The following is a 51474-nucleotide window of genomic DNA, read 5'->3' on the forward strand; positions in this document are numbered from 1 at the left end:
CGTCTTGCCTGCGACCTGCAACGCGGTCTTCTGCGCGAGCAGTTCCTCCTGCCCGACGAGGAACGTGAAGAGCTTGATCTGCTGGCGATCCAGCACGTCATGCACGTCTCGCAGCCACTCGTATTCATTTTCATTGAACCTCTGGGCTTCGTCACAGAACAGGAGCACGGCGTTGCTTCCTGAGCGTGCGGCTGCCTCGCGAATACGAAGCGACAGGCGGGAGCGTTTGGCCGAACTGGTACCGGCGTTCGGTGCGTGATCGCCCACCGCTTCCAGCAGAGTCGCGAAGAAGGGCCCTTCTGCATGCCGCGGCTTATGCTCGCACTGCGCGTGGTAGGTGGTTATCTTCGGGTACTGACGGGCGAGCAGGAGCCGCACGTACTCGATAGCGCGGGTTTTGCCAACCCGCGACGGCCCATAGATAAGTGCCCCCATGATACGGTAGCGCAGACAACGCGCGACGAGCTCATAGAGCGCCTCGATCGCCGGCGTGGCAAGACGATAGTTGCCGGTGACGAGTGGGTGCAGCGATGGATCGATCGGACGCGGAATCTGGAGCGACATGACACACCTCGCAGCTTGAACAGCGGAGTTAAAACACCTGACCGGTACCGATCGAAAGCTTTCGCGGTCGTACCGAGGTGCGTGGCGTAAGCTCGTTGACCGTGGCCGCTTGCGCATCCATCCCTGGCGCCGTGCCCGGTGTGACGGAAACTGTTCCGGGCTGGTGGGGCGGACCGACGGGCGTGCGTACGGTCGGTGCCGATGCGAGCAACCGCGTCGCGTGGGCCAGTTCCGTCGCTGCCTTGCGGGTCTTCTTCGCTTGCCTCAGCTTCTCGTCGACGTAGGCTTCAATAGGGTTGAAATCGAGGTTAGCGGTGCGTCGCCGCTTGCCCCGTTGCCTGAGAATCTGCTGACGCAGCCTGAGGTTGTGCGGCACCACACGCCACGCCCCTTGCGCCTCGAGTACGCCCAGCTCCATGCCGTCAGCCAGGAAAGCGCGCACGGAGCGCAGGTCGTCGGCATTCATGTAGATCAGCAGATGCTGACCGATCAGGTGCGTACTGGTTGCAAGGACACGGTTCGTGTAGCGCACGCCATACAGGTTGATGTGCGGACGCACGCCCTGTTCGAGGTAGGCCCGCACGCGGCACTGTTTTGCCGATTGCATCAGGCAGAGCGTCCGGCGCTGATGTTCTGCCAACCAGACCAGCATGGTTTGCCTGCTGCGGACGAAGTACTCCATCGCTTCCAGCGGTGTGGCGTTGTTCAGTCCGCGGTGCGGTGTCCCGTTGTAGCCCGAGATGGCGTACTCGACCAGTTCCGCCAGCTCATCGAGCGAAACGTAGAGACGCAGATCGCCTTTGGGATCCGAGAGCGCCCGGCGAAGGTCGCGTATGTGCGAACCCGTGTATCCCGGCAAACGTGAAGACAGTCGGCTGGCAATCGTGCCGAAGAACCGTTCGATATAGGGCCGCTCGTCTGGACTGTGTTTAGGTCCGGCGTCAGCCAGGCAGCCGACGAATTCGCACAACGCGGTCATCGTCTCGTTTGCGAGGTTGGCCTTCGCGTTGTCGAGCTTGATCCACTCCCAGGTCACATAGGCCAGTTCGGGCATGTGGCCTGATGGGAAGCCATCCTGCGGTCCGTACGTGAGGCCCGGTATTGTGAACGTCCGCGGGCGATGGGGCGTCAGAGCATTCTCGATGGTCTTGATGACGTCGTAGCGGCTGTACTCCCTTGCCAATGCGATGTGATACCCGATCACGGCACGAGTGCAAACGTCGATGATCACAAGCAACCATACTCTTTCCATCTCGAATTCGTGTGCGAAGCCGAGCGGATCGCGCACTACCACCTTCAGACGAACGTCCAGCCGGTGACCGTCGAACTCGACGACCTGATATGGCCGGACCGCCACGGCCGGGCCGGTGTCGTCAACGCGCGGCAAGCCCTTGAGGTGCGTGGCGCCCGCTGAGCGTGCAGCCGAGCCGAAGCTTCGCAGCATCTCCGCCTTCAACCGTCGCGAAAGCGAGCGGACCGCATGGTCTGCCGTGTTCAGCGGGTAGTCGGCCGCCGTCAATCCGACTGACCGGCATTGGCGCAGGAAATTGTCGTGCAGCGATTGCAGGCCCCGCAGACGCGTGCGCAGGTGCCCGTCAGTATGTATCTGCTCAAGCAGTATCTTGCGTTGCTTTACCTGAAGCAGCAGCCACCCAGTCAACGTCGGATAGCGCTCGAGAAGCTGCGCGAGAGCACCGGCGGCACCGCGGCTGCCGCGCTCGCCTCGTACTTGCACATCACGCACTCGCCCATATTCTGCGATACGCGCATAGTGGATGAGCGCGCGAAAGCCGAAAGGGCGGCCGTCGGGATGAGCCGTCTGGGCACGCTCAAGCCAGCGGTACAGTTGCCGGCGATCGCAGTGTGTCGACTCCTCGATGTCCCTGATCGGTTCCCCCGCTATGTAGCGCAATATGGCCCGCTGACGTGCCTCAAACTTGCGGCGGACTGGCTCGTCGAGTTCGGTATGGGCGACAGTGGGCCATGCGTTGACATCGATCGTCTGTAACTCCGGCGTGCGGCGACTCATGATGTCGCCTCCAAAGCTGTGAAGGAGGTGAGCAGCGAGAGCGGTTGCGTCTGAAGTGCCGAAGCGCTAACGCGACCGCTATGGAGCAGGCCGAACAAGGCAGCGCGAACGATCACGGGGTCACCGGTTAGGAATTCGCGCTCGATATCGAGTAATCGCCGGGGCTCCTTCACAAAATGCGCGATCGCCTGTGGCAATGTTGTCGGAACGAGGCCCCGGTTCGCAACAAGGTAAGGGAGGATGCGCTGCCAGTTTTCCGTCCACACACGCGCCGCGGTTAGGTCAGCCGATGCGACAAACCGGACCTCAGAGGCGCCAACGTCAAGCTCGGCGGGTGACGTGTCCAGATCGGATCCGACGATCAGGTCGCTTAGTACAACCAACTCTTCACGATCAAGGTAGCGCACCCAGAAATCGGCAAGGCGGCGGTATCCGTCAATCAACACATAGCCTGGCCGCTCGCAGAAGGTGATTACCTTCGGGTTCGCCTCGAGCAGTAGCCATTGTTCGAGCAACGGACGCCTGTAGAACATGACGCGGCGCGCGAGCTTGGGGCTGAAGGCTTCGAACCGATGTGCGCCGCGTGGACGGACAAGCGCAATCGGCTCGGCCACGCGAAGGGTATCTGCCATGAGATCAATCTCCTACGGACGGGATTCGAAGTGTAGGAGGCGAGTTGGCAAATTTAATACGGACATATGCGAGTTGACGCTTTCATTCCGATTCGAAGGTAAATAAAAATGTCAACAGGTCGCGCTTTGGCCCGCGGTTACTGGGAGGGCTGGTGACAAATTTATTACGTCCTACGCAAACTTGCCAGGGAGAAACTGATTCCTCACTGAATCGCCTTCCTTAATTCGCTTCCCCGACTACCTGTCAGGTCCGGTCCAGGCTAATACAATTAATAGGCGCTGTTGATGTCGCTGCTTACTTAGCTTCAAAGCATGAAATAAGCGCCTCACCCAAGAGTCGTCCATGCGACTAACAACAACGCCAACGTTTTGCCTGCAATCCATACTCACGAAACTATCCTCAAACTTCCGTAGACTGAAGAAGCGAACTCGACGCAGGCTTCTCGTGTGAGTTCGACCGAAGGCCCTGCGTGAGTCCAGCACGTGGTCCCCTCTACGCCATCGTTTGGCTGCGGAACCGGAACGCGCTCAACATTTGCCGCTGCTGACCGGCCTGTTCTTCCAGCGTTTGTGCAGCCGCGGATGCCTGTTCGACTAGCGCGGCATTGCGCTGTGTTACTTCGTCGAGTTGGCTCACAGCGCGGTTAATCTGGTCGATGCCGCTCGTCTGTTCTTCCGATGCCACCGACATGGCCGTGTTGATGTCCGCCACGCGGCTGATGGCGCGCGTGATGCTCGCCATCGTGCGGCCAACCACTTCCACCTGCGTTGATCCCAACTGTACCGTTGCCGACGAACTGCGGATCAATTCGCGGATGTCCTTCGCCGCCTTCGACGAGCGCTGTGCAAGCGTGCGGACCTCGCCGGCGACCACGGCGAACCCGCGCCCGAGTTCGCCAGCGCGCGCCGCTTCGACGGCCGCGTTTAGCGCGAGGATATTGGTCTGGAACGCGATGCCCTCGATCAACGTCGTGATGTCGGAAACCTTCGCCGAACTGTCGATGATGTCACTCATCGTAGTCAGCATACGAGCGGTCGCGCCGTCGCCTTCGTGGGCGACTTGCGAGGCTTCGGCGGCCAGCCGCATCGCTTCGCGCGCGTGGTCGGCGTTCTGGCGGTTTGTCGCGGTGAGCTGCTCCATGCTGGCAGCGGTCTGTTCGAGCGACGCCGCCTGCTCTTCGGTGCGCGAGGACAAATCGCGGTTGCCGTCGGCGATTTCACCCGCCGCAGCGAGGATCGATTCGCTCGACATCTGAATTCGGCGTACGACGTCCGTAAGCTGCGCGTCCATCTGCGCCAGCGCCCGCAGCAACTGACCAAATTCGTCATCGGCAAGCGCGACGATCCCGTTCTCCAGCCAGCCGTCCGCTATCCGGTACGCGACAGCTATCGATGCATCGAGCGGTCGCGAAATACCGCGGACCAGATAGGCGCCGACGCCGCATGCGATCACCAATGCGATTGCGACGGCGCCGCCGCACAACAGGAACATCCGGCGAGAGCGGTCTGCTCCGTCGTCGGCGGTCTGGCGGACATGCGCGGTTTTTATGCCGACAATCCGGTCCGTGCCGTTATAGATGACCTGGCTCGTGTCGGCGAGTGCGTCGAGGAGTGGGCGCGCTAGCGCGGTATCGCCTGCATCGAGCATCGCCGCCGCACGCGCGGCTTGTGGCGCGAACGCGGCGATCGCGGCATCGATGTGGCGGGCGACATCGCGTTCATCGGACTGCGTCAGGCGTGCCGGATAGTAGTCGCGCCAGGCAACGTCAAGAGTTTTTTGTGTCGCTGCCAGGCGCGTGATCATCGCCTTTGCGTCTGCTGAGCTTTGCATCGAGGGGATGCGCATCAGACCGAGGCGGATGCGCAGCGCCGAGCTTTCGACGGTGGCAAGATCGGTGATCGGCAAGGTGTCGTCGGCGTACATCCGGTGCATGTCTGTGTTCAGTATCGACATGCCGTGCGCGCCGATCAGCCCGGTGGTCGCGATCAGCGCGGCGCACACGCCGAGCGCGAGCACAATCTTGAAGCGGATTCCCTGGAGGGCGGCTCTCATGGCATCTTCCTAAGACGTTGTCCATGTGCTGCCAGCCTCCTGTGTGAGGGCGACCGCACACGGTATATCTCGCGCCGAACGGCATTCTGTTTGTTCGGCGCAAGCTCTCGACATGGCAACAGCGAACGCATCGGTGATATCCGGGCGTTCGCCGGGTGGTCAGAACTTGTGACGGATGCCCGTGACGGCAATAAATTGCGTGCCGCTACTGGACGGGCCGGATGCTCCCTCGATCTGCGCGACAGCGTTCGTGGCGCGCTGATACAGCAAGTCGATGTAGACGTCAGTCGATTTGGACAGGAAGTATTGAAGCCCTGTCGTCGTCTGCCAGTAGTGCCACGAGGCCACCTTCCCGTTCGTCGATACATTCGTATATGTCTCGCCGATCGCCGCATGCAAGGTGGGCGTGATGCGGTAGCGTAGGCTCGCTTCAGCGTTCTGGTAGGTCTGGTATCGGCTCGCAGGCGTCAATTCGAAGCGCGTGTTCGTGTACATCAAGCCGACGCTTGCATTGCCGATGTCGTATAGCCCGCCCGCGCCGTAAATGCGCTGCTGGCTGATGCCCTTGAGAAACGTGAAGTAGTTATCGGATGGAATCGCGCCGGTCGTGTCGGTGGCAGGATGATTGAGCATCACGTAGGCCGCGCCCAGATGCCACGGACCATTCGCGTAGCTCGCGCCAACGCTGTATGAACGGTTCGTAGCGAAATTGCCTGGATTGCCCGACAGCGCATACATCGTGTTGATCTGCAGACCATAGAAGGTCGGCGTCACGTATTTGATCGAGTTGTCGGTGCGAAACGTGTTGTTGATGTCATCGACATCGAACGGATGCGTGCCGTACTGAACGGTATCGGCGGCAACTTGCAGCGGCTCCAACGAATCCTGCGACGCGTTGTACTGACGGCCCAGCGTCAACGTGCCATAGCGATCGCTCGACAGACCCACCCATGCCTGTCGTCCAAAAATACGTCCATTCGCGCTGGCCGTGCCGCTCATTACATTGAAGCCGTTCTCGAGCCGGAATACGGCATGATTGCCGCCGCCGAGGTCTTCGCTGCCGAGCAGGCCCCAGCGCGAGCCCTGTTCGTTGCCGGACGTCGCCTGATAGTTCGATTTGCCGCCCTGATTGCTGGTGTATGTGAAACCACCGTCGACGATGCCGTACAGCGTGACGCTCGACTGTGCGTGTGCTGCGCCGGCCGTCAGGCCGATGCCGCCGATGACGAGCAGGGTCGCCGGAAGTGTCTGTTTGCGCATGGTGCTTTTCCTCTTGGAGTTGGACTTGCTGTTGAAAATCGGCGTGCGACGAACCGGAAGCTGTCGTGCTGTTTCGGGTTGCTTCGGGGTATTCGCAAAAAATGCGGGCAAAAAGTGGCCTCGGACGTCGCGCTGAACGCGACGCCTCAATGACCGGCAACGGGATGGTGCGGAGGTGCTTCTAGCTGGTTTTACGGCTATCCGTCGGCTTGGGCCGCATTGCTTCGAGCGATGCTGCAGAGACGAGCGGCAGTACGACGTGCGACGCTTGACCTGCGCCGAAATGCACGCGGTTCACTGCGACGCGTGGTGTGCGCGCCAGCGCGGGCGCCTCTCCGCTATTCGGGTTGACGTCGAAGTGCGGGAAATTGCTGCTGGAGACGTCGAGGCGGATGCGATGGCCGCGTTTGAACAGATTCGCCGTGGCGAACGGTTCGATTTCGATCGCGTAGATGCGGCCTTTTTCAAGGGTGCGTGGCTCAGTCCATGATTCATGAAAGCGACAACGGAAAATACCGTCGGTCAGATTCATCGCGTAGCCATGCGGGTAATCTGCATTTGGCGGATAGACGTCGATCAGCTTCGCGGTGAAATCGGTATCGGGCGCATCGGACGAAATCCACAGCTTCACGACAATCGGCCCAACCACGGCGACGTCTTCTTCGAACACTTCGGTCTGGAACACGAGAACATCGGAGCGTGCCGAGAGCGGCATGCCCGCGTGCCGCGTGCCGAAGAAGCGTGGGTCTTCACGCTGGTCGAATGCGCCGCCTTCGAAAACCGGTGCGCCCGACGTCAGCGCGCCGCCGATCGTCGGTACCGGATTGGATGGATCGAACGAATACGAGATCGCAGCGGGCTCCGCATGCAATGCATCATTCGACGCTGAAAGCGAGCCGTCCTTCGCAAGGTAAAACGGCGTGAGGCGCGTGCCGGGCAGCGGCCATTGCGATGAATTGACCCAGCGCCCGCCATGCTCCATGCGGCTCTGCGGATTGCGCGACCCACTGCCGCCGCCCATCACGAAGATACGTGCGACGGCATCAGCAGATCCTTTCGACGCCGCGTGCGGTTTCAGCCAGCGGTCGAACCAGTCGGCGCGGAACGCCAGCCAATCGTTCGCAATCTGGCCTTCGATAACCGCGTCGGGCCCGAATTCAACGTCGCCGCTATATGAAACGTTGCGGTCGCCGTGCAGCCATGGACCCATGATCAGATAGGCAGGGGCGCCAGGGGTGCCCGATAGTGCGGCGAAGTTATCGAGCGTGCTGCGCACATACGCGTCGTACCAGCTCGACATCAGTACCGTTGGCACGCGCTTCATGGTGTCGTAGTAGCCCTCGGCATAGATGCCCGGCTGTTTCCAGTAGTCGTCGAACACGTCGTGCGCCCATTGCTCGAACAGGTAGCCCTCGTATTCAGGCACCATCGCCAGCGGCGAGTGGCCCGGCCGCCACGGCATTCGGGCAAACCACTCACGCAGATCGCTCGCGTCGAGCGCAGCGGCGACCAGCGGATTCTCAGCGGCCGCCGTGCTGTTTTTCGCACGGTTGAACGCCCACGTTGCCTGCTTCAGTTCGAAGGCGCCACCCTGACGAATGCCGCATTGATAGCCATTGGCGAAACCGCCCGAGTCCAGTACCATGCACGCGAGCCCCGGCGGATTCAGGCAAGCGGCGGCAAGCTGGGTATGGGCCGCGTACGACAGTCCCATGGTGCCAACCTTGCCGTTCGACCAAGGCTGTTGCGTGATCCATTCGATCGTGTCGAAGCCGTCTGGGCCTTCAGCGACATATTTTGTAAACACCCCCTCGGAGTTATAGCGGCCGCGGCAATCTTGCAGTACGACCACGTAGCCACGCGCGGCGAAATAGCGTGCTACATCCGCGCGATTCGCGGGAGGCTGCCCATGATGTATTTCCGAACGAGAGATATCGGATTTGCCATACGGCGTGCGTTCCAGAATCGCGGGCAGCGGCGCATCAATGCCGGCGCGATAACCGGCGGGGAAGTACACGTCGGTGGCGAGGCGCACGCCATCGCGCATTGGCACCATCGCGTCGCAAAGCGAGTTGAGCGCCGAATCAGTGGGAAGCGCTCCGCTACGGAAAGAAGCATCAGTCATGGTTGAGTCTCGATGAAGAGCAGCGAGGTGCGTTCAGATTTGTTCGGATGGAAGATCACGCCGTTGCGTGCCGCCCAGTAGTCCACCGGGAAATAGAGCGGCACGATGCCGTAGTCGCCGAATCCCGCGCGCGCCGCCTGTTGAAGCAACTGGTTGCGGCGCGCGGGATCGAAGGTTGCCGACGCTTCGCGCAACAGCCGGTCGAGCGTCGGGTTCGAATAGCGAGTGCGGTTGAAGGCGCCAGTGCCGTCCTCGCGTGAATAGCTTTCGAGCACGTTGGTCAGCGCAATCGCGGAATCGCTGGTCGTATTGCCGAAACTGAAGACGAACGCGCTGTAGCTTCGTCGCGCAGCGGCGCCTGCATACACGTTGTAGGGTTGCGTGACGACGTCGTTCACGGCGATGCCACCGCGCGCGAGCATCTGGCCGAGCGCCTGGCCGAGATCGCCGTCACTCGCGAAGCGATCGTTCGATGAATGGATTGTCAACCGGAAGCCGTCCGGATAGCCGGCTGCAGCAAGCAGGCGTCGCGCGCCGACGGGGTCGTACCGGTCCGGTTGAAGCTGCGGGTCATAACCGCCCATACCCGGCGGCACGATTTGCGCAGCGGGCAATCCGGCGCCGTTCAGCAGATGTTGCGTAATCGCGTCGCGGTCGATCATCTTCGAGATGGCTTCGCGCACCCGCACGTCGCGCAGCGGATTGCGCGCGATCGTCGAGCCGTCGGCGGCCGCGACAAATGGCGAAGCGTCGCGCGCCGAATCGAGTGCGAGATAGATGAGCCGTGCGGACGGACCGGAAAAGAGCGTGACGTTTCGTTCGCGGCGCAGGCGGTCGATCGTGACGGGCGGTACGTTATCGATCAGGTCGACGGAGCCGGAGAGCAAGGCCGACAGCCGCGCGGCGTCGTTCGACACGAAGCGGATGGTGCACGTGTCGAAAATGGGCCGCTTGCCCCAGTAATGGTCGTTGCGCACGAGTTCGAGACGGTCGCCCGGAATCCAGCGTGCAAGGCGATACGGACCGGTGCCGACCGCGACGGCGGGCAGGCGGTAGTCGTTGCTCGCGTGCCCCGCCGTCGCGTGCTGCGACACGATATAAACGAGCCCGATCTGCTCGACGAACGCGGGTGAAGGCGTCTTCGTCACAATGCGCAGCGTCAGCGGGTCGACGACCTCGATGCGCGCGATGTTCGCGACCGCGCCCGAATACGGCGCGGGACTGTTCGGCACGGACCGCGCGCGGCGCAGCGAATACGCAACGTCGTCGGCACTCATCGGCGAGTTGTCCGAGAAGCGCACGTTCGGGCGCAGATGGAATTCCCACGTAAGCGGATCGACCGCGCGCCACGACACAGCAAGACCTGGCCGGACTTGCAGGTTGTCGTCCTGTTCGATCAGCCGCTCGAACATGTTTTCGGCGGTCTGCATATTGTTCTGCGTACGCGAGAACAGCGGATCGAGTGACTGCGGCTCGGACGCGAGCGCCATCGTCAGCGAGCGCGCCTGCGCGATGGTGGCCGCGCTGGCAAAGCTCAGCCCGCACGCGAGCGCGATGACCGCCGTGCGCTTGAGGCCGCGTCGGCGCATGGATGAAATCGCCGCGTTCATTGCACCTCCACCAGATGACATGCGACCTGATGAGCGGGGCCGCTCGGGCGCAACAGAGGGCGCTCGGTGCGGCAACGCTGCGTCGCGTGGGGGCAGCGTGGATGGAAATGACAGCCGTCGGGTGGCGCGAGTGGCGATGGAATTTCGCCTTGAATCGACTCGAACTGCCGTTTGCGGTTCGACAGGCGCGGCACCTGCGCAAGGAGCGCGATCGTGTAGGGATGCTGCGGATTGGCGAACAGTTCGACGGTCGGCGCGGTTTCGACGATACGGCCGAGATACATGATGGCGACGCGATCGCTGATGTGCTCGACGACGCCCAGATCGTGGCTGATGAACAGGTACGTGAGACCGAGATCGCGGCGCAGTTGCATGAAGAGATTGATGATCTGCGCCTGGATCGACACGTCGAGCGCCGCGATCGATTCGTCGCAGATCAGGAAATCCGGGTTCACTGCCAAAGCGCGGCCGATTCCGATGCGCTGACGCTGGCCGCCGGAAAACTGATGTGGAAAGCGTTCGCGGAAATCCGGATTCAGGCCAACTCGCTCCATCACGTCGACGACATACGAATCCAGTTGTTTGCGCTCCACGATGCCGTGCACGAGCGGTGCCTCGCCAATGATGTCGCGCACCCGCTTGCGCGGATTCAGCGACGACAATGGGTCCTGGAAGATCATCTGGGTAGCGAGCCGGTGGCGCGGTGCGCGATGTCCAGCGCGAATGCTGACGTGCTCGCTGCCCGGCGCTGATGGCTCGGCGGTGTTCTCGATTGTGCGGATCGAGCCGCTCGACGGCGCCACGATCCCGGCCAGCATCCGGCCGAGCGTCGACTTCCCACAGCCGGACTCGCCGACGAGGCCGACCACTTCGCCGCGATGAATCGTCAGGCTGACATCGTCGACCGCGTGGACGATCTGTTCCTCCGCGCGCGCGCCGAGCCAGCCGGCGATCCGCTCGGCGTAGTTCAGGCGACGAACGAAGCGGCGCGACATCTGGTCGACTTCGACCAGCGGCGCCATGACATGGGGTGCGTTCATGCGGGCGCTCCGGAACGTGGATGGAAACAGCGGTACAGATGCGTGCCGTCGCCGGTGACGGGGGGCTCGGCGCTACGGCACAACGAGGTGGCGTACGCGCAGCGCGGCGCGAACGCGCAGCCCACCGGCAGCTTGAGTGCGCTCGGCGCGATACCCGGAATCTGTTTGAGCGGTTCGCCGCGCCGGGCCTTTTCGGGCACGGAGTCAATCAGCCCGATCGTGTAGGGGTGGCGCGGCCGTTCGAGAATCTCGTCGACACTGCCCGTTTCGACGACCCGGCCGGCGTACATCACGCAAATGCGGTCCGCCAGCCCCGCCACCACCGCGAGATCGTGGCTCACCCACACCATCGCTGTATGCGAGCGGGCGCACAGCTTCTGCATTTCCGCGAGGATCTGCGCCTGGATCGTGACGTCGAGCGCGGTGGTCGGTTCGTCGGCAATGATCAGTTCCGGGTCGTGCAGCAGCGCGATCGCAATCGCCACACGCTGCCGCATGCCGCCCGATAACTGGTGCGGATAGGCGCGCAAGCGTTCGTCCGGCGACGGAATGCCGACCGACGCGAGGGCATCGCGCGCCCGTTGCCGCGCCGCATGCTTCGATACGCGTGTGTGGGCCTGGAACGCCTCGATCATCTGTGTGTCGACACGTAGTACTGGGTTCAGCGTCATCATCGGATCCTGGAAGATCATCGCGATGCGGTTGCCACGTAGCCGGCGCAGCGCTTCAGGCGTGAGCGTCGTCAAGTCTTCGCCTTTGAATAGCACGCGCCCGCCGACGATACGTCCCGGTGCGTCGATCAACCCGAGCACGGAGAAGCCCGTAATCGATTTGCCGGAACCGGATTCACCGACGAGGCCGACGATCTCACCTGGCGCAACGTCGAAGCTCGCGTCGTCGACGGCTTTCGCGACGCCCGCACCGGTGAAGAAATGCGTGCGCAAATTCTGCACGGACAAGGTAGGGGTGGACATGCGGAATCCTATTTCTGCAGACGCGGGTTCAATGCTTCGCGCAGACTGTCGCCGACGATATTCATGCTGAACACGAGCACGAGCAGCAACAGGCCCGGGAAAACACTGATCCAGTAAAAGCCCGCGATCAGTTGCTGATAGCCGTTCGCGATCAGCAGACCCAGCGAGGGCTGCGTGACCGGCAGGCCGATGCCGAGAAAGCTCAAGGTCGCTTCGGCTGAAATGGCGGCGGCAATCTGTACGAGGGCAATCACAATGACGGGCGGAAGGCAGTTCGGCAGCAACTGGCTGAACAACGCGCGCCGGTGACTCAAGCCGAGGCACAGCGCGGCCTCCATATACTCCTTGCGGCGTTCGACGGCGGCGACTGCTCGCACGGTGCGGGCAAAATAGGCCCACTGCACGACTACCAGCGCGAGGATCACCTTGTCGACGCCCTGGCCGAGAATCGCGAGCATCATCAGCGCGACGAGAATCGTCGGAAAGCCAAGCATCAGATCGACGGCACGCATGACGAGCGTATCGACATGACGACCGAAGTAGGCGGCGACGAGGCCGAGCGTCGTGCCGAGCGTCATCGCGAAGACGCCGCTCAGCAGGCCCACCCCAAGGCTGATGCGCAGTCCGTACATCATTGCGGCGAACATGTCGCGCCCAAGCGCATCGCTGCCGAGCAGGTACAGATGACCATTCACGCCGCGCGCGCCGGGTGGAAGGCGGCCATCGACGATATTGAGCGCGGCAAGATCATACGGATTCTGCGGCGCGATCCACGGCGCAAGCAGCGCGATCGCGACGAGCGCAAGACATACGCAGGTCGCGGCAGCGACGGCCGGCTTGCCGAACAGGCTGCGCAGCACGATGCCCAACGTCGTATTGCGATCAACCTGCCACGAAGAAAAGCTTCCGCTACTTCTCATGCCGCCTCCAGCCGCACGCGCGGATCGAGCAGCGAATAGATGATGTCGACGGCGAGGTTGATTAGCGTGAACATTGCGACCACGATCAGCAGATAGGCAACGATCACCGGACGGTCGAGCTTCGTGATGCTGTCAATGATCAGCTTGCCGACGCCCGGCCACGCGAAGATCGTCTCCGTCACCGTGGCGAATGCGATCAACGAGCCGAATTCCATACCGACAACCGTGACGATGGGAATCAGGATGTTCTTCAGGACATGCACGAAGATCACGCGCCGCTCGCGCAGGCCTTTGGCTCGGGCGAATTTCACGTAGTCGAGCGGCAGCGTTTCGCGCACGCCAGCGCGCGTGAGGCGCGTGACGAGCGACATCTTGAAGAGCGACAGATTGAGTGCCGGCAGCAGCAAGTGCCGCAGGCCATCCCACGTCGCGAGGCTGGTGTGGATGCCGAACAGCATGCCGGGTTGGCCACGGCCGGCCGACGGCAGCCAGCCCAGCGTGACCGAAAAGATCAGCACGAGCATGATGCCTTGCCAGAAGTTCGGCAGGCTGAAGCCGAGGATCGAGCCCGTCATCACGGTGCGGTCGAGCACCGATCCCGCCTTCAGTCCAGCGATCAAGCCGAGCGGCAGACCGACTATCAGCGCAAGCACCAGCGCCACGAGCGCGAGTTCCAGCGTTGCCGGCAGGCGTTCAAAAATCAGCTGGATCGACGGCTGGTTGAACACGAAAGAGCGCCCGAGATCGCCGTGCAGTGCTCGTCCGATGAAATGCAGATACTGTTGCCAGAGCGGCTGGTCGAGTCCGAGCGATTGCACGGCCTGTGCGATTTCGGCCGGGGTCGCGTCGGCCGGGACGAGGATCGCGATCGGATCGCCGATGGCGAACACGCCACAGAAGACGAGCACTGACGTGAGCAGCAACACGCCGATGCTCTGGATGAGCCGCCGGATGATGAAGGCGATCATTGCGTGTGAAACCTCAAATGATGAAAATGTGGGGGGTGCCGGTGGCGCAAACGGCACCGGGCTCATGCAACGCCCCGATGATTCGATGGCAAAAAACTGTCCGCAACCTTATGTCGAATCAACATAACCCTATGCAGAACCTGAAATGAACCTTAAGCAACTTGAAGCTTTTGTGGCGATTTCGACGCTGCATACGACGACGGCGGCCGCGCAGCGGCTGGGATGCTCGCAGTCGGCGGTGAGTCGTCTGCTGAGCCAGTTGGAGGAGGATCTCGGCCTGAGTCTGTTTGTGCGCGAACAGGGGCGCCTGACGCCAACTCGTGAGGGAGACGCGCTGGTGCAGGAAGTGGAGACGATCGTCGAAGCGGCGCGGTGCCTCGAACGGCATGCCCAGCAACTGCGACTGGCCGGCACGCAGCGCAAGCTCGTGCGCATCATGGTTCCGAATACCTTTGCACAGTTCCTGCTGCCCGCTGTGATGCAGCATTTCTACGAAACGCATCGCGACGCGGTATTGGAAGTGTTTTCGGGCACCTACGACGCTTCAGAACGCGCATTGCTGAGCCGTGAGGTCGATCTGGCGTTCGTTCGACTACCGACGCGCCTGTCCGGCTTTTCAGTCAAATGGCGGTTCAACAGTGAATCAGTGTGCGTGATACCACGCTCGCATCCGCTCGCCCGGAACGCGACCGTCTCCCCGCGCGATCTGGACGGCGTGCCGCTCGTGCTGCTATGGCGCCAGAGTGCGCTTCGCCACGAAGTGGACGCGGCCTTCCGCAGCGCGCGGGTGACGCCTAATGTGGTTGCTGAGGTGCATTCGGTGAGCGTGGCGTGCGCGATGGCGGCACGTGGGGTCGGCGCGGCGATCGTCAACCGGTTGATCGCCCAATGCTGCAACACGAAACAGTTCGTGATGAGGCCATTCGTGCCGACGATCAGCTTCGAGACCGGGATAGCATCCCTCGAAAGCTATCCGATCAGCGGAACCTGCGATGCATTTGCCGCCTGCCTTGCCGAAGCGCTGGAAGATCTCCACGCCCAGCGCGCGACTGGCTAATTTGAGTAGCAGCAGTGCGCACACCTGTAGGCAGCGGCGCAAAAGCAGTTCGGCGGCGTCGGCACTGCGATTCAAAGCTCTTCGCTTGGATCAGCGATCTCCAGCCTGAACTGCCTGGCTTTTGTCTTCTTCGCCACTGTTCGTCGCACGCTGCAGCGACAGACAACGCGATGAACGCGTATCGACGTCCGTGGACACCGGCGGAATGGATGCGGCTATTGTGAGGTCTGGGCAAGGAATATTTCATCGGCCAGAGCCTCTTTCCGGCTGAGGCTCATCGTCTCTACGGCTCTCATGGCCTGTGCCATTGCGCCCGGCGAAATACGGCTCATTCTGTTTTTCCCCGTTACGGATGGTGGGTGTTCCGCTGGTCCGTTACTGCCGACCGGGTTTCACTCTGGCCATTGGGCCGGGCACGCACGTCGGCCGCCGTAGCGATCGGTAACGCGATGAAATCGCGCTCGGGCATGTCGCTGGATGTTCGCTGGAACGGCAGATAGAGTCGCACGATCCATCGTGCTCCATCCTTGCTGCTTGCGTACGGATGCAGGATCTCGCCGTCCGGTGTGCACCGGTCGAAGCGCAACACGCCCTTGTGCGGGTACGGTGCGCCAGGTTCTTCGAAGCGGGCTCGCATCATGTGATTAACGAAGTCGTTGGGATAACCCGGGAGTTCCGACGTGTCGGCCTCGTGGATCGCGGCCCTGATCGCCTCTTCGTCCGTCAGATGGCAGCGCTCGATTTCGTGTTCGTCGAACACAACTTCCTTCGCGACGTAAGGGGGGCCGCGATACCAGTTCGGATCGTCGTCGTCGAGCTGGATGGCGACAACGGTGCGCGTGCCGACGTCGGTGCAGCGCCAGCGGAAACCGGCGGGACCGAGGAATTCGAGATCAATGTAGAAGTCGGAGTGCTTCATGGCGACTGGCGACGTGAGGTTGCGTCGCTATTGTGACAGAGGCAGTCCGGGCTGCCGCTCTCCCACGGTATGGGCGTGCCTCCGGTCATCCTCGGCGTGCAGATAGATGCCGGTCGTCTCGATCGAGGCGTGCCGCAGGTTCTTCTGGATGAAGCGCAGGTCGGTGCCGGCGTCCGCCTGATGCGAGGCCGCGCTGTGACGAAGCCAATGGGTTGACGCGCGGCGCAGCGTGGCGGCGCCGACCGGATCGACCGGCTCGAGCGCATCCGCCGCGCGACGGAACACTTCCTTGACGATCAGGTAGATCGCCGCCGGCGTCAGATGCCGCGCGTCGTCGCCAGCGATGCTCATCACAGCCGGACCGCGCTCGCCGGCCGATGGCACCGGTGACAACCCGTGAAAGACCCGGTACCGTGCAAAGTCGGCCATCAACATATCGCTGACCGGCACCTTGCCCTCGGCGCCGCCCTTGCCGATGACGTGCAGCCACCATTTGCCGCGGCGCTGATAGAAATCGCTGATCTATGCAGAGATCAGGCAAGGCAGCCGCACGACGATCAACGACGAACTGAAGCTGTGGAAGGACGAGCAGGCGCGCATCGACGCGTTGAGCGCCGCGCTGCCGCCGGCGGTGGCCAACGCGATGCTGTCGGTCTGGGCGCTTGCGGTTGAACATGGCGAACAAGTTTTCGCGCAACGTGGCGAAGAGCTCGAGACCGAAACTGCGGCCGCCGCAACACGCGCAGAATCGCTTGCGACCGCCAACGCGGGACTTCAGGTAGAGGTTCACACACTCCGTGCCCAGCTTGAAGATCAGCAGGCGCGGCTTGCCGCGGCGCTCGCCGATCTCACCCGGGCCCAGACCGAGCGTGACTCAGCCTCAAGGCAAAGCGAAGCCGCCACGGGCGAACGGGACGCCGTACGCGCGCAACTGGAACAGGCCCTGCGCGACGCGCAGTCCGCGCATGCACGCGAACTTGAGGCGCTTCGGGCCACCCGGGCCGAGCATGAATCCACCTTGCGGGCGGAAGTCGACCAGGCAACCGCCCGGCTCGAAGGCGTGCAAAAGCGCGTGATGATGCAGACCGAGGAAGCGCGCGAAGCGCAGCGGCGCGCCGAGGCCGCGCTCTCCAAAACCCAGCAGCGTAACGAACAGCTCGTCGGCGATGTCCAGCGACTGTCCGCCGACGCCGCCGAGCATCGACGGCTCGCCGAGCGTCACGAAAAACAGCTCGCCAGTGTCATGGAGGAAGCACGCGAGCTGCGAAGGGAGCGCGATGCGCTGGCCCAGCAGGTCGCGCTGCTGCAAGGCCAGCTCAAGCCACGAGCGGACACAGCCCCTGCGCGTTCGGCTAAACGGCCACGTTGAACGGGGCATCTATCAGGCTCGTGTTATGGGCGCCCGCGGGGTTCCTTGAAGAACCGCCCGTTATGTTTCGCCAATGATGGTGATCGCAATTGGGCAAGTGGTGGGATCAACTTGTCCGCACGGTCGCCTCCTCCCATGGGATTTTCAACGTCACCAGGAACTTTCCCTGCAAGACTGCCAATTTTCTGCTACCAAATCTCTTGACATCGTGAATTTGGCTTCATAAATTTGTTTCCATTGAGTCGCCATATTTTCTGGTGGCTCCACGGCAACGGTGCCGTGCTACATATGGAAGGCTATGCAGCCCCCGAACTTGCGTCCAACGCTGGTTCGGGGGCTTTTTGCATTTGGAGAAGAAATGGAGATGTTGCAGCGCAACCCTGCAGAACGTGGCTTCGAAGGTCCGGTCGTCGCATGCATTCAGATGGAGCCGCATGTCGGAGCGAAGCGCGAGAACGTGGCGCGGTCGATCCAATACATTGAAGAAGCCGCGAAAAGCGGCGCATCCCTGGTGGTCTTGCCTGAGCTGACCAACACCGGCTATGTCTTTGCCGACCGTGAGGAAGCGTTCGCACTGGCAGAGGATCTCCCGGGTGGCGAAACGGTACAGGCCTGGGCTGACGCGGCGCAGCGCCTAGGCGTTCATGTTGTTGCTGGCATCGCCGAGCGCGACGGCAAGCGGCTTTATAACTCGGCCATATTCATCAGTCCGTCAGGGCGCGTCGGCGTCTACCGTAAGCTCCATCTCTGGGATCGCGAGCACCTTTTCTTCGAGCCCGGCAACCGGGGTGTCCCGGTTTTCGATACATCCTTGGGACGAATCTCAATCGCGATCTGCTACGACGGGTGGTTTCCCGAGGTGTATCGACTGGCCGCCACGCAAGGCGCGGACGTCGTCTGCGTACCGACGAACTGGGTCCCCATGCCAGGGCAGCCTGCCGATCGGCCCGCGATGGCCGCAACCCTCACGATGGCCGCCGCTCATAGCAACGGCCTGATGATCGCCTGTGCAAACCGGATGGGGACCGAGCGCGGTCAACCGTTCATCGGCCAGAGCCTGATCGTGAGTGGCGATGGATGGCCTCTGGCCGGGCCGGCCAGTTGCGACCAGGAAGAAATCCTGTACGCCGCGATTGATCTGCAGCGCATCCGCTCCGAGCGCACGCTCAACACATTCAACCACGTGTTGCGCGATCGGCGCACTGACGTGTACGACCCGATGCTGGGCACCGGCTGGCCTTCCTCACGCGCGTGAGATATCCGCCTGCGTTCGCATGATCCACAAAACCTAATCCGACCACTCGTGAAGGAGAAACCATGAAGCCGTTCAAGCAACGAATCCTCGTTGGCGCCATCGCTGCACTAGCCGCCATCAATCCTTGCACCAACGCGTTCGCCGCGGATCCCATCAAGATCGGCGTTGCAGTCGGCCTGTCCGGCGCCAACAGCGTGGTGGCCCCAGCCGTGGTGCAGTCCTCACAACTCGCGGTCGACGAGATTAACGCCACCGGCGGTATCCTCGGTCGCAAGGTCCAGCTCGAAATCGCCGACGATGCGTCCGGCGCCGTTGGTGCGCAAAAGGCCTACGACACGCTGGTCTTTCAGAAGAACGTGGACGCCGTAATTTCGATGGAGACGAGCGCTGCCCGCAATGCGGCGCTTCCGATCATCGCGCGAGGCAAAAAGCCATTCATCTACACGTCGTTCTATGAAGGTCATTCGTGCAGCCCATGGATGTATGTAAACGGGTGGGTGCCGGACCAACAGGTCGCCCCCGTGGTCGACTACTTCATGAAGAGCAAGGGCGCGAAGAACTTCTATCTGGTCGGTAACGACTATGCATTCGGCCGTGGCATGCTCAACTTCACTGCAAAATACATCGCTATGCACGGCGGCAATGTGGTCGGTGAGGAATACTTACCGGTCGATGGTACCGACTGGACGCCGATTCTATCCAAGATCCGCTCGGCGCATCCTGATGCGCTGATCAGTGCGACGGCGGGCGGTGCACCCAACGTGGCGCTCGCCAAGCAGTTGAGGGGATCGGGGCTGACGCTGCCTTACGGCAATCTGGCGATCGACGAAGGTACCGCGAAAAGTATGGGTGACGTTGCCACCGGCATCTACATGTCCGGCTCCTATCTGACGAGTATCGACACGCCCGGGAACAAGAAATTTATCGCGGCCGTGGACAAGAAGTTTGGCAAGGATATGAAGACACCGAACGAACTGTCCGAGCCTCAATACGAGGCCTTCTTCCTGTACAAGGCAGCGGTCGAGAAAGCTGGTTCTACGGATCCAGCAAAGGTAATCAATGTGCTGGGGCAGGTATCGTTCGACGGACCGCGCGGACCGGTGTCGATGGACAAGAGCCGCCATACGCCCCTTGCAATGCGTCTGGGCCAGATTCAACGCGACGGTACGGTGAAGATCCTTCAGACGTTCCCCGACGTCGATCCGGACGAGCAATGCCCTAACATCAAGTAGACGCGGTTCGGAATAAAACATCCGCCTGATAGCTGGCCCTGGTCAGTGCGCAGGCGGATGTGACTGGAGACGACAATGGTCCTAGCACTAGATATTTTCACAACCGCGGCGGTGCTGTTCATCGTGACCGCCGGGTTAATGGTGATTTTCGGCGTGATGAAAATCGTCAACTTTGCCCACGGCGCATTGCTGACGATGGGCGCGTACGCCAGCTTTGTGGTCACCCAACTGAAGCTGAACCCGTGGGTCAGTTTGCCGCTGGCGCTTGTGGTCGGCACCGCCGTCGGCATGCTCGTCGAGCAGGTGATCGTGCGCCCGCTCTACAAGCGCCCGCTCGACGCGATCCTTGCCACCTGGGGACTGGGAATCGTCATCGGACAGCTCATCGTGATGGCCTTTGGTCGCGAGGTCCAGTTCGTGGAAACGCCGCTGAAAGGGGCCTTCTCCATCGCAGGGACCGACTATTCCGCCTATCGCCTGTTGTTGATCCCGATCGCGCTGGGTCTCTGCGCCCTCATGACTGCTCTTCTCACTGGAACGCGCTTTGGCGTCAAGACCCGTGCGGTGATCATGAATGAGGACCTGGCACGGGGGCTCGGCATCCATTCGGGCCGCATCCGCTTCATTACGTTCAGTCTCGGGGCAGCTCTGGGTTCTCTGGCCGGCACGCTGATTACTCCTTTGTCGAGCGTCGATCCCAATATGGGACTGCCCTGGCTGGTAAGCGCCTTCATGCTGGTCATGGTTTCAGGTTACTCGATGGTCAGTCTGTTGGTCACGTGCCTCGTATTTGGAGCGTGCCAGGTTCTGGTCAGCACGTTCGTCAGCCCGGTACTAGGTGGCCTGACCATCGCCGTGCTGGCTGCGCTCACGCTGCGCATTCGTCCGAAGGGGTTCTCTCATGGCTAAAGTCAATGCGTCGCCGAATCATGTCGGCGTTCATTCCTCACACGGCGAGGAGCGAGTGCGCAATCGGCGCAAGATGCGTGGGCGCGGACTGGTCATGGTCGCTGGGTTCGCCGCTCTGCTGCTGGCCTTAGGTCCGTTTGTGTTCGGCACGTATCTGCTGAACATCCTCATTCAGGCATTCTTTTTCTCGATCGTCGCAGTAACGGTGGATATCCTTTGGGGATACACGGGGTATCTGACGTTCGGGCAATCGGCCTTCTTTGGCCTCGGGGCCTACGCGGCGGGTCTGGTCTTCACGCACGGTGGTTTCTCAGCCGGTTACGTGGCCCTGGCGCTGGGCGTGGCCATCGCGGTGACCGCGGCCGTCGCTGCACTGGTAGGCTGGCTATCCTTCTATCGGGGCGCCTCACCGTTCTTCGCGACCGTTATGTCGCTCGTGCTGCCGATCGTCCTCAGCCAGTTGCTGCTGTCCGGTGGTGAATGGACCGGCTCAAGTTCCGGGCTGACCGGCTACGAGACGTTCGATCTGTCGCTCCAGGCCTGGTACTGGATCGCCGGGGCCGCCTTGCTGCTCATCGCAACGCTGGCCTGGCTGTTCGTGCGGAGTGATGGCGGCCGCGTGCTGGCGGCCATTCGCGACAATGAATCCCGCTGTTCGTACCTCGGTATCAATACCTCGCTTGTCAAGATCATCCTGCTGGTTGCGACCGCGATCATCGCCGGCCTCGCCGGCTTCGGCTACGGATCGTTTAGCGGCGTGGTCGCTCCCGAACTGACCGGGTTTGTTCTCGGTACCCAACTGATTATCTGGGTCGCGCTCGGTGGTCGGGGAACGTTGTGGGGGCCGGTGATCGGCGCGCTCCTGATCAACGTCGGGACTGCCTATCTCAGCAGCAGCATGCCCTTTGCCTGGCAACTGATCCTCGGCGCCGCATTTGTGACGGTGATCGTCCTGCTGCCGCAAGGCCTGGTGCCGTTGCTTCTGAAGCCATTCCGCCACCTCGCCGGCAACGACATTGAGACTCAGCTGGTCGAGCGGGCCGTCCGGGCGGAGCACAAGCAGGCAGCATCTGCACCTGCGCTGCAGATGAACGGTGTCGCGAAACATTTTGGCAGTCTCAAGGTTCTGCAAGGCATCGACCTGAACGCCAATGCTGGCGAGCTGGTCGGCCTGATCGGTCCGAACGGCGCCGGCAAGACCACATTGATGCGCTGCATGAGCGACGGCGCAGAACGTTCAGCCGGTACGGTCGTACTATGTGGCCACGATATCCGGCAACTGCCGCCGGACCGGTGCGTGCACTTCGGCCTGGGCCGTAAGTTTCAGAACGCGAACGTCTTTGACACCCTCACCGTGGCGGAGTGTTTGAGAATCGCGGGCACGATCATCGAACGACCTTCGCTGTTCCAACGCTCACATACGCTTGCCTTACCGCCGTATGCCATGGAGGTTGTCCGTACCACCAGCCTTGATCGGAAGCTGAGCTCGGTGGCAAAAGATCTCTCACACGGGGAACAGCAGGCGCTGGAACTGGCGATGGTGCTTGCGCTGGAGCCACGAATCGTGCTGCTCGACGAGCCGACCGCAGGATTGACCAAAACCGAGCGCACGCAAATCGGCAACGTGCTGGCCGCATTGGCTCACCAGTATCAGCTCTGTTGTCTGCTGGTAGAGCACGATCTCGATTTCGTTGCCGAGATTGCCACGCGCATCGTGGTACTCCATCAGGGTCGTATTGTGATGCAGGGCAACTTTGATGAAGTGGTCAACTCGGAGCTCGTCAAGACAATCTATGCCGGAACCGCGCAGAGCACCGGGTCCGACGGGACCACTACACATCGGGAGGCGTCATGAGCCAGATCGCGTTGGACCTGCAGGACGTGACCAGCGGATACAAGGCTTCGATTGTACTTCGCAAGCTGTCGATGACCGTCGCTAACGGCGAGGCGGTCGCCTTGCTTGGCAAGAACGGCATGGGCAAGACCACGTTGCTCAAGACGATCATGGGTTACCTGCCGAAGAAAACCGGCGCGATCCGCGTGCGTGGGCAAGATATTACCCGGATGGCGCCGCATCGGATCGCTCGCGCTGGAATCGCCTACGCTCCCCAGGAACATGCGTTGTTTCAGGATCTCACCATCCGCGACAACCTGCGACTTGGGCTCGCGAAAGTATCAGTGTTCGACGAACGCTTTGCCGAAATCGAACCGATCTTCCCGGTATTCAAGAGCCGGCTGAAGCAGTACGCCGGTACGCTCTCCGGTGGCGAACAGAAGATGCTCCTGGTGGCCCGTGCCCTCATGATGCGCCCGGCGATCATCCTGCTTGATGAGATCACGGAGGGCCTGCAGCCGTCCGTGATTGACCGGTTAGCCGAAGCGCTACTGTGGGAACGCAGCCGACATGGCACCACGCTCCTGCTGATCGAACAGAACGTTCCTTTCGCGCTGAAGGTCGCTGACCGCTACGCCGTGCTGAAGCAGGGCGAAATCATCGATCATGGTAACGCGAAGGACGAAGGCGCCGCAGGTTCGATCTTCAAACATCTGCGGGTCTGACACCCCCCAATAACTGAGGCGTGATGAACACAAACTCATTTTATCGACCAGTCTCCGGGCTGGATCTGCTCACGCGAATCGACAACGACCCGCAAGAGCGCGGCCGGATCATCCTCGACACCCTTGCGCGCATAGAGGAAGTCGATCCGGAAGTACGGGCAATGACCGTCGTTGCCCGGCGCGAAGCCGTGATGGCCTCGGCGGCTGCAGCCAAGGGCCCCCTGGCAGGCATCCCAATAGCGGTGAAAGATATTTTCGACACCGACGATCTCGTCACCAGCTATGGCTCACCGATCTATGAGGGCTACCAGCCCAGATCCGATGCAGCGATCGTCACCCTGTTGCGCCGCAACGGCGGCGTCATCGTGGGCAAGACCGTAACCAGCGAGTTCGCCTACATGGCGCCGACCGTGACACGCAACCCGTGCGACATGGGGCGTACCGCCGGCGGATCGTCTTCAGGTTCGGCTGCTGCGGTGGCGGCCGGCATGACACCGTTCGCGATTGGTTCACAAACCGGCGGCTCCACTATCCGGCCCGCGTCGTTTTGCGGCATTGCCGGCTATAAGCCGACGTTCGGCATGCTGCCGACCGTCGGCATGAAATGCTTCTCGTGGTCGTTCGACACCGTCGGCCTGTTCGCCGCCGGCGTGCGCGACGTGGCTTATCTCGCGCAGATCCTGTCGGGCCGTCAGCTCGCCGTGGACGGCGTCACGGCTAGCCCGGTGTTTGGCGTCCCGGAGAACTACCCCTGGACGGAACCATCGGCGAATGCAGGCGCCGCGCTTGATACCGCAGCGCGGGCGATCGAACACTCGGGTGGCCGCGTGCGGCGGATACGCTTAGGTTCCTGGATGGCTGACATGATCACCGCACACGACACGATCCAGAGCTACGAAGCGTATCAGGCGTTAGGAAGCGAGTACGATCATCATCGAGCCGATCTGTCACCGAAGCTCACCGGGTTTCTCGACCGCGCAGCTGCAGTCGACACGGCAACTTACGCCAAGGCGCGCGTTTTGATGGACCAGGCGAAGGACAGGCTATCCGAGCTCTTCGATGGCATCACCGGATTGCTGACGCCGAGCGCCCCCGACGAGGCGCTCGACGGGCTGGAGTCGACCGGAGATCCTGCGTTCAATCGCAACTGGACCTTGCTGGGATGTCCGTGCGTGAACGTTCCCGGGATATCGGGCGCACGAGGGGGCCCGATCGGCGTGCAGGTCATCGGCCGGCCGTGGGAGGATGCACGATGCCTCGACGCCGCTGCGTTCGTCGAACAGGCGATCGCCGCTGCGGCGGGACGTCATCCAACGATGTTGGCAGCGAACGCAGCGCCACTATGAGGAAGCCCAGTAGGGAAGATCATGCGGCAGTTGGACTACAGGGCGTCGGCAGACGCCGGATAGTGTCGATGCACCCGACGACAAGACCTGGGTGACTCCGGTGGGCGAACAGGTCTCCCAACTTATGGACGGAGCAATACGATGAACATCGGAAGTTCATACGACTATCCCGCGGTGCGGACGGCGGAACTGGCTGCTGCAGGCAAACAACGTGCAGACAACACGCGCTCAACCGCTTCGACTGACGTCCAGAACGGCACGCGGGAGGATGGTTGGCGCGTTGGCGTCCTTTACTCCCGGACCGGCGTGACCGCAGCGACCGAATCCGAGCACTTCTTTGGTACTGTTCTCGCGATCGAAGAGGTCAACGCCGCCGGCGGCGTCGACGGGCGTCTGCTCGACCCGGTCGTGTACGATCCCAAGAGCGACCCCGACGAGTATCGGCGACTCGCCACACGCATGCTGCAGGAAGACGATGTGACGGTGATTTTCGGCTGCTCGACGTCATCAAGCCGGAAGGCGGTGCTGCCGGTGATCGAGCGCAACAACGCGCTACTGTGGTACTGCTCGATCTACGAGGGATTCGAGTATTCGCCGAACGTGATCTACACCGGGGCGGTGCCCAACCAGAACAGCATGCAGCTGGCTGCATATCTGCTCCGCAATCACGGCCGTCGTTTCTTTCTGGTGGGCGCCGACTATATCTATCCGCGAGAATCGAACCGGATCATGCGAGACATGGTTGAGCAGCACGGCGGCGAAATCGTGGAAGAAGTTTATCTGCCCAGCGACGCCGATCCATCGGCATTGGAGGCCGTCGTGCGGGAGATCAAGGCCGTCGAACCTGACGTGGTTTTCTCGACCCTGATCGGCCGCGGAGCACGTGCGTTCTACCAGTTGTACCGGGAACACAGCATCGATCCTGCACGCATCCCGATCGCCAGCCTGACGATGACGGAAGGCGAAACTCGGATGATCGGTCCGGAATTGTGCGGCGGCCACATCATTTCTGCCAGCTACGTCAACACACTGAACAACGAAAGTAACAAGCGCTTCCTGAACGCATGGCAGGCGCGCTTCGGAGATCAGCCTGCGAGCATGTGGTCCGAGATGGCGTACAACCAGGTGCACCTCTTTGCCCTGGCTTTGGCCCGCACCGGGAGCCTTGACACGGCAAAACTGGTAGAGGCGGCCCGCGAAGTCGAGTTCGATTCCCCCGAAGGCCCGCTCAAAATCGATTCCGAGAATAACCACGCAATCCTGACCCCTCGCATTGCCGTTTGTCGACCGGACGGCGCGTTCGACGTCGTTTGGGAGGGCCGCAATCCGATCAAGCCGGACCCCTATCTGACATCGTATGGTTTCGCAGAGTTCTGGCTCGACGGAGAACCAGCATGAACACCGGCGCGCGTCGGCTGTTTGACGATCTGCGCACGCTACGCGTCATCGTGATCCATCCGCCCGGGGATGACCGTAGCGTCCTTGAGGAGCAGTTACGCCGGATTGGCTGTCCGGTACGCGTACTCTGGCCGTTTCCTTCGCAACTGCCCGTAGATGCGGACGTGATTTTCTTCCTCGTGGGACCAGAACTTCGCAGCGCGGGAAACTGGTGCGCCGCGGACACCGAGGCGACCCTCATTGCATTGTCAGACTACGAAAATCCGACTGCCTTGAAAATGCTCGTCGATACCCAGGCGCACGGCGTCATCACGAAGCCGTATCGGTCCACCGGGATTCTGAGCACACTGGTGATGGCGCGCGCATCCTCCGGATATCAACAGCGACTGCACAACAAGATCGGCAAGCTCGAGGAGGCGATCAAGGCGCGACGTCATATCGAGAAGGCCATTCGCATCCTGATGGATGCTCATCGGCTGAGCGAAAATGACGCATACGAACACATGCGCTCACGTGCCACGAGCCTCCGGGTCACAGTAGGCGAGATCGCTACGATGGTGATAGACGCCCATGAAGCGATGGAAAAGCTCGGCCTGGGAAAAACATCCAAACCCTGAACTAACGTAGCGTTCATGCCGGCAATTCGGCCACGCGGTTCAGCAACTGCGGCTGTTCACCGTTTTGCCTCGACCCCGTCTCTCCGCCAATGAGCCACATTCATGAAACAGCCTATCCGGCACTCCCGGCAGAAGTCGGTGAAGGCGAGCTTCGCGCAGTCTTCACACCCAGTGTCGCCGAGATCCGCTTCGTATACGACGGCCAGTTCCGGCAGGTCCCGACGCGCGTGCTCATCCTGACGCAGTTGAAGCTGTTGCAGCGCCTCGGATATATGCCGCTCGTGTCGGACATCCCGACGGAAATCGTTGACCACATTTGCACCGTACTTGGGGCGCGCCCGCTGCCACGTGCGACGCTCACGCGCTACGACAGGTCCGGCAGCAAGTCTCGCCATCAGAAGATCCTGCGCGACTTCGCCAGCATTCGCCCCGCTGACGCACGAACCCAAGACTGGCTGACCATCGTGGCAGCCAATGCAGCCCGCACCAAGGCCGAATTACCCGATATCGTCAACGTCCTGCTCGAGGAACTGGTCAGGCAGCGCTACGAATTGCCGTCGCTCGCGACGCTCACGCGCATCGCGAGCCATGCCCGCAGCCAGCACCATGAAGCGATTTATCGCGCGTTCACCGACTCGCTGGACGAACCGCTGAGAGAAAGGCTCGATGGACTGTTCAAAAGCCGATCGGGACGAACTCAAACGCGAACCGAAGCGGCCAGGGCCACGGGAGGTGGCGAGCTTCCTCAAACACATCGAGTCCATGCGCGAACTGGCTGACGGCTTGCCGCCGGCGCCGGACATTCTTTCGGTTCCCAAGCGCACCCAGCTCGTCATCGAGGCGCGGGCCCTCGATGTGCATGAGATGCGCACACTCAAGCCGGCGAAACGCTACACGCTTGCCGTACTGTTCATCTTCTCGCAGTTGCAGAAGGCGCTCGACGATGTCGCGGAGATCTTTATAAAGACGATACGCAACCTCGAGAACACGGCAAAGTCGCGGCTTCAGCAATATCAGCTGGCCTATGCCGATCAGCTTCAATCGCTTGTCAGCCAGTTTCGAGACGTGCTCCATGTCCTGCAGGACGATGAGACATCGGCGGCCGTTCGCATTGCACGCATGCGTGCAGCACTGAACAACGGCCCCGACGGCGCCCTGACACGGTGCAATGAGCACATCGCGTACGCCGGCAATCACATGTTTCCGTTCCTGCTGGCTCCGTACAGGAACCTGCGCTCGTTGTTGTCTGAGTGCCTCGACATCCTGTCGCTGAAATCCAGCTCACAGGACGACGCGTTGCTCACCGCGCTCGCGTGGATCAAGCGGTTCCGCACGTCGCGTCGCGAATACCTGATGCTCGATGATACGGACCTCGTGGAGCTGCCGCTCGACTGGGTACCGGAGAAATGGGAGAAGTGCATTTTTCCCGATGGCAGATCGGCGCGCCTGCTTCACCGCAAATATTTCGAGCTGTGCGTGTTCAGCCAGCTCATGCGCGAACTCAACTCCGGCGATGTCTACGTCGAGCGCAGCGACCAGTACGACGATCCTCGCGAGCATCAGGTGTCGTGGGACGAGTTCCGCGAGGAACTGCCGCGCTACGGCGAGCTCGTCGACTTCCCGGTCGACAGCCGGGCCTTCGTCCAGAAACTCAAGGACGAACTCGGCACGCTGGCCGACGAGGTCGACGCAGGCTTTCCGCAGAACGATCACGTCGAGATCGGCGACCAGGGCCTCATTCTCCACAAGCTCGAGAAAAAGCTCGACCCGCCGAACAAGACGCTCATCGATCAGGCGATCACGACATCGATGAGGCCCGTCAGCATTCTCGACATCCTGACCGAAACCGAGCAGTGGCTCGATCTGCACAAGCTGTTTGGTCCGCTGTCAGGCTTCGAGGCAAGGATCGACGAGCCGCGCAAGCGCTTCATCACGACGCTGTTCTGCTACGGGTGCAACCTCGGGCCGACGCAGACCGCGCGCTCCGCGAAGAACCTCAGCCGCAAGCAAGTCGCGTGGCTGAACCTGCGCCACGTCACCGAAGAACGGCTGGACAAGGCCATCGTGAAGGTCATCAACGCGTACAACCAGTTCGCATTGCCGAAATTCTGGGGTTCCGGTAAGCGCGTGTCGGCCGACGGTACGAAATGGAACCTGTACGAGCAGAACCTGCTGTCCGAATACCACATCCGGTACGGCGGGTATGGTGGCATCGGCTATTATCACGTTTCAGACAAGTACATCGCACTGTTCAGCCACTTCATCCCGTGCGGCGTGCATGAACCGGTCTACATTCTCGACGGGCTGATCAAGAACACCTCCGATGTTCAGCCCGATACCGTTCATGGCGACACACAGGCGCAGAGTGCACCATTCTTCGGGCTCGCGCACCTGCTTGGGATCAAGCTGATGCCCGTATCCGCGACATCAAGGATCTGCGGTTCTACAAAGCCGACCGGCGCCGTCGTTACAAGAACTTCGAGTCCCTGTTCCGTGCGAGCATCGACTGGGCGCTGATCGAACGACATTTCCCCGACATGCTGCGCGTCGCCATCTCGATCAAGGCTGGCCGGATGACGCCGTCGACGATCCTGCGACGCTTGGGCTCCGAAAGCGTGAAAAACAAGCTGTATTTCGCGTTCCGCGAACTCGGTCGCGTGATCCGTACGCTGTTCCTGCTGCGGTACATCAACAATCCGGAAATGCGTCAGACGATTCACGCCGCGACAAACAAGAGCGAACAGTTCAACGGGTTCGCGCAGTGGCTGATGTTCGGCGGCGAAGGCATCATCGCGGAGAATATCCGGCACGAGCAGCGGAAGGTCATCAAATACAACCAGCTCGTCGCGAACATGGTCATCCTCTACAACGTGCAGTGGATGTCGCGCAAACTGAAGGAGTTGCAGGTCAGAGGACACCCGATAGATGCAGAGGTACTGCAGGTGCTGTCGCCTTACCGAACGGACCATATCAACCGGCTCGGGTCCTATCTGTTGGACCTGCAGCGAAAAGCCGCGCCACTTGATACGTCGATAGATTTTCGTTTTGAATCAGTGGGTTAAAGGCATTCTGGCGAAAATTTCGCTTTTACCGGCCGAGCCTCTTTACGTCCCTGTTGGCCTCATACGACGCGGATCACACCGTTCGGGCCGATGCGCTGCCACGGCAGACCCACCACCAGACCTGCGAGCTGCTCCTGCGTGAGTGCGTGTTGCTTTGGTTCGCTACCAGCGTGAGGCCAGACGAACTGTCCCTCGTTCAGCCGTCGCGCTGCCAGCCAGATCCCGATTCCGTCGTGAACCAGCACCTTCAGGCGATTGGCCCGCCGGTTGGCAAAGAGGTAAGCATGGTGCGGATGCGCCGCGCCGAACACCGTAATCACCCGCGCCAGTGCCGTATCGAAGCCCGCACGCATGTCCAGCGGGTCGACTGCCAGCCACACCTCATCAATGCGGATCACGCGAGCCACTCTCGCAGCCAGGCGGCGCATTGTGCTGCCTCTGATGTCGGCCAGCTAACCGTTATCGACTGGTCAGCGCGGCGTACTTCGACGCGGATCTTAGCCGGGCGTACGTTCCTCGTCTCCAGCGCAACAGGTACGAATGCGGGTGCCGCTGGCGAGGGCACCGACGCGTCGCTGCGTGCGACCAGCACGCGCTCTTTTACTTCTGCCTGTTCCACCCACCGTCGGAGCCGATTCGCGTTCAGCTTGTGGTGCAACGCGATGGCCGCAAGCGACACCCCGGGCCCGTGGCAGGCTGCCACCACCTGGGCTTTGAACTCGACGCTATAGCGACGGCGTCGACGCCGGCCAGGCGGGCTTTCTTCTTCGATAGTGTTCACGTGTCCATATTTAAGTGGACACGATGCTCCCAAGACCTTCAATGCAACTCAAGACGGGATGACCGGGCGCTTACCATATTGCCGCACACACGAGCATTCAACTAACGGTCTGGCTCATTCGCATACACACCCGGCTTCGCCAACAATCAGTCGACAGGAAGGGGGCACCGGTCATAGGGTTCATGTAACGAAGGACGTGGCTCGTGGAGACCGGACTGTGAAGCCTCTTTCCGCTTATCTCACGAGTTGCCTTTTGTTGCACACGTGCGATAGGGGAGCGTCCCGTCCGCGATTCACCGGCGTTTGATCAATGGGGTGCAGATATAAATAAACAGGAGCTCATCGATGCCGTCGCGCCGCAGACGGGTGAAAGCAGGGTCCCGCACCGGTGCTGCCATCGAAGCGATCGTTGAGGCAGTGACGGCCTTGATGCCGTGACAGATGCAGTGATGCGCGGCGATGCGGTGCAGATGATCGGCTTCGAATCGTTTTCGAGAGGAGGCCGTGCCAAACGCTGGTGGCGCAATCCGTGGGCGGGCGATACCGTCACGATCCCAGCGGCAAAAACCATCAGATTTACCGCCGAACGCATTCGAGGACATTGTGAATGCTGTTTGAGCAGTATCTACCTGCACTGCCAGTCAGGCTTCCGGGTCAATGTGCCGCCTGCTTCACCGCATGACCGGGTTGACGAAGCAAAAACTTTCGCTTCGGTTGTCGGTCGTTTGACGCAGCAGCGGACGTAGAGGGGAACAGTCTGGTCCCGTTGCCGCCAGCCTGCCTGCGGTCAGGGACGCGCAAAATCGTCCGGCGTCAGTTCGAGACGCGCTGACGGATGGGCGAGCAGTTTGCGCTCAGCAATCGCCCGGATGCGGCCATACCCATCCCGGAAGGTCTTCATGGTCCGGGCCTCACTTGCCCCTGGTTCAAGCCAGAAATGCGTCTCCAGTGTCGCGATCGTGATCACGCATTCGACCGTGTTGTTCTGGCCTACGAGGCCAAACGCCACTCCGCGGCGGTTGGCGAGCACTTGTGGTGTAACTTCAACGTTTTCCATGGGCGTTCAGAGGGCAACGCTATCGGACGCGTCGACAGGATTTTTGCACACGCGATGCAGTTTGAGTATCGGGCTGTTCGTGGGCGTCAGTGCTGCGAGGCGTTGGCCGACCTCGGGCGTGAATCCTGATCGGTCTCACCAGTCGACGCGGTGCTTTTCCTCGGTTTCGCGGTGACGCTGTTCATCGGGCGTGTGCAGGTAGGGGTTCGTGCTCGTCAGTGAGGCGTGGCGAAGATTGTCGCGCACCGTACGCAGATCGGTGCCGCCGTCGGCCATGTGGGAGCCTGCGGTGTGGCGCAACCAGTGTGCGGAGGCGTGATCGAGCAGATCGGCCTGTCCCGTGAACCCGTCGCCGCGCAGCCTGAGCCGCCCGGCGGCGCCGGCAAAGATGCCCTTGACGATCGTGTGCAGTGCGGCGCGCGTGAGCGGCTTCATCGATTTGCCCAGCGGCAGCACGAGCGGCGTGTCCTCATGCCGGGAGGGCAGGGCGGGCAGGCCGCGTTCGCGCCGGTAGCGCCCGAGCTCGACCATCATTTCCGCGGAGGCTGGCACGAGCCCCTCCTTGTCGCCCTTGCCGAGCACCTCGAGCCACCAGCGCTCGTGACCATCCGCGTCGCGCCGGCAGAAGAAGCATCCCATTGTGTTGCCGCTGACCTCGGAGATGCGCAGACCGCCGAGATAGAACAGTGTGAATAGCCAGCGTGCGCGCAGGTAGCGCTCCCGCTCGCGCGGCGTGTCCTTCGGCAGACTGTCGATATGGAGCTTCACTTCCTGCCACAACTCGCGGTCGAGATAGCGCGTGACGCGCGGTTTGGTGCGGCGGGTGCGCTGGCGGGACAGCGACAGTGGGTTGCCAGCCAGATAGCCTGCCTCGACCAGCCACGCAAACAGCGCGTTGATGATCACCATAGCCTGACGCTGGCTGCTCGCGGCCAGTTCACCGTAGAACGGACGCCACCGCGGGTCATGACGCGGGAATTTGCGGCCGCCTTCGGCGACCCAGCGTGAGCGCGGCTGCGGGTCCTTCAGGAATTCGCGAAACAGTTGAAGGTCCTCGTGCGTGAGCGAGGACAGCGGCTTGCCGAGCTGGACGATCGCCCACAGCAGCAGTCGTTCTGCTTCCTTGCGGTAGTTCTCGAAGGTGGTCTGCTTGTCCGCGACCCGCGCGAGCCACGCGCGTACCGCATTCAGGTCGTCGCTGGCGGCGATCTGCGCGTGTCCGTTCGAGCGGTTGGTGCCCTCGCGGCCGTCGAGATCGGCGGGCAGTTCGAGCACGTCGAGTGGGCGTGGCGCGATCAGGACGGTTTTCATGGGGCCTCGGGCGGGGTGCAGGGTGTCGCGCACGCGATTATCGCACGCCGACGAGATAATTTCAACATTATAGGATTAATGTCAAAATTCAAGGAAGAGGGCGTTAGAAAAGGATCGGTTTACGTAGTAATATTCAAGAAAATCTACCGATGAAGATCCTCATGAGTGACGTCCTGTCCCCCGACGCAGCGCTGGCCGCCGAGATCGAGCGCCTGAAGGCGGCGTTTCCGAAGACGCGCGAGCTGTATCGCGAGGTCTGTGCGCTGATGTTCTTCCGTCACGGCATCACACCGACCGCGAACCGGCTGTACCAGCTCGTCCGGCGCGGCAGCATGGGTACGCCGACCGCCGTGCTCGGCGAGTTCTGGGCGGAACTGCGCGAGAAAAGCCGGGTACGCATTGACCATCCCGACCTGCCCGCCGATCTCGGTGCGGCTGCCGGCGAACTGGTCGCCACCCTCTGGTCGCGCGCTACCGCGTCAGCCGAAGCGGCGCTCGACGCGCTGCGCGCCGAACTCGAGGCGCAGCGGGCCGAGGCGCAGCAGGCAGTCGTCGCCGCCCGGGACGAACTGGGTCGCACCGAGACCGCACTCGAGCAGCGCACCACCGCGCTGCTGGCCGCGCAGGTTGAGATCCGCGAACTGGACAGGGCGCAGGCGGAATGCCACGCGCAGCGGCAGGCGCTGGAGGCGGAACTGGCGCGGATCGGGGCGAGGCTGGCCGCGCGCGACCGCGAGCTGGTGGAGGTCAGGGAAGGGTTTTCGCGCGATCTGGCAAAGCAGCGGGAAGCGGCCGAACGCGCGGAGGAGCGGCTTCGTGCATCCGAGAAACGCGCCCTGCTGGAGATTGACCGCGAGCGAAATACCGCAACGAACCTGCAGAAGGAGCTCGACGACGCCACACGCCGGGCGGACCGGAAGGATGCCGACCACCGCCGTGCATTGGAAACCATGCAGGCGCAACTGGGCGACGCGCGGCATCAGGCGGGCGTGCTGCAGGGGCGGCTGGATGCTGTTCAGGCGGAGAACCTGCGGTTGCAGGCGGAGATGATGACGCTGCGGGAAGCGGAAACGCGTGCGCGGGAAGCCAGGCAGTCGGGTGTCCCTGCTGCAGTCCGCAAGACATCACGTTCCACCCGTTCGTCGCGCGCCGTGCCGACCGCCACACCAGCAACGCGTCGCAAAAAAGCGGTATAAACGCAAAGGTACTTGCCACCAGGGAAATGGGCTGCATGGCTGATATCTACCTGCTCGCCGGACTGACGCTTCCACAGGGCGTCGCGCCAGAGTCCCTGCCCGCGACCGTGACGCGCTTCATGGCGGATTGCTGGCCAGGCATGAGTCGCACGCAGATGATCGCCCGCGCGAAACGGCGGGGGCTGTGCCTGTCGTTCCGCGCAACGGCACCGTGTCCGTCCGGCGAAACCGGCGTGTTCGAGCTGCGCTTCAACGATGGGGCAGTGGGATGCCTAATGCTGGCACGGCTACAGCGGGTCGGAGGCAGGAGCGGCAAACGTCGACAGACCAGGCGGACTGAGGTATCCCGACCGCCGCCACGCGATCCCAGGCAGACCAGGTTGTTCTGACGGGACCGGTTGCCGCGTAATGCGCCGCTCGCTATGCTCGCAGCCTTCAACGGATCGGGAGTGATGAAGTGCGGCGCGTGACGGTCAGAAAATCATCGGTTCATGGGCGAGGTGTCTTCGCGCTACAGGCGATTCCAGCCGGCCAGCGGATCTTCGAATATCGCGGGGAGGTGACATCGTGGCGACGCGCCTCTGCCCGGTACCGGCGATCCGGAGTGCCCGGCCACACATTCATTTTCGGACTGGCTGACGGGCGCGTGATCGACGGCAGCGTTGGGGGCAACAGCGCCCGCTGGCTGAACCACTCCTGCCGTCCAAACAAACTGCGAGGCGATCGAGGACGAGCGGGGGCGGGTTTTCATCGAGACGCTCAAAGACTTGATGCCGGGCGAGGAGCTTTGTATCGCCTATGGACTCACTATCGATGACGCGATTACTCCCGAACTGATCGCTGACTATGCGTGTCGCTGTGGGGCGAAACGGTGTACTGGTTCGATGCTGGCCTCGGCAAACGGATAACAAGCGCGTCGTGACAGACGCCATCCGGTTACTCTGTCGAATCGGATTGGCGCCGGGAGATCCATGCGATGACTCGTCGCGCGCACCTGTTGCTTGGGGCGACGCGCGAAAGCACCGCATCGTGGGGCGGCAACCGCATCCTTTAAGCCGGTCGAGCAGTTACGCCACGTCGGCGTCAATCTCAAACAGGTGGCGCAGCTGTCGCATATCGATGCCGTCCACCACGCCGAGTTGGCCGCCACACTTATTGAACTGCGCGGCCTTCTCGCGCTGTTCGGCATTGCGCTCGGTTTCAACGTCGCAGTCATCGTTCTTCATTCACGCCTGGCAATTGCTGGTAGCCTGGTACGGGAGCCCCGTCCGCGAATTAGCGTTGCGAGCTGCGATTCACCGTGGTAGAAGCACCGCACGAACGCGCCCGTTTGCGGCACGAAGAACACGACAGGAGTATGCGGTGAAACGAACCGCCGAAAATCAGCGGAAGGTAGTCGCGGTACGCGTCAACCCACAGATCGAGCAAAGGTTGCGGCTATTGGCAGAATTAACGGGACGCAGGCAATCGTTTTTCCTGCAGCAGATGATCGAGGGCGGCATCGGCGCAATGGAGGATGTCTGGCTGTCACCGGATGTTCTCTCGCGGGTCCGGAGCGGCACGATGCCGTCGCGGCAACAGGCGAGCGACGCGATTTCAGACCTCTTTGCCAGCTCAATGCCAAACGAGGCGAACCGATAAAGAGTAGCGCTTTGCGCCGAAAATGGTGGTAATAAGCTGCCAGGACGCGCAACTGTTCTGAGCACACACCGAGCGACGCTCCCGGCTGCGTGCCGTCATGTGTATCAGGGGCTGGCCGACCGACATCCCGTGCGGGAAAGCGGATGCGCATCGGTCGACAGTAAAATAGTCGGCTCGCCGGACCGGGACAGGATCCCGGCGGTACGTGCCAAAACACCGCCGTGAGTTGCCGCGGTGGCGTCGAGAATCCGGCGCACGGCGCGAAGACGACCAAGGGAGCGTAACCAACGCATGAGCAACGATCCAACGCCGATGCCGCAGCAATTTTCGCTGTTTAGCGATGAGCCGCACCATGACGCGGACGATGATGTCGGCGAGACGTCGGTGCCGGGCAAATACAGCAATTTCGTCGTCTACGTGGATGAGAGTGGTGATCACGGCATGCAGACACTGGATGCCAACTATCCGGTGTTCGTGCTGGCTTTCTGTGTGTTCTACAAGCGGCACTACAGCGAAAAGGTCGTGCCGGCGCTACACAAGTTCAAGTTCAACCACTTCGGTCACGACCTGGTGGTCCTCCACGAACATGAAATCCGGAAGGAGAAAGGAGATTTTCGTTTCTTCGTCAATCGCGAGCACAAGCAGCAGTTCATCTCTGAGCTGACCGGCATCATTGAGCTCAGCAACTTCATCCTGATCAGTTGCGTCATTGACAAGACCCGGCTTCGTGAGCGCGGCGACTTGGACAACAACCCCTACCATCTTGCGCTCGGGTTCTGTCTCGAAACGCTCTACGAATTTCTTCAGGAAAAGAATCAGGATGGCGCACTGACGCACGTGGTCGTCGAATGCCGCGGCAAGAAGGAGGATAACGAGCTCGAGCTTGAGTTTCGTCGCATCTGTGACGGGGCCAACCGACTGGGCATCTCCCTGCCGTTCGACGTCATCTTTGCTGACAAGAAGGTAGATTCGCCCGGGCTGCAACTCGCTGACCTCGTGGCCCGGCCGGTCGGGATGAGTGTTATTCGCCCGGGGCAGGAGAACCGCGCATTCGAGGCGCTGAAACGAAAATTCTATTGCAGCGGCGGGCGCGAACGTCTGGGAGAAGGCTACGAGGACTGGGGACTGAAGATTTTCCCGGCGCGAGAAAGCGAAAAGCCCCGGTGAGACTCACCGAGGCTTTGACGCCGACCGGGAACTCCCAGTCCACTTGGCCACTATTATGGGGGCGACAGACACTGCTGACAAGACTTTTGTACGCCAGCCGAAGCGCAGCATTCCGTGTTTTTTTAAGAGCATTCTTAATAGCCCGCGCTGGTCGATCGAACAACGAGCCCTATTGGGGCGCGGAGCGTTCCCGTTCGGTCACCAGGCTTAAGCCTACGCTGCTGCTAGTTTCACTTCCGAAACGAAGCAACTTTCACTTCCTCGCACGGGATTAGACGGGCGCAAACAGCGTGTCCAGAAAACTGTCCAATTTCCTGTTGGCGGACTACAATGACTTCAAACTCCAATGGAAATCACCATGCAGCCCCTAGGCACCTGGAAAAACGCACCGCTGGCCTATGTTGTTGCCGAGGTCCGGTTCGGCAATATCTTGTCGCTCGACGCCGTGGCCGCCCGTTTTCAGGACCTCATCACGGCCACATACCCGAGACTGATCAAGGGTCAGGCCGTAGCTTTGAGTTTTGGCGAACAGGGCGTGAGCACGCAAGTCGTGCCCCGCTATCAGTTCCTCTCCGAGGACGGTCGCTCCTGTGTGGTGCTCACGAACGATACGATTTCCGTCCATGCGACTTCCTATATTGACTCCGCCTACTTCGCCAATGGTCTGGCGGTAGTTTGGGACGCATGGCTACTCGCAAGGCCGAAGACATTTGTTGAACGGCTCGGCTTGCGCTACTGGGATATAGTGCTGCCCGAGGGCGGTCTTCCTGTAGGCGGATTTTTTGCGCCACCCTTGTCGGCCGTAGAGACACTGTGGGCGGGGAAGCAGTTGGCGAGACATACGCACGAACTGGTATATAGCGTTGACGGCCCCATCCAGCACACCGCGATCGCACGATTGGGGACGGTTCCGGCAGTGCATCCTCATCCGCCGAACTTCGTTGTTGTACCCGAACTTCTGCCTTCGAAGCGTCTGCAACGTGCAGTCAAATTCGCACGCGAAAGTTCGGACGCGACGGTCGGGTTCGTCGATGTCGACGCTTCTGCCGACATCGCGCGCGTGCTGGATGTCGCTTCGTTCGTCGACTGCGCGAAAGGCCTGCACGAATCACAGTCCAGTGTCTTCAAGTCAATTACCAGTCTCGATGGTCAGGCCATCTGGAAGGACGGGAATCCCAATGCTTAACGCTAACTATCAGGATGTCGTGCGCGCCCAGTTGATGAGACGACTGCCATTTGGTCGCGCTGAAGTCGCCACGGGCGGGATTGTCTCGATGTTCTCGGGACCCGTTGGGGCTTCGCGGATCACCATCATTGCTGGCGGCTACAGCTGCACGCTCGAGCGAGGCGAGCACAAGACTGTGGTTCTCGACGCTGATGATCAGGCGCTGATCCGCTTCGTCAGTGGTCAGATGGACTTTATAGAGCCCGTGGGCAAGGTCGTCCCGCGGACTGCCGTGTCCGTTTCTCTGCGTGACCGGCTCACCCGGGTCAAGGCGGGATTCGGCTTCTCCAGCAAGGAAATGGCCGCGGTGCTGAGGTGCTCCCGGGCCGCGCTGTATAACTGGCTCGCCGAGAACCACCAGGGCCAGGTACGCGACGACACGCTCGTGCGTCTGGCCGTCCTCGAAACGCTCGCCGACCGGTGGAACGGGTTCGGCGTCGGCAATCTCGCGGCGCATCTGCACACGGCAGTCGTCGAACATGCGGACGGACAGAAGAGCGACCTGTACTCGCTGCTGACGCAGGACGAACTTGATGAGCCCCGTATCAACGAGGCGCTGTCCGCGATCGCCAACCTCAACCGCCAGCAGGTCGCCGAATCCCGGCGCGTGGATGACCTGATGGCGCGCGGCTTCGGCGTCTAAGGGGCCGCGCATTGGGCGACAAGTCAGCGGCTTCCGTTGGTACAACCGTGTCAGACATGGGATGGCGGCAGGGGGCCATCGCACATCCCGACTGCCACGGCTTTTTTCATGACCAGTTGAGAGCTTGCGGACGCGACGATCTCGCGGATGTGCTGGTAGCCGAGCAGATGTGCGTCATTGCGGTCAGTCAGACCTGCGACATCGTCCAGTTCAGGGACGACGCAGAGCCCTACGTCGAGTTTTTGCTTGCCCGCATCGCGGACGGTCCACCGAACGCCGCAGACACGAACCTGAAAAGCTTCCGGACTTTCGCGGCCCCACTTGAAAGTGTCGACCGGCATGTTTCCGTCAAGCCTTGGAACCGCTTTCTGGTGAGGCGCGAACTGGTGGCACAGATTTCGCCGTCGACGGAACTTACACTTGCGACGACGCGCGTCCGTGACCTTCTGGACTGGCTGATGACGCGCTACGTGCGTGCGGCGCTACCGGACGAATTCAATCGACGCCTTGGCACCATGAAGGCCGAGGACAAGATTCGCAAACTGTTGGCACAACTGCCAGCAGTCACCGAGGTGTTCATTGCCTTGCGGCCGCGCCACGATGAACTTCCGGCCGACCAGCCATACACGTGCGACGTGTCTCTGCTTTGTCGTGAGGCGGCGTTCAGTGACGCGCCGCTTCGCGAGAAAATGCAGCCGCTGCTGGATGAGTTCGAAGCGCTTCTCGAAGGCATCGACGGCATTGAGACCGAAGCGGTTCGCCTTCTCGGTGAGCACCAGTTTTCGCGCCACCATATGCGCGTCTATCACCGATGGCAGTTCGATGACGTCTCATATGCAGCGGACACGCGGGCTGACAAGCAGGGGTTAGCCGGATCGGGACACGAATACCGGCAGGAGCTTGGCCGCAGCAATCCCACGACTTTAATCTTCCAGCCCGGTCCAGCGCGGAACGCATTAAATCTGTCACTGCGCATCGCAACCCCAAGAACTGCGTCCATGGCATTGATTTAATGCAGGAAGCCGTGGCCGGGAACCCGCGCACGGGGGGTGACGACATGAACGGACGCGGGTTGACATGGGCCAGTTACGCACCAAAAAGCAGCCATAGCGATAAGGCCAATTATCTGAATAGCTTGGTCTGCCGTGCATCCGTAACTCTGTTTTTCAGCGTGAGACAAGCCTCGCGAACGGCCGTTGTCGGAGAGAGCGAATGCCTCTTGTCGACCCATCTGCGCCGTTCGACTGCGCAAGGCCGAAAGGCTGGTTCTGAACGAATTTGAGACATTCGCTCAAGAGCTCTTGTTATTGCTGCGGCTGTATCAAGCATTCCGTTTGTGGAAAGTGGTTTTTTCCTTCGACACCGGCTGAAATCCTCGGGAATTTCTTGGCTCGCCATGTCGCCTGGGGTTTTGGGCGCGGCGCCGCTTATTCGACGTATGGCCAGGTACGGGCGCCTGCGGCACATTCAGCGTCACGCACGGCATCACCCTCTATACAAGGACCAGCATCTTCTCGCATATCCGCAAGCGGACTGCCCTGTTTTGAAAGTCGGCGTAGCAGGCCGCCAGATCCCTGATGTCCTGGCCGGACAGCCTGGCGGACAGGGGGTCTCCATGATCGCGCGCGATCGCTGGCCGGCCTTGCCTCGGTCTCAAGTGCGCCTTGCTGATGGCTGGTACAGCACATCCGAGTTAGGCGGTAGGCAGGCACAGGCATGGCATTGGCAACCGTTCCGCAAAATCCGGAATCCCGCTTGCCAGGTCCGAATCGCGACAGCTATGCCGACCTCCGCCCTTCATTTTCACTGCCCATTCGGGGTTGCTGCCACCCACGAGCCCGGCCAGACAAGGTCACTCTCTACCCAAGATTGGAAGCACGAGCTTAGAACGGCTTGGTCGGCAGATACTTCCCGTCGAGTGTGATAACTGCGCGATGACCACCCTCGGGATCCGGCACCTTCTGGATGTCCAGCTTGAAGTTGATGGCGCTGATAATGCCGTCGCCAAATTTCTCGTGAACCAGAGCCTTCAGGGTCGAGCCGTAGATCTGCACGATCTCATAGAAACGGTAGATGGTGGGATCGGTCGGAACGCCACCTGGAATACTGCCGCGCACAGGAATCGTCTGGAGCTGGAGCGCGGCGTCTTCACCAAGCTCCAGCTTGTCAGCTATCTTTTTGGCTGCCTCGGCAGGAAGCGGGTGTTGGCCGAGCAGGGCTGCGGTCACGAAAGCCAGCGTCAGACCGGTGCCTTCATTGATCTCTTCAAAGGTCAAGCCTTTGTGAATCTTCGCGTCGATGACGGCGTGGGTGAGGGCCTGGCGGTTTGCCTGGCTGTATTGTGATTGGGGCATTTCAATCTCCTTTGGGAGTGGGGAATGACTCAGGCAGTTACGCTGAGTCGAGGCGGGTTCGCGGAGACAAGGGGGTTCTCTGCAAGCGATACGAAGCGATTAGCGATGCCATCCAGTGCATCGATGGAGCCAGTCTTGATGCCGTACACCCATCCGTGCAGGCCCAGCCGGCCTTGTTCGACGGCGAGTGCTACCGACGGGTGTGTCCTGAGGTTGGCGAGTTGCGCTATGACGTTCTCGCGGACCATGGAATCGACGCGTGCGCGGTCGGATGTGTGCTGCCGAGCTTCATTCACCGCTTTCGCGGCATCGGCATGACGCAACCAACCCGCCACCGCAGGCATACGGTCCAGGCACTTGCATGTTGCGACGGCAGTCATCGCACCACAGTCGGAGTGTCCACAGATGACGACGTCAGTTACGTTCAGGCCTGCGACCGCGTATTCGATGCTGGCTGACACGCCACCAGGCTGCACGCCGTAAGCCGGAACTATGTTGCCGGCGTTGCGAATGACGAACAACTCGCCTGGCTCTTGCTGTGTCAGCAGCTCCGGCACTACACGGCTGTCTGAGCAAGCGATGAACAGCGTTCGCGGATTCTGAGTGGTTGCAAGCTGCTTAAACAACTCCGTGCGCTTGGGAAACTCTTCGCGCTGGAACTTCAGGAAGCCTTCGATCAGGTCTTGCATGATGTCGCCCGATTGGTTGTGTGGGAACTCGATGTGCAAAATGGATGATCTGAGCTCTATCGGTTCTGGTCGCGTAGATGCCAATCACCGTGAGCAGCCCCAACGAGTTGCTCACGCCGAACAGCGCACCCGCACGCCAAGGCGCGACAGCGCCTCACCCAACTCGCCCGAACCGAACACGGCCGCGCTTTGCCGCAGGTCTTCCCATGCGAAGACATCGTCGTTGACGATCAGGCGGTCATCGAACCGCGTGCAGGTCTCTCGTTCGCGTGAGCGGTATGCGCAATCGGGGCTGGCCGGTATCGGACGCGACAAGCTAACCGGCTCTCAACTTACTGCCATCGAGTTGGCCACGAAAATATGCCTGCGCTTTATGCTCAGATCGTGCACCCCCGACATCCATGACCGGGGGGCGCCTGGGCTGGGAATGCGTCAGACCGACTTACCTTCTAGCATCTTTACCGTATCGTCTGTGGTCCAGACCCCATCGGCGATGAAGCGGTAATTGACCAGCGCAGCGCCATAGCCATCGCCTTCCGGCAGCTTCGGCCCCGCTACGGCATCACGCACGACTGCCACCTCGAAGCCATTCTCGAGCAGATCGCGCAGATGCGACTCCACGCACAGGTTGGCCAGCATGCCTGCCAGAATGACCTGCTCCACGCGCTGCTTGCCCAGTTGGAGCTTCAGGTCGTTGACCTGGGGGCCATAGAGCTTGTGCGGCGAGCAGATGATTGTCTTGCCATCCTCGATGTACGGTTTGAACTCCGGAAGGAAGTCCGAGCCTGACCCGCGGAAGCCTTCAAGCGAGAGCGCACTCGGACGGTCGAACAGGCCGAGGTTGTGCTGGAATATCTCCGCCCCACCCTGGAACTGCCACCGATGGTCCTGCGGATAGTAGTAATGGGGGGAAATCGCTATCGTAATTCCGGCATTCTTGGACGCCTGAAACAGTCGCACCAGGTTCGGCACCATATTCTGTTCGGTCACGCTTTCGCCCACCACCGGCCACGCCTTGCCCTTCGGGCTCATGAAGTCAATCTGCGGATCGATCACGACGAACGCAGTACGCGTGAGGTCAAGCTTCATGCCCGTCTTGGGCAGTGCCGGTTTGGCCGGATCCGCGTACTTGGCACCGCCACCGGCGGGCGCTGAGTTGGCCAGCGAGGGCAGTTGCGTGGAGGCCACTACCGCGGCGGCAGCCATGCCCTTGAAGAAGGTGCGGCGGCCATGAAATTTTGGGGTTTCACACATAGTAATTCTCCGGTTGGCTGCGCGGGAACGCTAGCAGGTGCGGCAGACGCACTGTCACGGGTCCAAAGCGCACGTTCGCTAAAGCAACTTCCAGAATCGGGAATAGACGGAGTGATCGTCACAGCCGCCAGGTTTCATCACCGCCTGGAAAGCTCACTGCGGCTACCCGAACGCCTTGTCAGACGAGCCGGGCGATGCAGGACGCAACGTTTGCGGGGTTCCAGTTGTTGATCGTCCCCACGAGGCAGGTGACGATCGGCAGCTCCTGCTAGCTGTATTGGGTGTGCACGCGTTCTCGCGAATGGGCCCTTCGATCGTGATCTTCTGAAATAGCGGGCCGAACTCCATGCGCTTCGTGGACAGTTCTCGGTACTGCTGAGCGTAGGTAGGAAGTTGAGTCATGAGGTCTCCTGGATGAGCTGACTGACGGCGTGTTTCTCGACCATGGCGGTGCGTTCCAGATCGAGTGTCATCGTGGGAACGGGCATGGCGCGCTCGCTCGGATCGGTGTACTACGCCGGTTGCATTGCTGTTGGTAGTTGCTGCGTTGGGTCATTTTGGTTCCTGGGACTGGGGTGGACAACGAACACGCCGCGAGGCTCTCGAGCCAATGCATCGATGCTGACGTGATGCATTGAAATCTAGAAGCAAATGCCTGCCTGCACTAGGGGCCGGGTGCGGATAGTTCTGTTAACCACGACGCACCAATCGCGTTCAGCGAGAGTTCATCAAGAATGAGCCGGCGCATTTGAAGATCCTGTCGTGCGGATGGCTGAGCTCGGTGAGAACGACCCAGCGGCGCCCGCTGGATGCGTTGCCGCGACATTGGTGAAGCACCTGCAACATCGAATTGCACGTGATGCATATCGCACCGCGAGGAGACCATGGCTAGACTGATCGCGTCTCCACTCAGGTCTATACCCATGAAGATTGATCCCGCGCCAATACAGCCTAGCTTCGCTGGAGTCACGCGCCGTCAGATGTTGATCATCGGGGCATGCACTGCAGCAGCAGTGGCTTTGCCATTCGCAGCGTCCGCTGCTCCTACTGCGCCGAATGGCGCTGAAACTCCGGAAGGAAATCCACCCATGAGCTATGTCACTACCAAAGACGGGGTCCAGATCTTCTACAAGGATTTGGGTCCCTCCAATGCTACCCCGATCGTCTTCTCGCACGGATGGCCTCTGAGCTCCGACGATTGGGACGCGCAGATGATGTTCTTCCTCTCCAAGGGCTATCGTGTCGTCGCGCACGATCGGCGCGGGCATGGCCGCTCGGCGCAAGTCTGGAACGGCCACGACATGGATCACTACGCCGACGACCTCGCCGCGGTCGTGAACCATCTCGACCTCAAGGGCGCGATCCACGTCGGCCACTCCACCGGCGGCGGCGAGGTCGTGCGCTATCTGGCTCGCCACGGCGAGAAGCGAGCCGCGAAGGCCTGCCTCATTAACGCCGTGCCACCGCTGATGGTCAAGACTGCGTCCAATCCTGGCGGCCTGCCGAAGGACGTGTTCGACGGCCTGCAATTGCAGACGGCTACCAACCGCGCGCAGTTCTACCGCGACATTCCCGCCGGGCCGTTCTACGGCTTCAACCGGCCGGGCGCAAAGCCCCAGGAAGGCATCATCCAGAACTGGTGGCGGCAAGGAATGATGGGGAGTGCAACGGCGCACTATGACGGCGTCGTCGCGTTCTCGCAGACCGACTTCACCGACGACCTGAAGAAGATCGGACTGCCGGTGCTGGTGATGCACGGCGATGACGACCAGATCGTCCCCTACGCCGACTCCGGGCCGCTGTCCGCCAAGCTGCTGAGGAACGGCACGCTGAAGACCTACAAGGGCTTCCCGCACGGCATGCCGACCACGCATGCGGACGTCATCAACGCGGACCTGCTGGCTTTTATCAAGGCCTGATTGGGTCCGAATCAGCCGGGACCGTCGATGGCCGGTCCACCCTTGGGGTGGAGGCCATCGACGCGACGCCCACTCTGGACGTCCAGTCCCCCCTCCTGAAGACGCTCCGCTGAACCCTTCTTCTTGCCCACATTGCCATGACCAAACTCACTTTTGCCAACGGCGCCCCCGTTGTCGACAACTTCAACATCGAGACCGCCGGTGCGCGCGGCCCCGCGCTGTTGCAGGACATCTGGCTGCTTGAGAAGCTCGCCCACTTCGACCGCGAGGTGATCCCCGAGCGGCGCATGCACGCCAAGGGATCCGGCGCATTTGGCCACTTCACGGTGACGCACGACATCACAGCGTTCTCGAAGGCCAGGCTCTTTTCCGGCATCGGCAAGAAGACGGACGTCTTCGTTCGCTTCTCCACGGTGGCCGGCGAGCGCGGCGCGGCGGATGCCGAGCGAGACATCCGCGGCTTCGCGGTGAAGTTCTATACCGAGGAAGGCAATTGGGACCTGGTGGGCAACAACACGCCCGTGTTCTTCCTGCGTGACCCGCTGCGATTTCCCGACCTGAACCACGCCGTCAAGCGCGACCCGCGCAGCAACCTGCGCAGCGCCCAGAACAACTGGGACTTCTGGACGCTGCTACCCGAGGCGCTGCATCAGGTAACCATCGTGATGAGCGATCGCGGCCTGCCCGATGGCTATCGCCACATGCACGGTTTCGGCAGTCACACGTTTAGCCTCATCAACGAGGACAACGAGCGGCACTGGGTGAAGTTTCACCTGCGCAGCCGGCAAGGCATCCGTAACCTCACCGACGCACAGGCCGCCGCGATCGTCGCCAACGACCGCGAGAGCGCGCAGCGCGACCTGCTCGAGGCGATCGATGGCGGAGACTTCCCGCGCTGGACGTTGTGCATCCAGGTGATGACCGAGCAGCAGGCGCAGGTCTGCCCGTTCAATCCCTTCGACCTCACCAAGGTCTGGCCGCACGGCGACTACCCACTCATCGAGGTGGGTGCGCTGGAGCTCAACCGCAACCCCGACAACTACTTCGCCGATGTGGAGCAGGCGGCGTTCTCGCCCGCCAACGTCGTGCCGGGCATTGGTTTCTCGCCGGACAAGATGCTGCAGGGGCGGCTCTTCAGCTACGGCGACGCGGTCCGCTACCGTCTGGGCGTGAACGCGCACCAGATCCCGGTGAACGCCCCGCGCTGCCCGATGCACAGCTATCACCGCGACGGCGCGATGCGCGTGGACGGCAACCAGGGCGGGCTGCCCGGCATCGTGCCAAACAGCCGCGGCGAGTGGGCCGACAGCCCGCGGCTGGCGGAGCCGCCGCTGCTGGTCTCGGGGGCAGCCGCGCACTGGGACCATCGCGCGGACGAGGACTACTACTCGCAGCCGGGGGCGCTGTTCCAACTGATGTCGCCCGAGCAGAAGCTGCAGCTCTTCGACAACACGGCGCGCTCGCTCGGCGGCGCGAGCGAGGACGTGCAGCAGCGGCATATCCGCAATTGCACGATGGCCGATCCCGCCTATGGCGCAGGAGTTGCCGAGGCGCTGAAGAACCGCTAGTCAGGCACCGGGCGCGTTGGTGCTGCAAGTTGCCCAACGCGCCCGTGAAAGGCGGGGCAGAGTGCGTACGCTTATGCGCATCAATGAAGAGGTTCACTTGGAGCGATGATCACAATGCTTAAACTGTCCTCCCTTGGCGCGGTGCACACCGCATTCGCCCTCGTGGCCGTTGTCTGCGGCTACGCAATGCTCCTGCGCTTCGGCCAACATACCAACGTCTTACCGCAATCTCCCAACTGACAGATTGTCACGTGCCGAACGCTCCCTTGATCCTCGCCACTTTCGCAGTGGCCGAACTCCAATACGTCTACAGCGCTCGCCGTCCGTTGGATGCACCCGGCGCAAGGAGGCTTTCATGAGTGCCCCGTCCATTGTCCGCTCATCGTCTCCGCTCCCAGCGACGAGTGCCTGTCCGACCTCGCTGCGCTTTGCCGTGCGGTATGGACGAGCCTTCTTAACCCGTACTCACTTGTCCACGACGACCTGGTCTGCCGCGCGGGTGGCGGCGAGACTGTCGGCAAGCTCGCCGACAGTCACAAGACCATCCTGCCGGTAGGCTCGGGGCGTCGCACGTGCAGACGCTGGAGCTCGTTGCCACGCCGGAGCCCGGCCGCCTGCAGGCCGTATCGGCGGGCGAATTCGGTGGGGGTGGCCCAGTCCAGCGCAGAGTGGGGTCGACTCTCGTTGTTGTGGGTCCGCCAGGCAGAGATCCTGGCCCTAGCGTCGCACACTCGTGGCGCAGCCGGTCGTTGAAGTCGCGTTGTCAGTCGTCCTGCCAAGTCTATTGACCCGGCAGGGGCACCAATGGCGCCGAGGCGGCCTGTCGATCATCACGCGTTGGTGAAAAAGTACCCGCGCATTGAAGGTCCAGCGCCCGGATCGCTGCTGTCATATGATCGACGAACACGCGGATACGCGACGGCAGATGCTGACGACTCAAGTAGCAGATGTAGTGACCCCGGTCATTGGGTGCGTACTGTGACATGGAGTGAACCAATTTCCCCTCGCGCAGCAGATCGCAGATCAGGTACCCTCCCAACTGAGCGATGCCTTTGCCTTTGAGGACGGCCTCCAGCACTAGCCCGACATCGTTGAACATGAGGCGCGATGGCGGAGTCAGCTTGCGCGATCCCCCTTCCACCTTGAACTCCCATTCGTCGACGCGGCCCGACGGCAGACGGACGTTGATGCAGTCGTGCTGCATCACCGCGTCCGGCGACTCGGGCATACCGCGCCTTACGGCATACTCGGGCGAGGCGCATACCAAAGTCTGCATCGGGACGATCTGTTTTGCGACGATCCGGCTGTCGGCCAGGCGCCCGTTGAGAAACGAGACGTCGATGCGGTCTGACGTGAAGTCGCTCGCGACGCAGCTTAGGTGAAGCTCGATCTCGATGTCGGGGTACTTCTCCTGGAAGCCCCACAACAGCGGTGCAACCACTTTGCGGCCGAAGCCCACGGGAGCGGAGACCCGCAGGCGTCCTCGCGGCGGACCGTCGCGCAGATCGCGCATGTCTTCCATCGCCTCTTTGATGAGAGCGACGCTCGGCTGGCAGCGGGCATGGAAGATCTCGCCTTCGCGCGTGAGCGAAATGCTGCGCGTCGTCCGACTCAACAGACGCAAGCCGACCTGCGCCTCCAGTTTCTGGATGACGCGGCTGACCGCGGAACGAGTGATCCCGAGCCGGTCAGCAGCCTTGCAAAAGCCGCCTTCGGCCACAACGGTGATGAAGGCGACGACTCCGGGATAGCTCGTCGCGAAACTCGATGCAAGCGCGTCCGAGTTGTCCGCAGCGGCAGTCCCCAAAAGAGGGGACTGCATGGCGAAGCAGGACTGAGCCTTGTAGCGATCGAGCCAGTCCTCGAACCGGATCGCGCCGATGCGGGGGTTCTCCCCGGGCGTGAGCGTCCGATCCGAGAGGAGGCCACCGAAGTAGCGCGCGTGGATGTCCGGCACGACCTTGCGCGTATCCTGCGTCGCCCGCATGAAGCGCCTGACCAGTTCGTCCAGTGGCATCGCCTCCGGACCGGCGACTTCGACCGTGCCGTTGACCGGCGGCGCGACTGCGACCTCGGCAAGCGCCGCTGCCACGTCCGCTGACGCGATCGGCTGGATCAGCGCCGGCGACAAGCGAATCTCCTTGCCTAAGGTGGCCAACTGGGCAGCCGACTGGGCAATGTCGCCGACAAACTCGTAGAACTGCGTCGCACGCACGATGGTGTATGGAATGCCGGATGCCTTGATGAGGCCCTCCTGCGCGACCTTCGCCCGGAAATAGCCGCAGTCGGTAAGCCGTTCGCTACCAACGATCGACAGGGCCACATGGTGGCGTACGCCGGCGGCAGCGCCCGCAGCCAGCAGGTTGCGGCCCGATGTCTCGAGCAACTCGATGGCCGCCTTGTCTTCCCATACTGGCGCGTTCGCCGCATCGACGACGACCTCGGCGCCGTCGAGCGCTTTGGCCAAACCCTCGCGGGTGATGGTGTTGTCGCCGGTGTCAGGGGCGGCTGCGAGCACGTCATGGCCGCGCTTGCGAAGGTCCTCCACAAGCATCGTTCCGATGAGGCCGGTGCACCCGATGACGACAATTTTCATGTTTTCTCTCCGTTTCTCGACCGCAAACCGTTGTCGTCGATGTGTATGGAGATTGCCTGCGCGCTCCGGGGAAGTCCTTGCCTTCACCTTGAATTTCTCTGCAGGAGAGCTTGATTATTCGTCCAAGCGTTGCCCGATCGGGATGAGATGCTCTCACCTCCGGTTGCAGTATCATCCATGGACGGAATTCGCCAGTTGCCCCCCTGGGAGCCGAATCGGCCACGGGATGTCAAGTGAAGTTCGAGTTTGGAGACTACGTGATCGACCCGGAACGCCGGGAGCTTTCGCATCGCGCGAAAGTCGTACCTGTCGGGCCGCAAGTCTTCGATCTGCTCCTGCATCTTGTCAGGAACCGCGACCGTGTCGTCAGCAAGGACGACCTGCTGCAGGCGGTATGGCGCGGCCGAATCGTCTCGGAATCGACGATCACCAGTCACATCAATGCGGTCCGCAAGGCCATCGGCGACACCGGCGGGGAACAGCGCTTGGTCAGGACTGTCGCCCGCAAGGGTTTCCGCTTCGTCGGCGAGATCGGCGAACACATCTCCAGAGAATTGAGGGAGCCGCCGTCCGCGCTCCTCCTTCCGGGTAAACCCTCTATTACCGTATTGCCCTTCCAGAACCTGAGCGGCGATCCCGAGCAGGAGTATTTCGCCGACGGCGTGGTGGAGGACATCATCGCTGCGCTATCGCGCATACGCTGGCTGTTCGTCATCGCGAGCGACTCGAGCTTCACCTACAAGGGCCGCGCAGTCGAGGTGAAGGACGTCGGCCGCGAGCTTGGCGTGCGCTACGTGCTGGAAGGTAGCGTGCGCAAGACTGGCAACAAGGTGCGCATCACAGGGCAGCTCATCGATGCCAGGATCGGGGCACATCTCTGGGCGGAGCGCTTCGAAGGCACGCTGGACGACATCTTCGAACTGCAGGACCAGGTTGCGGAAAGCGTCGTCGGCGCCATCGCGCCGCAGCTCGAGCGGGCGGAAATCGAGCGTGCCAAGCGCAAGCCGACGGAGAACCTGTGCGCCTACGACTATTACCTTCGCGGCGCCGCGCACTTGCACAGCGGAACGCGCGAATCAATCGAGGCGGCGCTGCCCTTGTTCTACAAGACCACCGAGCTCGATCCGGATTTCGCATCGGCCTATGGCATGGCGGCCTGGTGTTATTTCTGGCGCAAGATGAATGGCTGGATGACCGATCCGCCCCGGGAGATTGCCGAGGGCACTCGCCTGGCGCGACTGGCGGTGGAGCTTGGCCGGGACGATGCTGTGGCGCTCACGAGAGGAGCTCATGCACTCGGGCATCTCACCGGCGACCTCGACGGCGGTATCGCGCTGTTCGACAGAGCTTTGCTGCTCAATCCGAACCACGCCCCTGCATGGTCCCTGTGTGGGTCCCTGCGCGCTTGTCGCGGTGAAACAGACGCTGCGATTAAGTATTTGGCTCGTGCCATTCGCTTGAGTCCATTGGATCCAGAAATGTTCAGGATGCAGGCTGGGATGGCGCTGGCACATTTCTTTGCAGGACGCTTCGACTCCGCTTCGGATTGGGCCGAAAGGGCCAAATGGAATCTACCAAGTTTCCTTGTCCCGGTCGCCGTTCTGGCGGCGAGTCATGCGCGCGCTGGACGCATGGACAAAGCGAAGGAGGCGATGCAGCGCCTGCGCACGCTCGATCCGTCACTCCGCGTCTCCAATCTCAAGGACTGGCTTCCGATCCGTCGCCCAGAAGACCTGACCCAGTTTGCGGAGGGGCTGCGGCTGGCCGGATTGCCCGAGTGACTACGGCACGATTGCTCCTCGTCGATGGCGCATACCGTGCCGAGCAGAGCGTGCTCTCGAACGGCCGCACCGATCGCATGGATGAGACCGCGAAGGCCTACCCTGTCGAGCGGTGTGCCGCCTGGTGCGACCGGTGCTGCGATCATGCAGACCCATGGATGAGCGTCGGATCGGATCGATGCCTTTCGACCCGCGAGCCACCGCCAGGCCGCGGGTGTCCATGCCTGACTTGTTAACGGCCATTCGCAGCATGCAGCGCAATGTCTCCAACTGGCCCAGACTGTGTCAAAACGGCTGGCCACTGGGAATTGACGAAACCTGTCTCGGCGCAGGTCGCGGCTTTTCGATTGCGGCAACCCGAACGTCAAATCACAGCCGAACACATCGCAAAGGC

At 61.6% G+C, this 51474-nt stretch carries 40 protein-coding genes and 7 pseudogenes; 23 read left to right on the forward strand and 24 right to left on the reverse strand.

What is annotated here, in order from left to right; translation table 11 throughout:
* The 11 genes from DLM46_RS34700 to DLM46_RS34750 form a co-directional block, all read right to left on the reverse strand.
* The coding region (locus DLM46_RS34700) for an AAA family ATPase (RefSeq protein ID WP_133300428.1) at positions 1 to 564 on the reverse strand (564 nt) is incomplete at its 3' end.
* A gap of 28 nt (positions 565 to 592) precedes the next feature.
* Complete coding sequence (locus DLM46_RS34705) at positions 593 to 2593, reverse strand: DDE-type integrase/transposase/recombinase (RefSeq protein WP_115108686.1); 2001 nt, start codon at positions 2591 to 2593, stop codon at positions 593 to 595.
* Positions 2590 to 3225 (reverse strand): hypothetical protein, encoded by a 636-nt coding sequence (locus tag DLM46_RS34710; protein ID WP_115108688.1) that lies wholly within the window; start codon positions 3223 to 3225, stop codon positions 2590 to 2592. Before DLM46_RS34710 ends, DLM46_RS34705 begins: the two co-directional genes overlap by 4 nt.
* 493 nt (positions 3226 to 3718) lie before the next feature.
* Positions 3719 to 5278 (reverse strand): methyl-accepting chemotaxis protein, encoded by a 1560-nt coding sequence (locus DLM46_RS34715; RefSeq protein WP_115108691.1) that lies wholly within the window; start codon positions 5276 to 5278, stop codon positions 3719 to 3721.
* A 159-nt stretch (positions 5279 to 5437) separates the two neighbouring features.
* Positions 5438 to 6538: a porin gene (locus tag DLM46_RS34720; protein WP_115108693.1), complete on the reverse strand. Its 1101-nt coding sequence runs from the start codon at positions 6536 to 6538 to the stop codon at positions 5438 to 5440.
* A gap of 181 nt (positions 6539 to 6719) precedes the next feature.
* On the reverse strand, positions 6720 to 8663 hold the full coding sequence (locus tag DLM46_RS34725) for a CocE/NonD family hydrolase (protein ID WP_115108695.1): 1944 nt from the start codon (positions 8661 to 8663) through the stop codon (positions 6720 to 6722).
* A complete protein-coding gene (locus tag DLM46_RS34730) occupies positions 8660 to 10273 on the reverse strand; it encodes an ABC transporter substrate-binding protein (protein ID WP_115108697.1) in 1614 nt (537 codons plus the stop codon). Before DLM46_RS34730 ends, DLM46_RS34725 begins: the two co-directional genes overlap by 4 nt.
* A complete protein-coding gene (locus DLM46_RS34735; RefSeq protein WP_208866399.1) occupies positions 10270 to 11313 on the reverse strand; it encodes an ABC transporter ATP-binding protein in 1044 nt (347 codons plus the stop codon). The genes DLM46_RS34730 and DLM46_RS34735 overlap by 4 nt, the downstream gene beginning before the upstream one ends.
* Entirely contained in the window at positions 11310 to 12287 is a 978-nt protein-coding gene (locus DLM46_RS34740; RefSeq protein ID WP_115108703.1) for an ABC transporter ATP-binding protein, read from the reverse strand. Before DLM46_RS34740 ends, DLM46_RS34735 begins: the two co-directional genes overlap by 4 nt.
* 8 nt (positions 12288 to 12295) lie before the next feature.
* Complete coding sequence (locus DLM46_RS34745) at positions 12296 to 13207, reverse strand: ABC transporter permease (RefSeq protein ID WP_115108705.1); 912 nt, start codon at positions 13205 to 13207, stop codon at positions 12296 to 12298.
* Positions 13204 to 14175 carry an ABC transporter permease gene (locus tag DLM46_RS34750; RefSeq protein WP_115108708.1) on the reverse strand — a complete coding sequence of 324 codons (972 nt, stop codon included), beginning with the start codon at positions 14173 to 14175 and terminating at the stop codon, positions 13204 to 13206. Before DLM46_RS34750 ends, DLM46_RS34745 begins: the two co-directional genes overlap by 4 nt.
* Between DLM46_RS34750 and DLM46_RS39730 the strand changes: the two genes are divergently transcribed.
* Together DLM46_RS39730 and DLM46_RS34755 are read left to right on the forward strand one after the other, a co-directional pair.
* Positions 14159 to 14302: a hypothetical protein gene (locus DLM46_RS39730; protein WP_165848127.1), complete on the forward strand. Its 144-nt coding sequence runs from the start codon at positions 14159 to 14161 to the stop codon at positions 14300 to 14302. The two genes, DLM46_RS34750 and DLM46_RS39730, sit on opposite strands and share 17 nt — an antisense overlap.
* Before the next feature lie 18 nt (positions 14303 to 14320).
* Positions 14321 to 15232 (forward strand): LysR family transcriptional regulator, encoded by a 912-nt coding sequence (locus DLM46_RS34755; RefSeq protein ID WP_115108710.1) that lies wholly within the window; start codon positions 14321 to 14323, stop codon positions 15230 to 15232.
* 346 nt (positions 15233 to 15578) lie between these two features.
* On the opposite strand, the gene DLM46_RS34760 is transcribed toward DLM46_RS34755, so the two are convergent.
* Both DLM46_RS34760 and DLM46_RS34765 read right to left on the reverse strand, forming a co-directional pair.
* Positions 15579 to 16151: a hypothetical protein gene (locus tag DLM46_RS34760; protein WP_115108713.1), complete on the reverse strand. Its 573-nt coding sequence runs from the start codon at positions 16149 to 16151 to the stop codon at positions 15579 to 15581.
* A 27-nt stretch (positions 16152 to 16178) separates the two neighbouring features.
* Positions 16179 to 16670, reverse strand: a pseudogene (locus DLM46_RS34765) (tyrosine-type recombinase/integrase); the annotation flags it as partial.
* On the opposite strand from DLM46_RS34765, the pseudogene DLM46_RS34770 reads away from it, so the two are divergent.
* The 10 genes and pseudogenes from DLM46_RS34770 to DLM46_RS34815 form a co-directional block, all read left to right on the forward strand.
* Positions 16669 to 17520: pseudogene (locus tag DLM46_RS34770) on the forward strand (DNA-binding protein); the annotation flags it as partial. The pseudogenes DLM46_RS34765 and DLM46_RS34770 sit on opposite strands and share 2 nt — an antisense overlap.
* Positions 17521 to 17878: 358 nt before the next feature.
* On the forward strand, positions 17879 to 18775 hold the full coding sequence (locus DLM46_RS34775) for a nitrilase family protein (protein WP_425274042.1): 897 nt from the start codon (positions 17879 to 17881) through the stop codon (positions 18773 to 18775).
* A gap of 62 nt (positions 18776 to 18837) precedes the next feature.
* Positions 18838 to 20007, forward strand: coding sequence for a substrate-binding protein (locus DLM46_RS34780; protein WP_115108717.1), 1170 nt, complete (start codon positions 18838 to 18840; stop codon positions 20005 to 20007).
* Positions 20008 to 20082: 75 nt separating this feature from the next.
* Complete coding sequence (locus DLM46_RS34785) at positions 20083 to 20916, forward strand: branched-chain amino acid ABC transporter permease (RefSeq protein WP_115108719.1); 834 nt, start codon at positions 20083 to 20085, stop codon at positions 20914 to 20916.
* Positions 20917 to 21010: 94 nt separating this feature from the next.
* Positions 21011 to 22771 carry an ABC transporter permease subunit gene (locus tag DLM46_RS34790; protein WP_425274044.1) on the forward strand — a complete coding sequence of 587 codons (1761 nt, stop codon included), beginning with the start codon at positions 21011 to 21013 and terminating at the stop codon, positions 22769 to 22771.
* Positions 22768 to 23475 (forward strand): branched-chain amino acid ABC transporter ATP-binding protein, encoded by a 708-nt coding sequence (locus DLM46_RS34795; protein ID WP_115108724.1) that lies wholly within the window; start codon positions 22768 to 22770, stop codon positions 23473 to 23475. Before DLM46_RS34790 ends, DLM46_RS34795 begins: the two co-directional genes overlap by 4 nt.
* 23 nt (positions 23476 to 23498) lie before the next feature.
* The gene (locus DLM46_RS34800; RefSeq protein WP_115108726.1) at positions 23499 to 24821 is read left to right on the forward strand and encodes an amidase; all 1323 of its coding nucleotides are present in this window, start codon (positions 23499 to 23501) and stop codon (positions 24819 to 24821) included.
* A 141-nt stretch (positions 24822 to 24962) separates the two neighbouring features.
* A complete protein-coding gene (locus DLM46_RS34805; RefSeq protein ID WP_115108728.1) occupies positions 24963 to 26219 on the forward strand; it encodes a transporter substrate-binding domain-containing protein in 1257 nt (418 codons plus the stop codon).
* Positions 26216 to 26836, forward strand: a complete 621-nt coding sequence (locus DLM46_RS34810; protein ID WP_115108730.1) for an ANTAR domain-containing response regulator — start codon at positions 26216 to 26218, stop codon at positions 26834 to 26836. The genes DLM46_RS34805 and DLM46_RS34810 overlap by 4 nt, the downstream gene beginning before the upstream one ends.
* A gap of 89 nt (positions 26837 to 26925) precedes the next feature.
* Positions 26926 to 29898 (forward strand): annotated as a pseudogene (locus DLM46_RS34815) (Tn3 family transposase).
* Positions 29899 to 29957: 59 nt separating this feature from the next.
* Here DLM46_RS34815 and tnpB read toward each other — a convergent pair.
* Both tnpB and tnpA read right to left on the reverse strand, forming a co-directional pair.
* Positions 29958 to 30296, reverse strand: a complete 339-nt coding sequence (gene tnpB / locus DLM46_RS34820; RefSeq protein ID WP_165848129.1) for an IS66 family insertion sequence element accessory protein TnpB — start codon at positions 30294 to 30296, stop codon at positions 29958 to 29960.
* On the reverse strand, positions 30293 to 30679 hold the full coding sequence (gene tnpA / locus DLM46_RS34825; RefSeq protein ID WP_165848130.1) for an IS66-like element accessory protein TnpA: 387 nt from the start codon (positions 30677 to 30679) through the stop codon (positions 30293 to 30295). The genes tnpB and tnpA overlap by 4 nt, the downstream gene beginning before the upstream one ends.
* A 323-nt stretch (positions 30680 to 31002) precedes the next feature.
* Here tnpA and DLM46_RS34830 point away from each other — a divergent pair.
* Positions 31003 to 31297: pseudogene (locus tag DLM46_RS34830) on the forward strand (HU family DNA-binding protein).
* Positions 31298 to 31466: 169 nt separating this feature from the next.
* Here the strand turns inward: DLM46_RS34830 and DLM46_RS34835 are convergent.
* Together DLM46_RS34835 and DLM46_RS34840 are read right to left on the reverse strand one after the other, a co-directional pair.
* Positions 31467 to 31736 (reverse strand): DUF1488 family protein, encoded by a 270-nt coding sequence (locus DLM46_RS34835; RefSeq protein ID WP_115108734.1) that lies wholly within the window; start codon positions 31734 to 31736, stop codon positions 31467 to 31469.
* A 135-nt stretch (positions 31737 to 31871) separates the two neighbouring features.
* The gene (locus tag DLM46_RS34840) at positions 31872 to 33047 is read right to left on the reverse strand and encodes a tyrosine-type recombinase/integrase (protein ID WP_115108737.1); all 1176 of its coding nucleotides are present in this window, start codon (positions 33045 to 33047) and stop codon (positions 31872 to 31874) included.
* A gap of 161 nt (positions 33048 to 33208) precedes the next feature.
* On the opposite strand from DLM46_RS34840, the gene DLM46_RS34845 reads away from it, so the two are divergent.
* Entirely contained in the window at positions 33209 to 34243 is a 1035-nt protein-coding gene (locus DLM46_RS34845) for a DNA-binding protein (protein WP_115108770.1), read from the forward strand.
* A 457-nt stretch (positions 34244 to 34700) separates the two neighbouring features.
* Positions 34701 to 35151, forward strand: a pseudogene (locus DLM46_RS40730) (SET domain-containing protein).
* Between the two features lie 159 nt (positions 35152 to 35310).
* Here DLM46_RS40730 and DLM46_RS39735 read toward each other — a convergent pair.
* Positions 35311 to 35469: a hypothetical protein gene (locus DLM46_RS39735; protein WP_165848131.1), complete on the reverse strand. Its 159-nt coding sequence runs from the start codon at positions 35467 to 35469 to the stop codon at positions 35311 to 35313.
* A gap of 136 nt (positions 35470 to 35605) precedes the next feature.
* Between DLM46_RS39735 and DLM46_RS34860 the strand changes: the two genes are divergently transcribed.
* The 5 genes from DLM46_RS34860 (at position 35606) to DLM46_RS34880 (ending at position 39932) form a co-directional block, all read left to right on the forward strand.
* Positions 35606 to 35884 (forward strand): hypothetical protein, encoded by a 279-nt coding sequence (locus DLM46_RS34860; protein WP_028197019.1) that lies wholly within the window; start codon positions 35606 to 35608, stop codon positions 35882 to 35884.
* 291 nt (positions 35885 to 36175) lie between these two features.
* Positions 36176 to 37051 (forward strand): DUF3800 domain-containing protein, encoded by an 876-nt coding sequence (locus DLM46_RS34865; RefSeq protein ID WP_115108741.1) that lies wholly within the window; start codon positions 36176 to 36178, stop codon positions 37049 to 37051.
* 346 nt (positions 37052 to 37397) lie between these two features.
* Complete coding sequence (locus tag DLM46_RS34870) at positions 37398 to 38237, forward strand: TIGR04255 family protein (RefSeq protein WP_115108743.1); 840 nt, start codon at positions 37398 to 37400, stop codon at positions 38235 to 38237.
* Positions 38230 to 38919, forward strand: a complete 690-nt coding sequence (locus DLM46_RS34875; RefSeq protein ID WP_115108745.1) for a hypothetical protein — start codon at positions 38230 to 38232, stop codon at positions 38917 to 38919. The genes DLM46_RS34870 and DLM46_RS34875 overlap by 8 nt, the downstream gene beginning before the upstream one ends.
* Positions 38920 to 38930: 11 nt before the next feature.
* Positions 38931 to 39932: a hypothetical protein gene (locus DLM46_RS34880; protein ID WP_133300429.1), complete on the forward strand. Its 1002-nt coding sequence runs from the start codon at positions 38931 to 38933 to the stop codon at positions 39930 to 39932.
* An 870-nt stretch (positions 39933 to 40802) separates the two neighbouring features.
* Here DLM46_RS34880 and cynS read toward each other — a convergent pair.
* From cynS to DLM46_RS34900, 4 genes and pseudogenes are all read right to left on the reverse strand, one after another.
* Positions 40803 to 41273 carry a cyanase gene (cynS, locus tag DLM46_RS34885; protein WP_115108750.1) on the reverse strand — a complete coding sequence of 157 codons (471 nt, stop codon included), beginning with the start codon at positions 41271 to 41273 and terminating at the stop codon, positions 40803 to 40805.
* A 29-nt stretch (positions 41274 to 41302) separates the two neighbouring features.
* Positions 41303 to 41962 carry a carbonic anhydrase gene (locus DLM46_RS34890; protein WP_115108752.1) on the reverse strand — a complete coding sequence of 220 codons (660 nt, stop codon included), beginning with the start codon at positions 41960 to 41962 and terminating at the stop codon, positions 41303 to 41305.
* Between the two features lie 64 nt (positions 41963 to 42026).
* Positions 42027 to 42208: pseudogene (locus DLM46_RS34895) on the reverse strand (dihydrolipoyl dehydrogenase); the annotation flags it as partial.
* A 186-nt stretch (positions 42209 to 42394) separates the two neighbouring features.
* Entirely contained in the window at positions 42395 to 43216 is an 822-nt protein-coding gene (locus DLM46_RS34900) for a cysteine hydrolase family protein (RefSeq protein WP_425274043.1), read from the reverse strand.
* Between the two features lie 1088 nt (positions 43217 to 44304).
* On the opposite strand from DLM46_RS34900, the gene DLM46_RS34905 reads away from it, so the two are divergent.
* Both DLM46_RS34905 and DLM46_RS34910 read left to right on the forward strand, forming a co-directional pair.
* The gene (locus DLM46_RS34905) at positions 44305 to 45135 is read left to right on the forward strand and encodes an alpha/beta fold hydrolase (protein WP_115108757.1); all 831 of its coding nucleotides are present in this window, start codon (positions 44305 to 44307) and stop codon (positions 45133 to 45135) included.
* A 137-nt stretch (positions 45136 to 45272) separates the two neighbouring features.
* Positions 45273 to 46703: a catalase gene (locus DLM46_RS34910; RefSeq protein ID WP_115108760.1), complete on the forward strand. Its 1431-nt coding sequence runs from the start codon at positions 45273 to 45275 to the stop codon at positions 46701 to 46703.
* Between the two features lie 608 nt (positions 46704 to 47311).
* Here DLM46_RS34910 and DLM46_RS41385 read toward each other — a convergent pair.
* Positions 47312 to 47509 (reverse strand): annotated as a pseudogene (locus DLM46_RS41385) (integrase core domain-containing protein); the annotation flags it as partial.
* A complete protein-coding gene (locus tag DLM46_RS41180; RefSeq protein ID WP_341868621.1) occupies positions 47485 to 49299 on the reverse strand; it encodes a LysR substrate-binding domain-containing protein in 1815 nt (604 codons plus the stop codon). The gene DLM46_RS41180 and the pseudogene DLM46_RS41385, both read right to left, overlap by 25 nt.
* Positions 49300 to 49532: 233 nt before the next feature.
* On the opposite strand from DLM46_RS41180, the gene DLM46_RS34930 reads away from it, so the two are divergent.
* A complete protein-coding gene (locus tag DLM46_RS34930) occupies positions 49533 to 51080 on the forward strand; it encodes a winged helix-turn-helix domain-containing tetratricopeptide repeat protein (protein WP_115108765.1) in 1548 nt (515 codons plus the stop codon).
* Positions 51081 to 51474: the final 394 nt, after the last annotated feature.

The organism is Paraburkholderia lacunae, assembly GCF_003353175.1.
GTDB lineage: Bacteria > Pseudomonadota > Gammaproteobacteria > Burkholderiales > Burkholderiaceae > Paraburkholderia > Paraburkholderia lacunae.

Bases quoted from the DNA above. Each gene is read 5' to 3' on its own strand.
- DLM46_RS34705 (WP_115108686.1), bottom strand. From the start codon at position 2,593: ATGAGTCGCCGCACGCCGGAGTTACAGACGATCGATGTCAACGCATGG.
- DLM46_RS34710 (WP_115108688.1), bottom strand. From the start codon at position 3,225: ATGGCAGATACCCTTCGCGTGGCCGAGCCGATTGCGCTTGTCCGTCCA.
- DLM46_RS34715 (WP_115108691.1), bottom strand. From the start codon at position 5,278: ATGAGAGCCGCCCTCCAGGGAATCCGCTTCAAGATTGTGCTCGCGCTC.
- DLM46_RS34720 (WP_115108693.1), bottom strand. From the start codon at position 6,538: ATGCGCAAACAGACACTTCCGGCGACCCTGCTCGTCATCGGCGGCATC.
- DLM46_RS34725 (WP_115108695.1), bottom strand. From the start codon at position 8,663: ATGACTGATGCTTCTTTCCGTAGCGGAGCGCTTCCCACTGATTCGGCG.
- DLM46_RS34730 (WP_115108697.1), bottom strand. From the start codon at position 10,273: ATGAACGCGGCGATTTCATCCATGCGCCGACGCGGCCTCAAGCGCACG.
- DLM46_RS34735 (WP_208866399.1), bottom strand. From the start codon at position 11,313: ATGAACGCACCCCATGTCATGGCGCCGCTGGTCGAAGTCGACCAGATG.
- DLM46_RS34740 (WP_115108703.1), bottom strand. From the start codon at position 12,287: ATGTCCACCCCTACCTTGTCCGTGCAGAATTTGCGCACGCATTTCTTC.
- DLM46_RS34745 (WP_115108705.1), bottom strand. From the start codon at position 13,207: ATGAGAAGTAGCGGAAGCTTTTCTTCGTGGCAGGTTGATCGCAATACG.
- DLM46_RS39730 (WP_165848127.1), top strand. From the start codon at position 14,159: ATGATGAAGGCGATCATTGCGTGTGAAACCTCAAATGATGAAAATGTG.
- DLM46_RS34750 (WP_115108708.1), bottom strand. From the start codon at position 14,175: ATGATCGCCTTCATCATCCGGCGGCTCATCCAGAGCATCGGCGTGTTG.
- DLM46_RS34755 (WP_115108710.1), top strand. From the start codon at position 14,321: ATGAACCTTAAGCAACTTGAAGCTTTTGTGGCGATTTCGACGCTGCAT.
- DLM46_RS34760 (WP_115108713.1), bottom strand. From the start codon at position 16,151: ATGAAGCACTCCGACTTCTACATTGATCTCGAATTCCTCGGTCCCGCC.
- DLM46_RS34775 (WP_425274042.1), top strand. From the start codon at position 17,879: ATGGAGATGTTGCAGCGCAACCCTGCAGAACGTGGCTTCGAAGGTCCG.
- DLM46_RS34780 (WP_115108717.1), top strand. From the start codon at position 18,838: ATGAAGCCGTTCAAGCAACGAATCCTCGTTGGCGCCATCGCTGCACTA.
- DLM46_RS34785 (WP_115108719.1), top strand. From the start codon at position 20,083: ATGGTCCTAGCACTAGATATTTTCACAACCGCGGCGGTGCTGTTCATC.
- DLM46_RS34790 (WP_425274044.1), top strand. From the start codon at position 21,011: ATGGTCGCTGGGTTCGCCGCTCTGCTGCTGGCCTTAGGTCCGTTTGTG.
- DLM46_RS34795 (WP_115108724.1), top strand. From the start codon at position 22,768: ATGAGCCAGATCGCGTTGGACCTGCAGGACGTGACCAGCGGATACAAG.
- DLM46_RS34800 (WP_115108726.1), top strand. From the start codon at position 23,499: ATGAACACAAACTCATTTTATCGACCAGTCTCCGGGCTGGATCTGCTC.
- DLM46_RS34805 (WP_115108728.1), top strand. From the start codon at position 24,963: ATGAACATCGGAAGTTCATACGACTATCCCGCGGTGCGGACGGCGGAA.
- DLM46_RS34810 (WP_115108730.1), top strand. From the start codon at position 26,216: ATGAACACCGGCGCGCGTCGGCTGTTTGACGATCTGCGCACGCTACGC.
- DLM46_RS34835 (WP_115108734.1), bottom strand. From the start codon at position 31,736: ATGGAAAACGTTGAAGTTACACCACAAGTGCTCGCCAACCGCCGCGGA.
- DLM46_RS34840 (WP_115108737.1), bottom strand. From the start codon at position 33,047: ATGAAAACCGTCCTGATCGCGCCACGCCCACTCGACGTGCTCGAACTG.
- DLM46_RS34845 (WP_115108770.1), top strand. From the start codon at position 33,209: ATGAGTGACGTCCTGTCCCCCGACGCAGCGCTGGCCGCCGAGATCGAG.
- DLM46_RS39735 (WP_165848131.1), bottom strand. From the start codon at position 35,469: ATGAAGAACGATGACTGCGACGTTGAAACCGAGCGCAATGCCGAACAG.
- DLM46_RS34865 (WP_115108741.1), top strand. From the start codon at position 36,176: ATGAGCAACGATCCAACGCCGATGCCGCAGCAATTTTCGCTGTTTAGC.
- DLM46_RS34870 (WP_115108743.1), top strand. From the start codon at position 37,398: ATGGAAATCACCATGCAGCCCCTAGGCACCTGGAAAAACGCACCGCTG.
- DLM46_RS34875 (WP_115108745.1), top strand. From the start codon at position 38,230: ATGCTTAACGCTAACTATCAGGATGTCGTGCGCGCCCAGTTGATGAGA.
- cynS (WP_115108750.1), bottom strand. From the start codon at position 41,273: ATGCCCCAATCACAATACAGCCAGGCAAACCGCCAGGCCCTCACCCAC.
- DLM46_RS34890 (WP_115108752.1), bottom strand. From the start codon at position 41,962: ATGCAAGACCTGATCGAAGGCTTCCTGAAGTTCCAGCGCGAAGAGTTT.
- DLM46_RS34900 (WP_425274043.1), bottom strand. From the start codon at position 43,216: ATGTGTGAAACCCCAAAATTTCATGGCCGCCGCACCTTCTTCAAGGGC.
- DLM46_RS34905 (WP_115108757.1), top strand. From the start codon at position 44,305: ATGAGCTATGTCACTACCAAAGACGGGGTCCAGATCTTCTACAAGGAT.
- DLM46_RS34910 (WP_115108760.1), top strand. From the start codon at position 45,273: ATGACCAAACTCACTTTTGCCAACGGCGCCCCCGTTGTCGACAACTTC.
- DLM46_RS41180 (WP_341868621.1), bottom strand. From the start codon at position 49,299: ATGAAAATTGTCGTCATCGGGTGCACCGGCCTCATCGGAACGATGCTT.